Source organism: Lysobacter concretionis Ko07 = DSM 16239, assembly GCF_000768345.1.
Taxonomy (GTDB): domain Bacteria; phylum Pseudomonadota; class Gammaproteobacteria; order Xanthomonadales; family Xanthomonadaceae; genus Novilysobacter; species Novilysobacter concretionis.
Genome location: NZ_AVPS01000003.1, coordinates 173,014 through 230,684, shown reverse-complemented (window position 1 = coordinate 230,684; position 57,671 = coordinate 173,014). Strand labels below are relative to the sequence as shown.

The 57,671-nt window shown below is 68.6% G+C and carries 48 protein-coding genes (2 of these 48 only partly in view); 33 read left to right on the top strand and 15 right to left on the bottom strand.

The features are described 5' to 3' along the window. Together N792_RS03470 and N792_RS03465 are read left to right on the top strand one after the other, a co-directional pair. Positions 1-846, top strand: partial view of a DNA polymerase III subunit delta' gene (locus tag N792_RS03470; protein ID WP_036192670.1) — the 3' portion only. It extends 195 nt beyond the left edge of the window; only the last 846 of its 1,041 coding nucleotides appear in the window; its start codon lies off the left edge, out of view; it ends in the stop codon at positions 844-846. A gap of 4 nt (positions 847-850) precedes the next feature. Continuing rightward, positions 851-1,207, top strand: coding sequence for a PilZ domain-containing protein (locus N792_RS03465; protein WP_036192669.1), 357 nt, complete (start codon positions 851-853; stop codon positions 1,205-1,207). Between the two features lie 220 nt (positions 1,208-1,427). Here N792_RS03465 and N792_RS03460 read toward each other — a convergent pair whose 3' ends face one another. Then, positions 1,428-3,497 carry a 3-hydroxyacyl-CoA dehydrogenase NAD-binding domain-containing protein gene (locus N792_RS03460; RefSeq protein ID WP_036192668.1) on the bottom strand — a complete coding sequence of 690 codons (2,070 nt, stop codon included), beginning with the start codon at positions 3,495-3,497 and terminating at the stop codon, positions 1,428-1,430. A gap of 220 nt (positions 3,498-3,717) precedes the next feature. Between N792_RS03460 and rpoE the strand changes: the two genes are divergently transcribed. The 9 genes from rpoE (at position 3,718) to recO (ending at position 12,723) form a co-directional block, all read left to right on the top strand. Beyond that, positions 3,718-4,338: an RNA polymerase sigma factor RpoE gene (rpoE, locus tag N792_RS03455; RefSeq protein WP_036192941.1), complete on the top strand. Its 621-nt coding sequence runs from the start codon at positions 3,718-3,720 to the stop codon at positions 4,336-4,338. Then, the gene (locus tag N792_RS03450) at positions 4,338-5,336 is read left to right on the top strand and encodes a sigma-E factor negative regulatory protein (protein ID WP_052103395.1); all 999 of its coding nucleotides are present in this window, start codon (positions 4,338-4,340) and stop codon (positions 5,334-5,336) included. The genes rpoE and N792_RS03450 overlap by 1 nt, the downstream gene beginning before the upstream one ends. A gap of 139 nt (positions 5,337-5,475) precedes the next feature. Further along, on the top strand, positions 5,476-6,996 hold the full coding sequence (locus tag N792_RS03445) for a Do family serine endopeptidase (RefSeq protein ID WP_036192667.1): 1,521 nt from the start codon (positions 5,476-5,478) through the stop codon (positions 6,994-6,996). 149 nt (positions 6,997-7,145) lie between these two features. Further along, positions 7,146-8,939, top strand: a complete 1,794-nt coding sequence (lepA, locus tag N792_RS03440) for a translation elongation factor 4 (RefSeq protein ID WP_036192666.1) — start codon at positions 7,146-7,148, stop codon at positions 8,937-8,939. A gap of 45 nt (positions 8,940-8,984) precedes the next feature. Further along, positions 8,985-9,770 carry a signal peptidase I gene (gene lepB, locus N792_RS03435; protein WP_036192665.1) on the top strand — a complete coding sequence of 262 codons (786 nt, stop codon included), beginning with the start codon at positions 8,985-8,987 and terminating at the stop codon, positions 9,768-9,770. Between the two features lie 84 nt (positions 9,771-9,854). After that, a complete protein-coding gene (locus tag N792_RS03430) occupies positions 9,855-10,232 on the top strand; it encodes a DUF4845 domain-containing protein (protein ID WP_036192664.1) in 378 nt (125 codons plus the stop codon). Between the two features lie 13 nt (positions 10,233-10,245). Beyond that, positions 10,246-10,905: a ribonuclease III gene (gene rnc, locus N792_RS03425; protein WP_036192663.1), complete on the top strand. Its 660-nt coding sequence runs from the start codon at positions 10,246-10,248 to the stop codon at positions 10,903-10,905. A gap of 96 nt (positions 10,906-11,001) precedes the next feature. After that, positions 11,002-11,907 carry a GTPase Era gene (era, locus tag N792_RS03420; protein ID WP_036192662.1) on the top strand — a complete coding sequence of 302 codons (906 nt, stop codon included), beginning with the start codon at positions 11,002-11,004 and terminating at the stop codon, positions 11,905-11,907. Between the two features lie 81 nt (positions 11,908-11,988). Continuing rightward, a complete protein-coding gene (recO, locus tag N792_RS03415; RefSeq protein WP_036192661.1) occupies positions 11,989-12,723 on the top strand; it encodes a DNA repair protein RecO in 735 nt (244 codons plus the stop codon). Between the two features lie 133 nt (positions 12,724-12,856). Here the strand turns inward: recO and N792_RS03410 are convergent, their stop codons facing one another. After that, complete coding sequence (locus N792_RS03410; protein ID WP_052103393.1) at positions 12,857-13,609, bottom strand: response regulator; 753 nt, start codon at positions 13,607-13,609, stop codon at positions 12,857-12,859. Between the two features lie 45 nt (positions 13,610-13,654). Here N792_RS03410 and N792_RS13375 point away from each other — a divergent pair, with 45 nt between their 5' ends. The 10 genes from N792_RS13375 (at position 13,655) to N792_RS03360 (ending at position 24,494) form a co-directional block, all read left to right on the top strand. Beyond that, positions 13,655-15,733: an intermembrane phospholipid transport YdbH family protein gene (locus tag N792_RS13375; RefSeq protein WP_052103391.1), complete on the top strand. Its 2,079-nt coding sequence runs from the start codon at positions 13,655-13,657 to the stop codon at positions 15,731-15,733. A gap of 45 nt (positions 15,734-15,778) precedes the next feature. Next, entirely contained in the window at positions 15,779-16,396 is a 618-nt protein-coding gene (locus N792_RS03400; RefSeq protein WP_036192660.1) for a DUF1318 domain-containing protein, read from the top strand. Positions 16,397-17,077: 681 nt separating this feature from the next. Then, entirely contained in the window at positions 17,078-18,409 is a 1,332-nt protein-coding gene (gene rlmD / locus N792_RS03395; RefSeq protein WP_224743941.1) for a 23S rRNA (uracil(1939)-C(5))-methyltransferase RlmD, read from the top strand. Between the two features lie 124 nt (positions 18,410-18,533). Next, the gene (locus N792_RS03390) at positions 18,534-19,049 is read left to right on the top strand and encodes a CYTH domain-containing protein (RefSeq protein ID WP_036192659.1); all 516 of its coding nucleotides are present in this window, start codon (positions 18,534-18,536) and stop codon (positions 19,047-19,049) included. A 133-nt stretch (positions 19,050-19,182) separates the two neighbouring features. Beyond that, positions 19,183-20,178: a beta-N-acetylhexosaminidase gene (nagZ, locus tag N792_RS03385; RefSeq protein ID WP_036192935.1), complete on the top strand. Its 996-nt coding sequence runs from the start codon at positions 19,183-19,185 to the stop codon at positions 20,176-20,178. Continuing rightward, positions 20,175-20,735, top strand: a complete 561-nt coding sequence (locus tag N792_RS03380; protein WP_036192658.1) for a hypoxanthine-guanine phosphoribosyltransferase — start codon at positions 20,175-20,177, stop codon at positions 20,733-20,735. Before nagZ ends, N792_RS03380 begins: the two co-directional genes overlap by 4 nt. Before the next feature lie 13 nt (positions 20,736-20,748). Next, positions 20,749-21,531, top strand: a complete 783-nt coding sequence (locus N792_RS03375) for an S-methyl-5'-thioinosine phosphorylase (protein WP_036192657.1) — start codon at positions 20,749-20,751, stop codon at positions 21,529-21,531. A 105-nt stretch (positions 21,532-21,636) separates the two neighbouring features. Then, positions 21,637-21,843 carry a cold-shock protein gene (locus N792_RS03370; protein WP_036192656.1) on the top strand — a complete coding sequence of 69 codons (207 nt, stop codon included), beginning with the start codon at positions 21,637-21,639 and terminating at the stop codon, positions 21,841-21,843. Positions 21,844-21,989: 146 nt separating this feature from the next. After that, positions 21,990-23,678 (top strand): acyl-CoA dehydrogenase family protein, encoded by a 1,689-nt coding sequence (locus tag N792_RS03365; protein WP_036192655.1) that lies wholly within the window; start codon positions 21,990-21,992, stop codon positions 23,676-23,678. 126 nt (positions 23,679-23,804) lie between these two features. Then, the gene (locus N792_RS03360) at positions 23,805-24,494 is read left to right on the top strand and encodes a glutathione S-transferase N-terminal domain-containing protein (protein WP_036192654.1); all 690 of its coding nucleotides are present in this window, start codon (positions 23,805-23,807) and stop codon (positions 24,492-24,494) included. Between the two features lie 66 nt (positions 24,495-24,560). On the opposite strand, the gene N792_RS03355 is transcribed toward N792_RS03360, so the two are convergent. From N792_RS03355 to N792_RS03335, 5 genes are all read right to left on the bottom strand, one after another. Beyond that, entirely contained in the window at positions 24,561-26,642 is a 2,082-nt protein-coding gene (locus N792_RS03355; RefSeq protein ID WP_224743918.1) for a TonB-dependent copper receptor, read from the bottom strand. A gap of 83 nt (positions 26,643-26,725) precedes the next feature. Further along, on the bottom strand, positions 26,726-27,208 hold the full coding sequence (locus N792_RS03350; RefSeq protein WP_036192653.1) for a hypothetical protein: 483 nt from the start codon (positions 27,206-27,208) through the stop codon (positions 26,726-26,728). Between the two features lie 188 nt (positions 27,209-27,396). Beyond that, on the bottom strand, positions 27,397-28,875 hold the full coding sequence (locus tag N792_RS03345) for an MATE family efflux transporter (protein WP_052103388.1): 1,479 nt from the start codon (positions 28,873-28,875) through the stop codon (positions 27,397-27,399). Positions 28,876-28,969: 94 nt separating this feature from the next. Beyond that, positions 28,970-30,784: an ABC transporter transmembrane domain-containing protein gene (locus tag N792_RS03340; RefSeq protein ID WP_084105350.1), complete on the bottom strand. Its 1,815-nt coding sequence runs from the start codon at positions 30,782-30,784 to the stop codon at positions 28,970-28,972. A 40-nt stretch (positions 30,785-30,824) separates the two neighbouring features. After that, a complete protein-coding gene (locus N792_RS03335) occupies positions 30,825-31,442 on the bottom strand; it encodes an IMPACT family protein (RefSeq protein WP_036192652.1) in 618 nt (205 codons plus the stop codon). Between the two features lie 208 nt (positions 31,443-31,650). Here N792_RS03335 and N792_RS03330 point away from each other — a divergent pair, with 208 nt between their 5' ends. Beyond that, the gene (locus tag N792_RS03330; RefSeq protein WP_052103386.1) at positions 31,651-34,509 is read left to right on the top strand and encodes an EAL domain-containing protein; all 2,859 of its coding nucleotides are present in this window, start codon (positions 31,651-31,653) and stop codon (positions 34,507-34,509) included. A 42-nt stretch (positions 34,510-34,551) separates the two neighbouring features. Here N792_RS03330 and N792_RS03325 read toward each other — a convergent pair whose 3' ends face one another. The 5 genes from N792_RS03325 to N792_RS03305 all read right to left on the bottom strand — a co-directional run bounded on the left by N792_RS03325 (position 34,552) and on the right by N792_RS03305 (position 40,864). Next, entirely contained in the window at positions 34,552-35,991 is a 1,440-nt protein-coding gene (locus N792_RS03325; protein WP_036192651.1) for an aldehyde dehydrogenase family protein, read from the bottom strand. A 98-nt stretch (positions 35,992-36,089) separates the two neighbouring features. Continuing rightward, entirely contained in the window at positions 36,090-36,962 is an 873-nt protein-coding gene (gene trxA / locus N792_RS03320; protein WP_036192650.1) for a thioredoxin, read from the bottom strand. Positions 36,963-37,129: 167 nt separating this feature from the next. After that, positions 37,130-37,612, bottom strand: coding sequence for a thioredoxin domain-containing protein (locus tag N792_RS03315; RefSeq protein ID WP_036192649.1), 483 nt, complete (start codon positions 37,610-37,612; stop codon positions 37,130-37,132). A gap of 103 nt (positions 37,613-37,715) precedes the next feature. Next, positions 37,716-39,032: a metal-dependent hydrolase family protein gene (locus tag N792_RS03310; protein ID WP_036192648.1), complete on the bottom strand. Its 1,317-nt coding sequence runs from the start codon at positions 39,030-39,032 to the stop codon at positions 37,716-37,718. 161 nt (positions 39,033-39,193) lie between these two features. Beyond that, positions 39,194-40,864: a sensor domain-containing diguanylate cyclase gene (locus tag N792_RS03305; protein WP_052103384.1), complete on the bottom strand. Its 1,671-nt coding sequence runs from the start codon at positions 40,862-40,864 to the stop codon at positions 39,194-39,196. A 273-nt stretch (positions 40,865-41,137) separates the two neighbouring features. Between N792_RS03305 and leuS the strand changes: the two genes are divergently transcribed. The 6 genes from leuS to rlmH all read left to right on the top strand — a co-directional run bounded on the left by leuS (position 41,138) and on the right by rlmH (position 47,396). Then, complete coding sequence (leuS, locus tag N792_RS03300; RefSeq protein WP_036192930.1) at positions 41,138-43,897, top strand: leucine--tRNA ligase; 2,760 nt, start codon at positions 41,138-41,140, stop codon at positions 43,895-43,897. Between the two features lie 85 nt (positions 43,898-43,982). Further along, the gene (locus N792_RS03295) at positions 43,983-44,657 is read left to right on the top strand and encodes an LPS-assembly lipoprotein LptE (protein ID WP_036192646.1); all 675 of its coding nucleotides are present in this window, start codon (positions 43,983-43,985) and stop codon (positions 44,655-44,657) included. Between the two features lie 2 nt (positions 44,658-44,659). Beyond that, positions 44,660-45,706, top strand: coding sequence for a DNA polymerase III subunit delta (gene holA / locus N792_RS03290; RefSeq protein ID WP_036192645.1), 1,047 nt, complete (start codon positions 44,660-44,662; stop codon positions 45,704-45,706). Beyond that, a complete protein-coding gene (nadD, locus tag N792_RS03285; RefSeq protein ID WP_052103383.1) occupies positions 45,699-46,409 on the top strand; it encodes a nicotinate-nucleotide adenylyltransferase in 711 nt (236 codons plus the stop codon). The genes holA and nadD overlap by 8 nt, the downstream gene beginning before the upstream one ends. 30 nt (positions 46,410-46,439) lie before the next feature. Beyond that, entirely contained in the window at positions 46,440-46,901 is a 462-nt protein-coding gene (gene rsfS, locus N792_RS03280) for a ribosome silencing factor (protein ID WP_052103381.1), read from the top strand. Between the two features lie 24 nt (positions 46,902-46,925). Then, positions 46,926-47,396 carry a 23S rRNA (pseudouridine(1915)-N(3))-methyltransferase RlmH gene (rlmH, locus tag N792_RS03275; protein ID WP_036192643.1) on the top strand — a complete coding sequence of 157 codons (471 nt, stop codon included), beginning with the start codon at positions 46,926-46,928 and terminating at the stop codon, positions 47,394-47,396. 104 nt (positions 47,397-47,500) lie between these two features. Here the strand turns inward: rlmH and N792_RS13950 are convergent, their stop codons facing one another. Together N792_RS13950 and N792_RS03270 are read right to left on the bottom strand one after the other, a co-directional pair. Next, the gene (locus N792_RS13950; RefSeq protein ID WP_156969281.1) at positions 47,501-47,689 is read right to left on the bottom strand and encodes a hypothetical protein; all 189 of its coding nucleotides are present in this window, start codon (positions 47,687-47,689) and stop codon (positions 47,501-47,503) included. Between the two features lie 3 nt (positions 47,690-47,692). Continuing rightward, positions 47,693-48,430, bottom strand: coding sequence for an SIMPL domain-containing protein (locus tag N792_RS03270; protein WP_036192926.1), 738 nt, complete (start codon positions 48,428-48,430; stop codon positions 47,693-47,695). 308 nt (positions 48,431-48,738) lie between these two features. Between N792_RS03270 and N792_RS03265 the strand changes: the two genes are divergently transcribed. From N792_RS03265 to tldD, 4 genes are all read left to right on the top strand, one after another. After that, a complete protein-coding gene (locus N792_RS03265; RefSeq protein WP_036192642.1) occupies positions 48,739-49,356 on the top strand; it encodes a Maf family protein in 618 nt (205 codons plus the stop codon). After that, entirely contained in the window at positions 49,353-50,861 is a 1,509-nt protein-coding gene (gene rng / locus N792_RS03260) for a ribonuclease G (RefSeq protein WP_036192641.1), read from the top strand. The genes N792_RS03265 and rng overlap by 4 nt, the downstream gene beginning before the upstream one ends. A 21-nt stretch (positions 50,862-50,882) precedes the next feature. Then, positions 50,883-54,806: a YhdP family protein gene (locus tag N792_RS03255; RefSeq protein ID WP_036192640.1), complete on the top strand. Its 3,924-nt coding sequence runs from the start codon at positions 50,883-50,885 to the stop codon at positions 54,804-54,806. Positions 54,807-54,932: 126 nt separating this feature from the next. Continuing rightward, positions 54,933-56,375: a metalloprotease TldD gene (gene tldD, locus N792_RS03250; protein WP_036192639.1), complete on the top strand. Its 1,443-nt coding sequence runs from the start codon at positions 54,933-54,935 to the stop codon at positions 56,373-56,375. A gap of 52 nt (positions 56,376-56,427) precedes the next feature. Here the strand turns inward: tldD and yjgA are convergent, their stop codons facing one another. Continuing rightward, positions 56,428-56,997 carry a ribosome biogenesis factor YjgA gene (gene yjgA / locus N792_RS03245; RefSeq protein ID WP_036192638.1) on the bottom strand — a complete coding sequence of 190 codons (570 nt, stop codon included), beginning with the start codon at positions 56,995-56,997 and terminating at the stop codon, positions 56,428-56,430. A gap of 171 nt (positions 56,998-57,168) precedes the next feature. Between yjgA and pmbA the strand changes: the two genes are divergently transcribed. Beyond that, positions 57,169-57,671 carry the 5' end (the start) of a metalloprotease PmbA gene (gene pmbA, locus N792_RS03240; RefSeq protein ID WP_156969294.1) on the top strand. It continues 808 nt past the right edge of the window, so 503 of the gene's 1,311 nt are visible here — the first part of the coding sequence; the start codon lies at positions 57,169-57,171; its stop codon lies off the right edge, out of view.

The window sequence follows — 57,671 nt, the reverse complement described above, 5'->3', positions numbered from 1 at the left end:
AGTTGCCGCCTGTTCGCCCTGCGCTCCCAGACCGATCCCGTCGAATTGCGCCCGGACGGCTCGCTGGCGCATCCGGGCGGGCACACCGGGCATCCCGATTTCCTGCAGATCAGCTATGGCATCAACGACAAGGCCCGGCCGCCCAGGTCGCGGACCGAGATCGTCATCGACCAGATGCGCCGCTTGTCCGAGCAGATGGCGCTGACGGCCCAGTATGGTGACGCCAAGATCGCGATCATCGAACCGGCCGATGCGATCAACCACGCCGGTGCCAACGCGTTGCTGAAGACACTTGAAGAGCCGGTTCCCGGACGGTACCTGTGGCTGGTCAGCGCCAACCCGGCACGCCTGTCGGCGACCATCCGCAGCCGGTGCCAGAAGCTGGAGTTCCGCCTGCCCGCGCGCGACGAGGCGCTGGCCTGGCTGCAGCGGCAAGGTCACGCGGAAAGCGCGGCGGCCGAGGCGCTGGATGCGGCGCGCGGCCATCCCGGCCTGGCCGATGAGTGGCTGCAGGGCGAGGGTCTTGCCGTGCGCCGCCAAGTGGCGGGCGACCTGGCCAAACTGGCCGCTGGCGACATCGCCGTGGTGGAAACCGCCCAGCGCTGGGTGGCCGACAGCGACGCGGACCTGCGGCTGCGCTTCGCCGCCGACCTGGCCCTGTCGGCGGCGGCCGACGGCTTGACCGACCCGATGCGCACGCGCAGTCTGGCGGCCTGGTTCGATCGCGCCAACCGGGCGCGCGAATTGTTGCGCAGCACCGTGCGTGCGGATCTGGTCGTGGTGGAATTGTTGATGGCCTGGCGTGCCGGAGAAGCGCGCCGGGCTGCCGGAAAACAGAGGGGATAGCGGTATGAACGCACCAGCCGGGGCCCGCCAGGGCATCGTGTCGTTGGCGGTCAAGGACAAGGCGTCGCTGTACAACGCCTACATGCCTTACATCAAGCATGGCGGCATCTTCGTGTCGACGCCGAAGCGTTACTTCCTGGGTGACGAGGTGTTCCTGCTATTGACGCTGCCCGAATCCGGCGAGCGTCTGCCGGTGGCCGGCAAGGTCATCTGGGTCACTCCCGCCGGTGCCCAGGGCAATCGCCCGGCCGGCATCGGTATCCAGTTCGGTGAAGGTGCCGAAGGCGAGACCGTCAAGGGCAAGATCGAGGCCCTGCTGGCCGGCACCCTGGACGCGGAGCGCGCGACCCACACGATGTAGCTGATCGGCTGGTTTCGTGGACTGCTGGCCCTCGGGGCTTTCTTCGGGCGTGCGATTGGATTTCCTTCAGGCGCGACCCGTACATGGGTCCAATTCGCAGGTTCGCGGCTGAAGCCGCTCCTGCAAGGAAGTACGCATTGCCGCGCGTGAAGCGCGGGTTTGCGGTTCACGCGCGTGTGAGGCGCTGACGGCACGCGCGTGTGAAGTACGGCTTGCCTGATCACCGCAGCGCGGCGGATTCCCAGCCCGGACGTGGGGCGAAACGGTCGCCGTGACGGGCCTGCAACTGCTTGAGCCGCTCCAGCAGGGCGTCGGCACCGGTCTGGCGGATGTATTGGATCGGGCCACCCCGGAACGGCGCGAAGCCGGTGCCGAAGATCACGCCGGCGTCGAGCAGTTCGGCATCGGCCACCACGCCGTCGTGCAGGCAGGCGACCGCCTCGTTGAGCATCGGCAGGATCAGGCGATCCTCCAGGTCGGATGGTGGCTGGTAGTTGTCCGGCAAATCGGGCTTGACCGCCTTGCCATCCTCCCACTTGTACAGGCCCTGGCCGTCCTTCTTGCCGCGCTTGCCCGGCTCGGCCTGCTTGGCCAGTGCCGGCGGCACGGTCAGGCCAAGGAATGGCGACAGCTCCGCGCCCACACCGGCGGCGACGTCCAGACCGACGGTGTCGACCAGTTCGATCGGCCCCATCGGCATGCCGAACCGGACCGCGGCCTTGTCGATCGCCGCGCCCGGAATGCCTTCCGACCAGGCGGTCACCGCTTCCAGCATGTACGGGAACAGCACCCGGTTGACGAGAAAGCCCGGCGTGCCCGCGACCGGCACCGGCAGCTTGCCGATCGCCTTGCAGAACGCGGCCAGACGCTCGCGGGTTTCCGGCGCCATGCCGTCGTGCTGGACGATCTCCACCAGCGGCATCAGCGCGACCGGGTTGAAATAGTGCAGGCCGCCAAACTGTGCCGGGCGCTGGATGCCGTCGCGCAGGTCTACCAGCGGGATCGACGACGTGTTGGTGGTCAGCAGCGCGTCGGACTTCATCCGCGGTTCGATCACCGCGTACAGGTCGCGCTTGGCTTCGGGGTTCTCGATGATCGCCTCGATCACCAGATCCGCCGCGGCCACGCCATCGCCGGCCACGTCACTCTTCAGGCGCGCCGCGACTTCCGGGCGCTTGCTCTCGTCCCGCACGCGTTTGGCTAACAGTTCACCGGCACGGCCCATGGCGACGTCGATGAAGCGCTGCTCGCGGTCATTGAGAGTGACCTGGAAACCCTTGTAGGCCGCCCAGGCCGCGATGTCACCGCCCATCACGCCGGCACCAATGACGTGCACATGCTGGATGCCGTGATCCTTGCCGCCGACGCTCTTCAGCCGTTCCTGCAGGAAGAACACCCGGATCAGGTTGCGCGCGGTCGGAGTGGAGGCGAGTTTTGTTACCGATCTGCGTTCGGCGGCCAACTGGCGCTCCACGCTTCCGCCGGTCGCCTTCCATGTCGCGACCAGTGAATACGGCGCCGGGTAATGCTCCTTGCGGGCCTTGCGCGCGACCTGCTTCAGCAGCATCGGCGCGATGGCCTGGCGCGCCGGCCAGAGGTTGGTGGCCCAGCCCATGAAGCGCTGCTTGAACGGACGCTTGCGGCCGTGCAGGGCAAGCGCCGCGGCCGCGTCGACCAGCACCGCCGGCTCGACCACCTTGTCGACCAGTCCGCTGGCGCGGGCCGCCGATGCCGACACCGCGCGTCCGGTCAGCATCATCTCGAACGCCGCCGGCGCGCCGATCAGCCGCGGCAGGCGCACGCTGCCGCCCCAGCCGGGGTAGATGCCCAGCTGCACCTCCGGCAGGCCGATCCGGGTCGAGCCGTCCTTGCTGGCAACCCGGTAGTCGCAGGCCAGCGCCAACTCGGTGCCGCCGCCCATGCAGAAGCCGTGGATCGCCGCCACCGTGGGGCAGGGCAGGTCGGCCAGGTGCTGGAACACCTGCTGCCCGCGTTTGAGCGCACCGGCCACGTTGCCGGTTTCATCGAAGCCCTGGAACTCCTTGATGTCCGCGCCGGCGATGAAGCCGCTGGCCTTGGCCGAGCGGAGCACCACGCCCTTGGGCGGGTCGATGGCGATGCGTTCGATCAGCGCGTCCAGTTCGATCAGCACGTCCTGCGACAGCGCGTTGACGGTTTCACCGGCGCGGTCGAGCGACAACACCAGCACGCCATCGGCACGCATCTCGGCATGCCAGTGCCGGGCACGGAGTCCGTCGAAGCGGAGCAGCGCAGTGTCATGAGGGGCCATGCGGCACCATCCGTTCAGGTATGGGGTAAGCCGCTATCATCCCGAGGTTGTTTCACCGGCGTCAAATCAGTGACGCGCGGGACCTCGCATGCCTCACCATGTTCCCCGACGGTTGCAGGCGGGCAGCGGCGCCCCAATCGTTGGTGATGGAACTTTCTCCCCGACAGGGTTGTCTCATCGTTCGGCCATGGCCGAGCTGACAGGAGTGCCGGCGCGCGGTATGGCCGAGAACAAATTGTTGGACCAGGAGTTCGACCAGGATCTGGTCAGACGTGTGCAGCAGGGCGACAGCACGGCATTCGATGCATTGGTGCGCAAGTACCAGCACCGGATCGTGGGGCTGATCGGCCGCTACATCTCTGACTGGAGCGAATGCCAGGACGTCGCCCAGGATGCGTTCATGCGCGCCTATCGCGCGCTGCCTAACTTCCGTGGCGATGCGCAGTTCTATACATGGTTGCACCGTATTGCAGTGAATACCGCCAAGAACCATCTCGTTTCGCAGAACCGCCGGCCACCCACGGCCGACATCGATGTCGGCGACGCCGAGCAGTTCGATACCGGCATCCGCCTGCGCGATACCGACACGCCCGAGCGCGAGCTGATGCGGCAGGAGGTGGAACAGGCGGTGATGCGTGTGGTCGAAGGCTTGCCCGAAGACCTGCGCGTCGCGATTTCCCTGCGCGAGGTCGATGGCCTGAGCTACGACGAGATCGCGCAAAAGATGGCGTGTCCGATCGGCACCGTGCGGTCGCGGATATTCCGCGCCCGTGAGGCGATCGATCAGGAACTGCGCCCCTTGCTTGACCCGGACCACGACTCCCAGGAGCGGAAATTCTGATGTCGACCAGTCAAATCCACGATGCCGAAACCCTCAGTGCGTTGTTTGACGGCCAACTGCACGATGACGCCCGGCGCTTCGCGCTGAAGCGCCTCGGTCATGACGCGCAATGGCGAGAAGCCTGCGGCCGATGGCAGCTCGCCGGCGACGTGCTGCGTGGCAACGCGATGGCGGCCGCGCCGGCAGGATTCGCCGAGCGGGTGATGGCGGCGGTGGCGCAGGAAGGCCTGCATGCGGATGGCGTGGCACCGGTCCTTCCGGTTTCCCTTCCCGGCAAGGCCGCGGTCCGTACGCGGCGCTGGATCGGCGGCGCGGCCCTGGCGGCGTCGGTGGCGATGGCGGCGTTGTTTGTCGTGCGCCCGGCCTTCCAGGCCGGCGATTCGTCGGATGCACTGACCCGGCAGACGGTTGCGACTTCGCCGGTGACGGCCGGTGTGTTTGCCGCTTCGGATGCCGGAGTTGTGGAGACACCTGCATCGGAGTCCCCTGTGGAATTGCCGGCAAAGTCGCCGGCTGACGGCGCGGGACTGGCGCTCGCGGCGGCAGTTGCGGTGGCCGACGTGCCGCGCCGTGTCGGCGAGCGCCGTGCGCGCGGGCAGTCGCAACGCGCGGCCCTGCGCGGGTCGCAAAACCGCCAACACGAAGCGGCGACAGCGGTCGCTTCTGCTACCACTCCGGTTGGTGCATCCGTGGCGGTCGGTGCGTTGGCCGGGAGCGAGGTCGCGGCGAAGTCGCTGCATCCGTTCATGCCGGTCGGCGAGGTCGTGTCCCGGCCGTGGCCGCGCGCTGTGCTGCCGGGCTATTCCGCCTCGGGTGCATTGACGGCGGGTTATCACGGCGCGGGTGAGCCGTCGGCCTCGCTTTCGTTCTACCCGTTCGAGCCGGAGGCCCTGCAGGGTCACGTTCGGCAAAGCCATCTGGACCGGGGGCGTGTTGACCAGGACCGTCCGTCTGCCCTTGAGCCGGCCGGAGCAGCGACCGGGCAGCCGGGGCACTGATCCCTGTCCACACGCCGCTCATGGTCGAAGTTCCCGGGGTGCCGATACTGCCTGCGCCCCGACGTATGCCGCCTCGAGTGATGCGGCAATTGACCCTGTTAAAAATCCTTCTTCCCACTTGTAACCGGAGGCCGATTCCATGAACCGTCCGCTTCGCTCCATTGCCCTGCTCGGCGTTCTCGCCGCTGCGCTGCCCATCGCCTGCACGGCGCAACAGTCACCGACCGCGGCGACCACGGCGGCCATCGCCTCACAGGCGGTCACTCCGCCGGCGCCCCAACCGCTGGTCACCGGTCTGCCGGACTTCACCCAGCTGGTAAAGCGGGTCGGTCCGGCCGTGGTCAACATCAGCGCCGAGACGATGCCGGTGCCCCGGCAGGGCAATTCGCGCGGGCAGGGATTGCCGGACGGGTTCGAGGAGCTGTTCCGGCGCTTCGGGATGCCCTTTCCGGGCGGCCCCGGTGCGCCGCAAGGGCCGCAGGGCGGCGGCACCTCGCTGGGCAGCGGTTTCCTGATCTCCGACGACGGCTACGTGCTGACCAATTTCCACGTGGTCGATGGCGCCGACAAGGTCACCGTGACCCTGTCGGACCGGCGCGAGTTCCAGGCCGAAGTGGTCGGCAGCGACGAGCAGTACGACGTGGCGGTGCTGAAGATCAAGGCCGACAACCTGCGCTGGTTGCGCGCCGGCAACTCGGCCGCGGTCGAGCCGGGCCAGTGGGTGGTGGCGATCGGTTCGCCGTTCGGGCTGGACCATTCGGTCACCGCCGGCATTGTCAGCGCGGTGGGTCGGTCCAATCCGTATTCCGGCCAGCAGTACGTGCCGTTCATCCAGACCGACGTGGCGATCAACCGGGGCAATTCCGGCGGCCCGCTGCTCAACACCTCCGGCGAGGTGGTCGGGATCAATTCGCAGATATTCTCCAATTCCGGCGGCTACATGGGCGTCAGCTTCGCGATCCCGATCGACTTGGCGATGAGCGCGTTCGAGCAGATCAAGGCCACCGGCAAGGTCAGCCGCGGCATGCTCGGGGTGAACATCATGCCGGTGTCCGCCGAGGCGGCGAAGGCGATCGGCCTGCCCGACAGCCGCGGTGCGATGGTCACCAATATCCAGGCCGGCAGCGCCGCCGCGAAAGCGGGCATCGAGCGCATGGACGTGATCCGCTCGTTCAATGGCACCCCGGTGGTGGATGTCAGCGACCTGCCGCCGCTGGTCGGCGCGATCGCACCGGGCAGCAAGGCCAGGCTGGAAGTGTTCCGCGCCGGCAAGACCCGCCAGCTGGATGTGGTGGTCGGGGGCGAGGAAGCGCAGGCCGTGACCGCGTCCAATGGCAATGCCGCGCCGGATCCGTCCACCAGGCCAACGGTCGGCAGCAACCCGCTGGGCCTGGTAGGCCGCGACCTTGCGCCGGCCCAGCGCCAGCAGCTGGGGTTGGGTAACGACGAAGGCGTGTTGCTGGCCGATGTCGGCGACGCCGCCCGCGAGGCCGGCGTGGCGGCAGGCGACGTGGTGGTGGCGGTGGGTCGCGACAGCGTCGGCAGCGCGGCCGAGCTGAACCGCAAGCTGGCCGGGGTCAAGCCGGGCGACACGGTGATGTTGCTGATCCGTCGCGGCGGAAACACCCAGTTCATCGCCGTGACCGCCGCCACGCGTTGAGCCGGTGTTGAACTGAACAGGCGTAGCGCGGCGATCGTGCCGCGCTGTGCGAACCGGTGGCCCTGCATTGGCGGGGCGCCGGAGCGGTTGTGGCGGCGTATGCGATAATCACGCGTTAACTTTCCTGGCCTTGGGCCGTTGCCGATCGCATGCAGCAGATACGAAATTTCTCCATCATTGCCCACGTCGACCACGGCAAGTCGACCCTGGCCGATCGCCTGATCCAGATGTGCGGAGGCCTGACGGCGCGCGAGATGGAATCGCAGGTGCTCGACAACAACCCGATCGAGCGTGAGCGCGGCATCACCATCAAGTCGCAGTCGGTGTCGGTGCCCTACACGGCGCGCGACGGCAAGACCTATCACCTGAACTTCATCGACACGCCCGGCCACGTCGACTTCAGCTACGAGGTCAGCCGCTCGCTGGCCGCCTGCGAAGGCGCGCTGCTGGTGGTGGACGCCGCCCAGGGCGTCGAGGCGCAGTCGGTCGCCAACTGCTACACCGCCGTCGAGCAGGGACTGGAAGTGATTCCGGTGATCAACAAGATCGACCTGCCGACCGCCGACGTGGACCGCGCCAAGGCCGAGATCGAGGCGGTGATCGGCATCGACGCCAGCGACGCGGTCGCGATCAGCGCCAAGACCGGCCTGAACGTCGAGGAGGTGCTGGAGGCGATCGTCACCCGCATCCCGCCGCCCAGGCCGCGCGATACCGACAAGCTGCAGGCGCTGATCATCGACTCGTGGTTCGACAACTACCTCGGCGTGGTGTCGCTGGTGCGGGTGATGCAGGGCGAGATCAAACCGGGTGACAAGATCCTGGTGATGTCCACCGGTCGCTGGCATCTGGTCGACAAGGTCGGCGTGTTCACGCCCAAGCGCAAGGAAATGCCGGCGCTGCGGGCGGGCGAGGTAGGCTGGATCAACGCCAGCATCAAGGATGTGCATGGCGCGCCGGTGGGCGACACGCTGACCCTGCTGGCCGATCCTGCCGCCGAACCCCTGCCGGGCTTCCAGGAAATGCAGCCGCGCGTGTTCGCGGGCCTGTTCCCGGTCGACGCCGACGATTACCCCGACCTGCGCGAGGCGCTCGACAAGCTGCGCCTCAACGACGCCGCGCTGCGCTTCGAACCCGAATCCTCCGAGGCGATGGGCTTCGGTTTCCGCTGCGGCTTCCTGGGCATGCTGCACATGGAGATCGTGCAGGAGCGGCTGGAGCGCGAGTACGACCTCAACCTCATCAGCACCGCGCCGACGGTGGTGTATGAGGTGCTCAAGGTCGATGGCGAAATCCTGTCGCTGGACAACCCGGCCAAGCTGCCGCCGGCCAACCTGACCGAGGAAATCCGCGAGCCGATCATCCGCGCCAACATCCTCACCCCGCCCGATTACGTCGGCAGCGTGATCACCCTGTGCGAGGAGAAGCGCGGCAACCAGATCGGCATCACCTACCTGGGCAGCCAGGTGCAGATCAGCTACGAACTGCCGATGAGCGAGGTCGTGCTCGACTTCTTCGATCGCCTGAAGTCGGTGTCGCGCGGCTATGCCTCGCTGGATTACCACTTCGTGCGGTTCCAGGCCGGCCCGTTCGTGCGCGTGGACACCCTGATCAACGGCGACAAGGTCGATGCGCTGAGCATCATCACCCACCGCGCCCACGCCGACCGGCGCGGCCGGGAAATCTGCGAAAAGATGCGCGAGCTGATTCCGCGGCAGATGTTCGACGTCGCCATCCAGGCCGCGGTCGGCTCGCAGATCATCTCGCGCAGCACGGTCAAGGCGATGCGCAAGAACGTGCTGGCCAAGTGCTACGGTGGCGACATTTCGCGCAAGAAGAAGCTGCTCGAAAAGCAGAAAGCGGGCAAGAAGCGGATGAAGCAGGTCGGCAGCGTGGAGATCCCGCAGGAAGCGTTCCTGGCGGTGTTGCAGAACGACCACAAATAACCGGCAACCGTCGGCAGCCGCCGGCGACAGACGAAAGGAATACGCATGCGTTGGTTCGAAATCGCCCTGGTGGTGTTCACCCTCTTGTCCGGACTGATCTGGCTGCTCGACAAGCTGGTGCTGGCCAAGCGCCGTGCGGCCCACCAGGGATTGCTCGATGACGGCGCCGAGCCGTGGTACGTGGATTACGCGAAGGCGTTTTTCCCGGTGCTGCTGGCGGTGCTGGTGCTGCGCAGCTTCATCGCCGAGCCGTTCCGGATCCCGTCCAATTCGATGATGCCGACCCTGCTGACGGGCGATTTCATCCTGGTCAACAAGTTCTCCTACGGCCTGCGGCTGCCGATCAGCAACAGGAAGTTCGTCGATATCGGCGAGCCCAAACGCGGCGAGGTGGTGGTGTTCCGCCCACCCCACCATCCCGACCAGGACTGGATCAAGCGCGTGATCGGCCTGCCGGGCGACCGCATCGGCTACTACGACAACCAGGTCCTCATCAACGGCGTTCCGCTGGCCTACGAGTCGCTGGGCCACTATGAAGGGCGCGGCAACGGAGCGGAGATGAGCGGAGCCGGGGAGTTCCGCGAATTGCTGGCCGATCACCCGCACCGGGTGCTGGAGCGCACCGGGCTGCCGTTCCGCGATCCCGCCGAGGGCGAGTGGGTGGTGCCGGAAGGCGAGTATTTCGTGATGGGCGACAATCGCGACAACAGCGAAGACAGCCGATACTGGGGCTTCCTGCCGGAGCAGAACCTGCGCGGCAAGGCGTTCCTGATCTGGATGAACATCGACGGTGGAATCGACTTCTCGCGCATTGGCGAGCGGATCCGCTGAGACACTTCCGCCAGCGATGGGGCGGGGCATGTGGGGAGTGCGCGTCGACAGTGGCGCGCGAAACAATCACCGGGGACAAACGGCATGAAGCACAAGCAAAGTGGCATTACCTTGATCGGTTTCATCATCGTATTGGGCGTGGCGGGTGTGTTCATTTTCATGGGGATGAAGGTGATTCCGATGTATTCGGAGTACTACTCGGTCAAGCAGTCCCTGGAAGGCATCGCGAAGGAGCCGGGAGTCACCGACGAGTCGCCGGCGCGGATCAAGGACATGTTCTTCCGCCGCATGAACATCAACTATTCCGAGAACGTCAAACCCGCCGACATCAAGGTCGTGCGCAAGGACTCGGGCTACCTGGTGACGGTGGAGTACGAAGTGCGCAAGCCGCTGATCGCCAACCTCGACGTGGTGGGCAAGTTCCACACCGAGAAGGAACTGCGCCGCGGCGCGCGCAACTGAGCAGCACCAGGCGATGGCAGACCGGATCGGCCACGTGTTTGCGCGGCCCGAATTGCTGGCGCAGGCACTGACGCACCGCAGCGCAGGCGCTCCGCACAACGAGCGCCTGGAGTTCCTGGGTGACGCGCTGGTCAACCTGTTCGTCGCCGAGGCGCTGTACCGGCATTGGCCCAAGGCCGATGAAGGCGCATTGACCCGCGGCCGCGCCGAGCTGGTGCGCGAGTCCGCGCTGGCGCCGATCGCGCGCGCGCTCGAACTGGGCGAACGCCTGACGCTGGGCCCGGGCGAGATGAAAACCGGCGGTCACCGGCGCGACTCGATCCTCGCCGATGCGCTGGAGGCGGTGGTCGCGGCGATCTATCTGGATGCGGACTTCCACACCTGCCGTTCGGTGGTGATGCCCTGGTTCGCGGCGGCGATGGAGGCGTTGCCGCCACCGAACAAGGTCGGCAAGGACGCCAAGACCCGCCTGCAGGAATGGTTGCAGGGCCGTCAGAAACCGCTGCCCGTGTATGAACTGGTCGCCGAGGGCGGCGAGGACCACGCCAAGACCTTCCGGGTCACCTGCACCCTGAGCCAGCCGCCGCTGCTGAGCGAAGGCGAGGGAAGTTCGCGCCGCAGCGCCGAGCAGGCCGCCGCCGAGGCCGCGCTGGCGGCGCTTGCCGGGTCCTGATCCGGGCGTCGGCAACGGCCTGCGGTGGTTCTTCCTGACCAAGGGATTTCATCGCCGGTGGGTCGCGACTCACCTCGCTCCCTCTACAATCCCCCCATGAACCCATCTCACCGCAGCGGCCACGTCGCCGTCATCGGCCGTCCCAACGTCGGCAAATCCACCCTGACCAACGCGCTGGTCGGCGCGAAGGTGAGCATCGTCTCCTCGCGTCCGCAGACCACCCGCCATCGCCTGCTGGGCATCGCGACCTTCCCGGAAGGCCAGCTGCTGCTGGTCGACACCCCCGGACTGCACCGCGACCAGGGCAGTTCCACCGCCACCGCCATGCACCGCTGGATGAACCGGGCGGCGCGCGGCGCGCTGGAAGGCGTCGATGCGGCGATGCTGGTGGTCCGCGCCGGCAAGTGGGAGGAATCCGACACTTTCGCCTACGAGGCGCTCCGCCATGCCGGCGTGCCGGTGGTGCTGGTGGTCAACCAGGTCGACCGGCTGAAGGACAAGACCGAGTTGCTGCCGTATCTGGCGATGGTGTCCGAAGGGCGCGAGTTTGCCGGCGTGCACCCGGTCTCCGCGCTCAAGCGCAAGGGGCTGGAGGCGCTGGTCAAGCAGTTGCTGGGCCTGATGCCCGAGCAGGCGGCCATGTATCCCGAGGACGAGATCACCGACAAGAGCCAGCGATTCCTGGCCGGCGAGCTGGTCCGCGAGCAGTTGATGCGCCAGCTTGGCGAGGAATTGCCGTACGCGACCACGGTGGAGATCGAGCGCTTCATCGTCGATGGCCCGCTGCTGCGGATCGGCGCGGTGATCTGGGTCGAGCGCGACGGCCAGAAGGCGATCGTGATCGGCAAGGGCGGCGAGCGCCTGCGCGAGATCGGCACGCGCGCGCGCATCCAGATGGAGCAGCTGTTTGCCGCCAAGGTGTTTCTGGAAACCTGGGTCCGGGTGCGCGAGGGGTGGTCGGATGACGAGTCGGCATTGCGGGCGTTCGGGTATCACGACTGAACCCGCGCGTGCCGCGCCCAAGCCGGCGCGCCGCGCGGTCATGACGGCGAGAGCCGGGCGCGCACACCGCCTTTCCATCCCATGCGCCTGACCGGTGAGCCGGCGTTCGTCCTGCATGCCCGCGCGTGGCGCGAGACGAGTCTGCTGGTGGAGGTGCTGAGCGCGAACCACGGCCGCATCGGGCTGGTGGCGCGCGGGGTGCGGGGCGCCAAGCGCCATCCGTTGCGGGCGGCCCTGCAGCCGCTGCAGTCGATCCGCATCGACGCGGTGCAACAGGGTGAGCTGGCGCAACTGCGCTCGGCCGAGGCGCTGGATGCCGCGCCCCGGCTGGCCGGCGAGGCGATGATGGCCGGGTTCTACCTCAACGAGTTGACCTTGCGGATGACGCCGCGCGACGAGCCGCAGCCGGACTTGTTCGTGGCCTATGCCATTGCCCGCGAACGCCTGCGCGCAACCGAACCGCTGGCCTGGACCCTGCGCCGGTTCGAGCGCGACCTGCTCGATGCGCTGGGTGTCGGTTTCGACTGGAGCCACGATGGCGATGGCGAGCCGATCGACCCGGCCGCGCGTTACCGGGTCGATCCCGAGCACGGGCCGCGCCGATTATTGAGCGACCGGGGCCATGGCGATCGCAGCGGTGCGGCCACCGGGCGCGGGCTGCTTTGCCTGGCGTCCGACCAGTCTCCCGAGGCCGACGACCTGCCCGGCCTGCGACGGGTGATGCGCGAGGTGCTGGTGCATCATCTCGGCCCTCGCGGACTCAAGTCCTGGGAGATGCTGGCCGGCCTGCCAAAACCCCGGGGCAGTCATGCCTGAGTGCCTGCCGGGCATCCCGCCCAGTCGCTCCACGATATTCGCCTGGTGATCGGGACACCCGACAGCCGCCACCGGAATTCTTCGGTGGCCGAAAGAAAGCACCCCGGCAGGGCGGCGCTCCAAGCCGTTCGCTTCAGGCCGGAGCGAGCGGATGGCCTTCCGGATGGGATGACCACTGCGCCAGCGTCTCGCCTGCGGTGGCATCGAAACGCGCGAGCACTCCGGCATCCTCGGGCACCTGCTGCAAGGCCTGCACCAGCAGGCCCAGGCGCGTCGCGCCGACGAAACCGCAGCTGGCGCGCAGCCGGTGCAGCTCGGCACTGACCGCATCGGCGTGGCCTTCGTGCACGGCGTCCATGATCCGTTGTCGCGCCTGCGGCAATTCGGCCACGAACAACCCCCGCAATGTCTCGATATGGGCGCGGTTGCCATTGAGCGCGTTCGCGGCGGCTTCGTCATCCCACAGCGGCCGGGCGCCGGCGGCATCCGCGATGGCGACGCCGTCGACGGGCAGGCCGAGGATGCGTCGCACGGCCGCCTGCACGGCGGTCGCCGGCAGCGGCTTGACCAGCACGTCGTCGAAGCCGGCCTTGCTCAGTGCGCGCAGCGTTTCCGGTTCGTTGGACGCGGTGTGCGCGATCGCGCGGACCGTCGGGTAGTCGTCCTGCAGGCGGGCGAGCAGGTCGCTGCCGTTGCCGTCGGGCAAGGACGCATCGAACAGCCACAGGTCGTATCGCCCGCTCCTGGCCAATGCCAGCGCCGCGGCAATGCTGTCGGCGACGTCCACTTCGGCCGGGATCGCCCGCGCGGCGGCGGCAAGGAAGGCGCAACTGGTGGGTTCGTCTTCGACCAGCAGGATTCGTGGCAGGGCCGACGGGGTGGTCATGGGCGCGATGCTCTGGCGTGCGGGGGCGGAAGGTATGCTGCGGCGATGGTCTGCCCGCCACTATCGCTGCCGCCGCACCCGCTGTCGAACGTGCGGGGCGTGGCGCGACGCCTGCCGTGGGTGTTCGCGTTGCTGCTAGGGATATTCATGGCGTTGTCCGCGGCCGACGCCCAGGCGCGCACGATGACGGCGCGGATCGAGCGGGTCGATACGGCGATCGCAAGCCTGCAGGGTGTCCAGGTGCAACTGTCCTGGCCACCCGGTGCCGTCGAGGGCGAGCTGCGATTGCGCGCGCGGCGGGCGGACGCGCCGGAGCTGGGGTACCGGTTCACCGACCTGGACTGGCGTTGTCCGCTGCAACGCGATGACGCGGGCGGCTGGCGCTGCGCCGGCCCGGTGCGCAGTGCGGGCGGGTCGATGCAGTTGGCGGTCGAGATCGGCGCTGCCACGACCGATGCCCGCCTGTCGGGTGGTGGCGGCCGGGTCGGCCTGCATCGCGACGCTGCAACACCGGATGTGACCCGGATCGACCTGACCCGGATTCCACTGGTCTGGCTGCAGGCGCTGCTCTCGCAAGCCTGGTCGAGTGCGCGGCTGGTCGGCGGCACCGGCGACGCGCGATTGACGGTCACGGCGGCCGACGCGGAACCGTTGCGGATCGCCGGCCCGGTCGCACTGCATGCGGCGGCGCTGGATACCGCCGACGGCAGCATCGCGGCGGAAAGCGTCGACGCGGACTTCGCGGTCGATGCCCGGCTGGGCGGGCAGGACAGCGTCGTCCTCGATGGCCGGGTGAACGGCGGCGAGTTGCTGTTTGGCAGCACCTACGTGGCGCTGGAAGAACGATCGACGACGCTGAGAGTGGTCGCCCGGCAGCGCGCCGCCGAAGGCTGGCAGCTGCCCGAACTGCACTGGAGCGACCCCGGCATTCTGCTGGTGGACGGCAGCGCCGCGCTGGATCCCGACGTCAACCTGACGACGCTCGATCTGCGCCTGCAGAGCCCGGATCTGAAACCCCTGCGCGATGCCTACCTGAGTGGGTGGCTGGGCATGGCGGGAATGGGCGATCTCCAGCTCGAAGGGTCAATGGAGGCGACCGTGCAGATGCGCGAGGGCGTGTTGGCGGATGCCATGTTCCGCGTGCACGGGATGAGCATGGCGGAGCCCGACGGCCGGTTCGCCTTCTCCGGCCTGGACGGCAATGTCGAGTTCTCCGCCACCCGGCCGGTGAACAGCGAGCTGCGATGGCGCGAGGGAGCGGTGCACGGCCTGGCGTTCGGCGCCGCGCGACTGCCGTTCGCTAGCGGCGACGGCAGCCTGCGACTGCGTGAGGCGGTGGAGGTGCCGATCCTGGGCGGCCGTGCCCGCTTCGATCACCTGCGGATACAGCCGCCGCGCGCAGGGGAGGGCATCGACCTGCGTTTCGGTCTGGCGCTGGAGCGGATCGACGTGGCGAAGTTGTCGGCGGCGCTGGACTGGCCGGCGTTCACCGGCGAGTTGAGTGGCACGATCCCCGAAGCCCGCTACGCCGACGAGACGCTGGTGTTCGACGGCGGCCTGGCCATGCAGTTGTTCGGCGGCCGCGTGGGCGTGTCGGCCTTGTCGATGGAGCGGCCGTTTGGCGTGCTGCCCACCTTGTCGGCCGACATCGTGTTCGACGACATCGATCTGCTGGCGCTGACCGGTGCGTTCGATTTCGGCAGCATCAGCGGAAAGCTCGACGGCCGCATCGGTGATCTGCGCCTGGTCAGCTGGGAGCCGGTCGCCTTCGATGCGCAACTGGTCACCGACCGGCATCGTGGCGTGCGCCAGCGGATCAGCCAGCGCGCGGTGCAGGACTTGACCAGCGTGGGCAACGCGTCGTTCGTGAATTCCCTGCAGTCGCAGTTGATCGGGTTTTTTGACGATTTCGGCTATTCGAAGATCGGCATCGGCTGCCGGTTGCTGGACGAGGTCTGCACGATGGATGGCATCGGTTCAGCCGGCAACGGCTTCGTCATCGTGCGTGGCTCCGGCCTGCCGCGCCTGACCGTGGTGGGTTTCAACCGCCGCGTGGATTGGCCGATCCTGGTCGAGCGGCTGGCCGCGGTGGGCAAGGGCGACGTGAAACCGCTGGTCGACTAGCGTACCGTCTGACCCCTGTTCAGACGATTCCCCAGGAGACACTTCATGCGCCGTTGGATGGGAATTCCGGTTGCCGCCGTGATGGTCACGGCTTGCGTCACGATCAATGTGTATTTTCCCGCGGCGGAAGCGCGCGAGGCGGCCAAGGAGTTCGTCGACAAGGTGATCGGCGAAGAGGTACCCGCGGCCGCTCCGGCCGATGACAAGTCGGGTGGGCCGAGTGCGATGCTCGCCCCTATGTCGTGGCGGCAGCTGGCTTCGCGGGTGGACGTGTATGCGTTGGTCGGCATCGGCAGCGCGCATGCGCAGTCGCCCGACATCAGCATCAAGACGCCGGCGATCCAGGCGATCCAGTCGCGGATGGCCGCGCGTTTCAACTCGACGCTGCGTGCGGGTTTCGATGCGGGCGCGCTCGGGTTTGCGAGCGACGGCACGATCGTGGTGCGCGACGCATCGAAGCTGGCGCTGAAGGACCGGGCGCAGATCCAGCAGGCGGTGGCTGAGGACAACCGCGACCGCAACGCGGTGTATCGCGAGGTCGCGGTGGCCAATGGTCACCCGGAGTGGGAGTCGCAGATCCGCGAGGTGTTCGCCAAGCAGTGGATCGCCAGTGCACACAGCGGCTGGTGGTACCAGAGCGGGAGCAGCTGGAAGCAGAAGTAGGTTGCTGCTGTTGGTTGGTGGTTGAGTTGATGGCAGCAACCGCAACAGCAACAGCAACAGCAACAGCAACAGCAACAACGGATTGTTAGCTTCGGGCGGGGCGTCGCCCTGACCAGGTGCTTGCTGCCCGGTTCGGGCGGCCATCCATGGCCGCACTCACCGCCGCAGGCCATCCATGGCCTGCTGTCCGCAACACCCGGTCAGGACGCCGCATCGGTTATTCGTTGACGTGGCGCAGCGGGGCTTTCCGTCGGCCACCGAGACAATCCGGTAGGCGCTGTCTGGGCAATACACGCATCGATTGGGCTGCTGGTTCCGGACAGAACGTGCATGGCCGTACTCACCGCCGCGGGCCATCCATGGCCCGCTGTCCGCAACACCCCGTCAGGACGCCGCATCGGCGATTCATTGGCAGGGCGCTTTTGATCTTCCTTCGGGTACCGGGAAATTTTGGTGGCGCCTGTCGGGTGTCCCGATCACCAAGCGAATATCGTGGAGCGACTGATCGGGATACCCGGCAGACGCTGCCTACGCAATCACACGCACTTCTACTCGAACACCAAGCAAATGGGGATGGCCGTTAGACCCACCCGGGAGCAGCCCCCGCGATCCATTCGGCGACCGCTGCCGGCCCGGACGCATCTGCGACAATACGCGGCCCTGAGCTTCCTGCTTTTGCCTGTGGCCCGCCTGGATAAAACCCCTTTTGAAGTCGTCATCGACGGCATGTCCCATGACGGCCGTGGCGTCGTTTCCCTTCCCGATGGCAAGACCTTGCTGGTGGCCGGCGCGTTGCCGGGCGAACGGGTGATGGCGGCGCGGACGGGGCGTCATCGCGGTGTCGATGAGGCCAGGACGGTCGAGGTGCTGCAGGCGGCGCCAGAGCGGGTCGAGCCGCGGTGCGCCCACTTCGGCACCTGTGGCGGCTGCGCGATGCAGCATTACGCCGGCGACCGGCAGATCCTCACCAAACAGACCGTACTGCTGGAAAACCTCCGCGAAAGTGGTGGCATCGTTCCCGGACGCGTATTGGAGCCGTTGACCGACGCGACCTGGGGCTACCGTCGCAAGGGCCGTTTTTCGGTGCGCCGGGTCGAGAAGAAGGGCAAGACCCTGGTCGGTTTCCGCGAGACCGATCCGCGCTTCGTGGCCGACATCGCCCATTGCCATACCGTCATTCCGGAGGTCGGCGAGAAGGTCGAAGCGCTCGCAGCGCTGGTCGAGAGCCTGCAGGCGCGGCGCGAGATCCCGCAGATCGAGTTCATTGCCGGCGATCCGATGCCCGACTTCAATGGCGTCGCGTTGACCGTCCGCCACATGGCGCCGTTGTGCGACGGGGACCAGGCGGCGCTGGTCGCGTTCGGCCAGCAACACGGGTTTGCGATCTTCCTGCAGCCCGGCGGTGTCGACAGCGTGCATCCGTTGTGGCCGCACGATCCCCGGCTGGCTTTCCGGTTGCCGCAGTGGGATCTGGAGTTCGCATTCCGTCCGCTCGACTTCATCCAGGTCAACGCAGGACTCAACGGCAAGATGATCCAGTTGGCGATCGACCTGCTGGAGGCGCAGCCGGAGGATCGTGTGCTCGATCTGTTCTGCGGGCTGGGGAATTTCACCCTGCCGCTGGCGCGCTCGGTGCGCGAGGTGGTGGGGGTCGAGGGCGATGCCGGACTGGTCCAGCGTGCGCGTGACAATGCCGCGCGCAACGGCATTGCCAATGCGCAGTTCCACGCCGCCGACCTGTCGAAGGATCTCAGCGACCAGCCGTGGATGGGCGAGGGCTTCGACAAGCTGCTGCTGGACCCGCCGCGTTCGGGCGCGGACTTCGTGCTGGCCGAGCTGCCGCTGGAGCAGTTCAAGCGGATCGTCTACGTGAGCTGCCACCCGGCATCGCTGGCCCGCGATGCGGCGTATCTGGTCAACGAGCGCGGCTGGACGCTGCGGGCTGCGGGCGTGATGGACATGTTTCCGCATACCGCGCATGTCGAGTCGATCGCGGTGTTCGAGAAGGGGTGATACGCCTGCGAATGTGTCGCCTTGTTCGTACCGCGATCCCCCTCGTAGGAGCGGTGGAGGCATGCCTCCACCGGTGAGTCGCGACTCACGTCGCTCCTACAACGAAGCCGTTCCGAGGACTCCGATGGCGATTGAAATCGAACGCAAGTTCCTGGTGGCAGGCGATGCCTGGCGTGCCGCCGCGCACAGGGTCGTGCCGATGGCGCAGGGCTACCTGAACGATCTGGCGGCGATGGACGCCGGCGCGATGAAGGCTTCGGTGCGCGTGCGCATCGCCGGCGACGCCGCCTGGCTCAACCTCAAGTCACGCGAGCTGGGCCACACCCGGCAGGAGTTCGACTATCCGATCCCGGTCGATGATGCGCGCGCGCTGCTGGCGCTGAGCGTCGGTGGGCTGGTCGACAAGCGCCGACACCATGTGGAATTCGAGGGCCACCTGTGGGAGGTCGACGAATTCCTCGGTGACAACGCCGGGCTGGTGGTGGCCGAGATCGAGCTGGACGACGCCGATGCCGTGTTCGCGCATCCCGACTGGCTGGGCAGCGAGGTCACCGACGAGCCGCGTTACTACAACCTCGCGCTGGCGAGCCGGCCGTATTCGCAATGGAGCGAGGCGGAGAAAGCCGGTCAGGCCGGGTAGGAGCGACGTCAGTCGCGACCTGGGCATCACTGCAACATTCGACAGGTCGCGGCTGACATCGCTCCTACAGGAACCGATCAACTGCGTGACAATGCCGGGCGCGTTGCGCGCCTTGTCCACCCAGGAGTCCCCCATGCTCGTGATCGGCATCGCCGGCACCGAACTCACCGCGCAGGAGCGCGACTGGCTGCAGCACGATGCCTGCGCCGGCGTGATCCTGTTCACCCGCAACTTCGCCTCCCGCGCGCAGGTTGCCGAACTGTCGCAGGCGATCCGCGCCGCCGCGCCGCGCCCGCAACTGGTCTGCGTCGACCAGGAAGGCGGTCGGGTGCAGCGCTTCCGCGAGGGTTACAGCGTTTTGCCGCCGCTGGAAGATTTCGGCGCGTTGTTCGCGCGTGACCGCGATGGCGCCCTCGAACTCGCCCAGGAGCACGCCTGGTTGATGGCCAGCGAGATCAAGGCCAGCGGCGTCGACCTGAGTTTCGCGCCGGTGGTCGACCTGGGCCGCGGCAACCGGGCGATCGGCAACCGCGCGTTTTCCGCCGATCCATCGGTGGTCGCCGAGTTCACCCGCGCCTACGTGCGCGGCATGCACCAGGCCGGCATGGCGGCGACCCTCAAGCACTTCCCGGGCCACGGCTCGGTGCTGGAAGACACCCATTTCGACGATGCGGTCGATCCTCGCCCGCTGGAGGAGATCCGCGCGCTCGACCTGGTGCCGTTCGTCGCCGGCATCGAGGCCAAGGCCGATGCGGTGATGATGGCGCACGTGGTCTATCCGCAGGTCGCGCCGGAACCAGCGGGGTATTCGAAGCGCTGGATCGAGGAGATCCTGCGCCAGGAGATGGGCTTCCGCGGGGTGGTGTTCTCCGATGACATCGGCATGGCGGCGGCGTTCTCCGCCGGCGGCATCAAGCAGCGCGTCGACCTGCATCTGGACGCCGGTTGCGACGTGGTGCTGGTGTGCCATCCGGAACTGGTCGAGGAGTCGCTGAAGGCGGTCGAGGGCCGCACCCTCAACACGATGGCGCTGACCGGCCTGATCGGCGGCGGCCCGATGGGTTGGGACAACCTGCTGGCCGATGGCCATTACCGGGCCAGCCGCACCCGTCTGGAGGGGCTGGCATGAGCGCCGACCTGCGCACGGCGCTCGCCGATGCGGACCTGCTGTTCGACCGCGCAGCGCTGGAGCAGGCGATCGCGCGGATGGCGGTGGCGATCCGTGCCGATTATGTCGATGGCGTGGACACCCGGCCGGTGTACCTGACGGTGATGCACGGCGGCATGCCCTTTGCCGCGCAACTGGCGATGGAGCTGGGAGCGCTGGGCCTGGACCTGGAGTTCGACTATCTGCACGCGACCCGGTACCGCGGCGCGACCGCCGGTGGTGAACTGCTGTGGAAGCACCGGCCGGCCACGTCCTTGAAGGGACGGCGGGTTTTGCTGGTCGACGACATCTTCGACGAGGGCCACACCATGGCCGCGATCACCGCCTGGTGCCACGCGGAAGGCGCGGCTGACGTGCGTATCGCCGCGCTGGCGCTGAAGCGGCACGACCGCGCCGTACCCGACCTGCAGGCGGATTACGTCGGCATCGAGGTGCCGGACCGCTATGTGTTCGGCTACGGCATGGATTACCACGAGCAGGGGCGCAACCTGCCGGCCATCTACGCATTGAAGGACTGAAAGGACTGAAGCCATGAGCGAATCGATCGCCCTTGCCGTCATCGGCGGCACCGGGCTGTACCAGTTGGCCGGGCTGGCGGATGTCGAGAGCCACCAGCCGGTGACCCGGTACGGCGCGCCGTCGGGGCCGGTGCGCATCGGCCGCCTCGACGGTCATCGCGTCGCGTTCCTGGCCCGCCATGGCGAGGGCCATTCGTTGCCGCCGCACCGCGTCAACTACCGCGCCAACCTCGCCGCCTTGAAGGCGCTGGGTGCGCAACGCGTGCTCGCGCTCAATACCGTGGGCGGCATCACCGAGCGCTTCGGCCCCGGCGTGCTGGGCTGCCCCGACCAGCTGATCGATTACACCTGGGGCCGGGTCTCGACGGTCTGGGACGGCGAGGCCGATGGGGCCGGTGGCAACGAGGTGCTGCACGTCGACTTTGGCGAGCCCTACACGCGCACGCTGCGCAACGCGGTGATCGCCGCGGCGGCGGAGGCCGGTATCGCGATGGCGGCCGGTGGCTGCTACGGCGCAACCCAGGGGCCGCGGCTGGAAACCCGCGCCGAGATCGCCCGGATGCGGCGCGACGGTTGCGATCTGGTCGGCATGACCGGCATGCCTGAAGCGGGTCTGGCGCGCGAGATGGGGCTGGACTACGCCTGCCTGGCGATCGTCGCCAACTGGGCGGCCGGTGCGGGGCCGGATCCGGACGAGGTGATCACCCTGCAGGACGTGCTCGACAACGTCGCCGCCGCCTCATCGGGCCTGCCGGCCCTGCTGGGTGCGCTGCTGGCGTGCGGAATTGCGGACTGAACCAGCCGATCCGATTGTCAATCCTGCGTTCAGTTTGCATACTCGGCGGGCGTCCGGTCGCCCCCACGCCGCGCGCGTCAACCCAGCCATGAGGTCATCCAGGATATGCAGTACGGCACCGTGAAGTGGTTCAACGACGCCAAGGGATTTGGTTTCATTTCCCCTGAAGATGGGAGTGCGGATGTGTTCGCGCATTTTTCCGCAATCAATTCCAAGGGCTTCCGCAGCCTGCAGGAAGGCCAGCGTGTCAGCTACGAGTTGACCCAGGGCCCGAAGGGTGCGCAGGCGTCCAACATCACGCCGGCCGAATAGGTCGGCGACTGGTTGCACGTTTCCGGGAACCCCGCTTCGGCGGGGTTTTTTTGCTTCGTGACCCGGCGTTGACGGTATTGCCGTCGCCGCGCCGATACTGCCGGTGCGCTAGATTCGCGGATCAGTCACAACGGCAGGAGGCGGGGATGAATACCCGGTTGCCGCAGGCAGCTTCATTCGAGACCCACCGGGTGGACAACCAGCCGCCGGAGTTCGCCCCGCGCGACCTGTGGCGCGACGACATCGTGCTGCGCGGGGCGATCGCCCGCGAGGGTGCCGGCGATCACGTCGGCGATCACATCGAATCGGTCGCGGCGTATGGCGCCCTGGCCGGCGGCACGCTGTACGAGTGGGCGTTCGACGCCCACCGCGACCGGCCGCGCCTGTGCAGCCACGACCGCTTCGGGCACCGCATCGACCGGGTCGAATTCCACCCCAACTACCACGCGCTGATGCAGGCGGCGATCGAACACGGCGTCAGCGGTGGCGCGTGGCGCGACCCGCGTCCGGGGTCGCATGTCGTCCGCGCCGCATTGAGCTACCTGCACCACCAGGTCGAGCCGGGCACCAGTTGCCCGTTGACGATGACCCACGCCGCGGTGCCGGTGCTGCGGCGCGAGCCGGCGCTGGCCGAGTGGGCGGACAAGGCTGCGGCGCCCCATTACGACCCGCGCGGGGTGCCGATCGGCGACAAGGCCGGCGTCACCATCGGTATGGGCATGACCGAGAAGCAGGGCGGCAGCGATGTGCGCGGCAACACGACGGTCGCCACGCGGCTGCCGGGTTCTGGCGACCTCGCCTCGGCCACGTCGTACGCGCTGGTCGGGCACAAGTGGTTCTTTTCCGCGCCGATGAGCGACGGCTTCCTGGTGCTGGCGCAGGCACCCGATGGCCTGACCTGCTTCCTGATGCCGCGCCGGCTGGGCGATGGCCGCAAGAACGCGTTCCGGCTGATCCGCTTGAAGGACAAGCTCGGCGACTGGTCGAACGCGTCCGCCGAGGTCGAGTTCTGCGGTGCCCGCGCGTATCTGATCGGCGAGGAAGGCCGCGGCATCGCCACCATCCTGGAGATGGTGATGCTGACCCGGCTGGATTGCCTGCTGGGAGGCGCGGCGCAGATGCGCATGGCGCTCGCGCAGGCGGTCCACCATTGCCGCCACCGCAGCGCATTCGGCCAGCCGCTGGCCGCCCAGCCGCTGATGCGCAACGTGCTGGCGGATCTGGCGATCGAGGCCGAAGCCGCGCTGGTGCTGGCGATGCGGGTCGCCCGCGCGGTCGATGCCGCGCCGCGCGACCCCGCCGAGGCGGCGTTGTCACGGGTCGCCACCGCGATCGGCAAGTACTGGGTGTGCCGGCGCGCGCCGGCGTTCGTCAACGAGGCCCAGGAGTGCCTCGGCGGCAACGGCTACATCGAGGAGTCGATCCTGCCGCGGCTGTACCGGCAGGCGCCGCTGAACTCGATCTGGGAGGGCAGCGGCAACATCCAGTGCCTGGACGTGCTGCGTGCGTTGTCGCGGGAGCCGGAGACCGGCGCCGCGCTGTGGGCGGAGTTGCAGGAGGCCGGCGAGGGTCATCCCGACCACGCGGCCGCGGCCGAGCGCCTTCGCGGACCGTTGCTGGACGGGGTCGCGATCGACCAGGCCCAGGCCCGCCATTTTGTCGAACGGCTCGCCCTGGCGTTGCAGGGCAGCCTGCTGCTGCGGGCCCGCAGCCCGGCGGCCGAGGCGTTCTGCCGCAGCCGCCTGGGCGGCGCGCACGGGCTGGCGATGGGCACCTTGCCGGCCGGCGTGGCGTTGGCGGAATTGATCGACCGGGCGTTGCCGGTTGGCGACTGAAGGCCGGCACCCTCGTCCGCCGGAGGTGCGGTGGAGTGGCTGGAATGCTCAATCCCGATTCCGCTGGTCCCGACCGGCCCGGCGATGGGTAGGCTGTCCAACACCGGAAACGCACGAGGTTTCGTCATGATCGATCTGTATTACTGGCCGACCCCCAACGGCTACAAGATCCGCCTGTTCCTGGAAGAAGCGGGTCTGGAGTACCGCACCATCCCGGTGGATATCGGCAAGGGCGACCAGTTCCAGCCCGACTTCCTGGCGATCTCGCCGAACGGCAAGATGCCGGCGATTGTCGACCACAAGCCAATCATGGGCGGCGAGCCGCTGGCGCTGTTCGAGTCCGGCGCGATCCTGCTGTACCTGGCCGAGAAGACCGGACGCTTCATGCCGGTCGACGAACGCGCGCACTTCCAGGCGCTGCAGTGGCTGTTCTGGCAGGTGGCCGGACTCGGGCCGATGGCCGGGCAGGCCGGCCACTTCCGCGTCTACGCGCCGGAGCCGGTGCCCTACGGCATCGAGCGCTACACGCGCGAGGTCACCCGGCTGTACGGCGTGCTCGACCGCCAGCTGGAAGGGCGGGAGTTCATCGCCGATACGTACTCGATCGTGGACATGGCGATCTACCCGTGGATCGTCCCGTACGAGGCGCACGGGCAGCGGCTGCAGGACTTTCCCCATCTCGCCCGCTGGTTCGAGGCGATCAGGCAGCGGCCGGCGACGATCAAGGTCTACGAGGATCCGTCGACCGCGTATTCGAAAGGCCCGATGACCGACGAAGAACGCAGGATCCTGTTCGGGCAGGGCAAGCCGGCGTAGGCGGGCCGGCTACGGGGCTGCGCCGCGGCCATCCATGACGGGATGGCCGCGGCGAGCTGAGCCGACTCAGTACGTCAGGTTGAGCTTCACCCAGGCGGTACGTCCGGGTTCGTGGATCCGCACCGGGTCGGCGGGGTAGCCGAAGTCGGCGTTGCCGGCCAGGTTGAGGTGCTCGGCGTAGGTGCGGTCGAACACGTTGTCGACGCCGACCGTCAGCTGCGCCTTTTCGTTGAAGCGATACCCGCCGTTGACGGCGAAGGTGGCGAAGCCCGCACTCGGGCCGAGGTCCTGCCCGACCACGCTGCCCTGCGCCGGTGCGATGCGGTCCTGCGCGGCGACTGCCCGCACCAGTGCCCCGGCGGACCACCGGCTGTTGTCCCAGGCCAGCGACAGGCGCGCTTCCAGTGGCGGCATCTGCGGCAGCGGGGTGCCGGCATCGCGGTTCGCGCCCCAGGCCTGGGCGAGGGTGCCGCCGAGCTTCCACTGCCGGGTCGGGCGGTACTCGACGCCCAACTCGGCGCCGTGGATCTTCGCGTCCACGTTGGTGACCTGGGACATCGGCCCCATCATGCCGCCGGCGTGATAGCGGAACAGCAGGTAATCGTCGATCCGGCCGGCATAGGCCGACACCCAGGCATCGACGCGCTTGGTGCGGTACTGCAGGCCGATGTCGAGCTGGGTGGTCTTTTCGGTGTCGACGCCGGCAAACGCGTTTGGCGTGCCCGTCGGTCCCATGTTGGGCGAGAACAGTTCCCAGTAGTCGGGCATGCGTTCGGTGTGGCCGATGCCGGCGTACCAGTTCAACGGCACGTCGCCGAGATCCTGCTCGAAGCGGATGAAGCCGGCGGTCAGGGTTTCGTGGCGCGTTCTGCCGGCGGTGGGGTTGGGCGCGCCCATCTTGCCGAGGGTGGCGCGCTCGTCGGTGGCCTGGGCGCGATCAGCACGCGCACCGGCGATCAGCCGCTTGTGGTCGGCGATATGCCAGTTTGCTTCGGCGAACGCACCGACAGTGCGGAAGCGCGCATCCGTCGTCCAGGGCTGCGACCGGTAGGCCCCCCGGCCGTGGGCGCTGCGGCGCCGATGGCGGCTGTCCTGGCCGTCCACGCCGGCGGTCACCTCGACGTGATCGCTGCGCCAGCTTGCCGCAAAGCGGCCGCCCGTGGTGGTGCGCTCGACGTTGGAGGCCATGGGCATCGGCATCGCGCCGTTCGGATTGGTTTTTCGCAGGCTGTAGTTGTCCATCACGTGATCGGCCCGGTTGTAGAACACGTTGGTCTCGATCCCGTCCAGCAGGCCATCCAGGTTCCGTTTCTCCAGCCGCAGGCCATAGCTCTCGCGCTTGAACTGCGAGCCGTCCATGCCGCGCCCGGCGTACCGCGCCTCGCCGTCGCCGGTACCTGCCGAGGCTTCCACGACGGTGTCCGCATCGGGCGTCCAGCCCAGTGCCAGGTCGGCGTTCCACTTGTTCCAGGCCGACGCCACGTCGTTGCCGTCGCCGTCGCGGTAATCGTCGGAGTCGGAGCGGTTGGCGCTGATGCGCGCATAGCCCGGCGCGGCGCCGAAGGTCGCATCCAGCACCTGGTCGTTGCGCCCGAAGGAGCCGCCCAGCAGGCTGCCGGCGAGCTTCATGGTCGGCTCGTCGAACTGCTCGCGGTCGCGCGAGAAACGCACCGTGCCGGCGGAGGCGCCGGGGCCCCAGAGCACCGTCTGCGGCCCCTTGATCACCACCAGGCTGTCGTAGGTCTCCGGCGAGACGTACGACATCGGGTTGTCCATCCGCGACGGGCACGCGCCGGGCATCGCGCCGTCGTTGCTGAGCAGGTTCAGGCGCGAACCGAACATGCCGCGCAGGACCGGATCGCCATTGGTGCCGCCGTTGCGGATCGCGGTGAAGCCGGGAATGGTCTTGAGGTAGTCGGCGCCATCGCTGGCCGGCACCGGTTGACGTGGCAGTCGCGGGTCGGTTTCGAACGTGAGCGCCGACACCGGGGCGGCGGCAACGACCACCACCGCATCCAGGTCGATCGGCAAGGCGGTATCGCCACCGGCCGATGTTGCGGCATGGGCAGGCAGGGAGCAGGCGAGGGCCATCGCGACGGCCACGGACAGGCACGACGAACGGATCATCGAATCACGCAGGTACGGCATGGGAACTCCAGAACAGCAGGGTGCAAGCGGGCGTCGCCGCGCGTTGCAGGGGAAGGAAAAACGGTGGGGAAGCGGGCGGAACGTCAGGCGGCGCGTGGTGGGCCGCGTGAACCAAGACCGGTGGGATGGCGTTGTCCGCGGCGCGGCGGCAGGGCCGGCGCTATCCGTGCTTCTTGCCCGATGGCCGGCGCGGCCAGCGCGATCCATGACGGGAGTGCCGCCATCGTCTGCAGCAGCGGGCAGTACGCGCAGTCGGCCGGCATACCGTCGTGTGGGCCGGGATTCGGGTTCGGCCCCGGACGAGGCGAGTGCGGGCTGGCCGGGTGCGCGCTGGCGAGGCTATCCGTTGCGGCGATCGGAGCAGCGGCGGATGCCGGCACCGGGCCTGCCATGGCATGCGCTGCCGACGCCGTGCGTCCGGCCAGTGTCGCCGCCGCGGATGCGATGGCCTCGGGCTGCATCGGAGCCATGCCCGCCATACGCCCGGTGGTCGGGACCAGCAGCAACGCCAGTACGGCGGCCAGTGCCAGGCGATTCATCCAGAGGTGGAACGTACGGTGGCGCATCGTGGGAACGATTGTGCGATGTCCGGCCGGCGTAAACGCTGATCCAGATCAAGCTGATCGACACCCAATTCAGATTGGCCACTCCAGATCAGGCCACTCCAGATCAGACCCGTCGGCAAGCCGCCGCGAACGTGCTGGTCCGGAACCGGCCGCGGCCATCCGCCCCGATCCCATGCGCGTGTACCGCCTCAATAGCCGGTCGCGCCGCGCTCCGGCAGGGGGTCGGCAATCGGCGAGGGGGCTTGTGCCGGCACTTCGGACGGGATCGCGATCTGGTGCGGGTCGACCGGCAGCATGCGTGCGCTGCGCCACCCGCCCCAGCGGTAGTACGCCAGCGACATCAGCATCGCGGCAAAGGCGCTGATCGGGAAACTCCACCACACCGCGTCCACGCCGAAGGTGGGCTGCAGCCACTCGGCAAACGGCACCCGGATGCCCCACAGCGCGATGCCCAGGATCACCAGCGGCGGCACCACCGCACCGGTCGCGCGGACCACGCCGGAGACCACGAAGGTCACCCCGAAGAACAGGAACGACCACACCCCGATGTGGTTGAGGTGGCGGGCGATTTCCATCGACGCACTGCCATCGGGCAGAAACAGCGTCAGGGTGTAACGGTCGAGCAGGATCAGCGGCAGGATCAGCGCCCCCGTCAGCAGGAAGTTGTAGCCGATGCCGGTGCGCGCGGTGGCGTTGACCCGCTGCCAGTTGCCGGCGCCCACGCTCTGCGCGGCGATCGACGAGCAGGCCGCACCGATCGCCATCGCCGGCATCTGCACGTAGGTCCACAGTTGCAGTGCCGCGCCATAGGCGGCCGCGGTGACGATGCCGTAGGCGTTGACCATCGTCATCATCGCGATCATCGCTAGCGAGATCAGCACCATCTGCAGGCCCATCGGCACGCCCTTGACGATGAGTGCACGCAGGATCACCAGGTCGAGCTTGAACAGCTGCATATCGGCCCGTCCCAGCCACAGCAGGTGCCGCCTGCGGCGCAGGTGCAGCAGCATCGCCACCAGGCTGATGCCCTGGCCGAGGAAGGTCGAGGTGGCCGAGCCGGCAATCCCCATCGTCGGGAACGGCCCGTAGCCGAAGATCAGCAGCGGGTTGAACACGATGTCCAGCACCACCGACAGCAGCAGGAAGCGGAACGGAGTATGCGAGTCGCCGACGCCGCGCAGCGCCGCGGAGAAAAACGCGAACGCATACAGGAACGGCATCGCCAGGAAGATCACCTGCAGGTAGCTCTCGGCCATCGGCAGCGCGGCTTCCGGCGTGCCCATCAGGCGCAGCACGGGGTCGGCGAGGAACCAGCCGGCCACCGCCAGTACCACCGACAGCGAGATGAAGAAGGTCGCGCTGGTGCCCATCACGCGGCGCGCCTGGGCGGTGTCGTTGGCGCCGATGGCCTGGCCGATCAGGATCGTCGCGGCCATGCCGATGCCGAACACCGCGCCGATCAGGAAGAACATCAGGTTGTTGGCGTTCGCGGTCGCGGTCAGCGCGGCCTCGCCGAGGTAGCGGCCGACCCAGATCGAGTTGATCGAGCCGTTGAGCGACTGCGCCGCATTGCCGGCCATGATCGGCAGCGCGAAGGTGATCATGGTGCGGCCGACGTGGCCTTCGGTGAGCCGTCGTGCGTGGCCGACGGTGTCCTTCTTGCTCATGCACTCTCCCGGGGGAGCGGGCAGTCTGCCGGCGGACGGGTGAGTGCACCGCGACAGTCCGGCCTGCCGCCGCGGGCCCGACGTTGCGCCGTCCTCAATCCAGGAATTGCAGCTTCGCCAGTTCCGCGTACAGGCCGCCCTGCGCCAGCAGCTGCTCGTGGCTGCCTTCGGCAATGACGCGGCCGTGGTCCATCACGATGATCCGGTCGGCTTTCAGCACCGTGGCCAGACGATGGGCGATGACGACGGTGGTGCGGCCTTCCATCAAGGTGTCCAGTGCCTGCTGCACGGCGCGTTCGCTTTGCGCGTCCAGCGCGCTGGTGGCCTCGTCCAGCAGCAGGATCGGGGCGTCCTTGAGCAGCGCGCGGGCGATCGCGATGCGCTGCTGCTGGCCGCCGGACAGGCGTGCGCCGCGCTCGCCCAGTTCGGTGCCCAGCCCCTGCGGCAGGGCCTGGATGAAGTCGGTGGCGTGGGCAGCACGCACGGCGGCCTCGACCTCGGCATCGCTCGCCTCCAGCCGGCCGTAGCGGATGTTGTCGCGCGCGGTGGTGGCGAAGATGCTCGGCTGCTGCGACACCAGCGCCATCGCGCCACGTAGCTGCGCCGGGTCGAGCTGGCGGATATCGATGCCATCGACCGTCACGGTGCCGCTGCGCGGGTCGTGGAAGCGCAGCAGCAGTGACAGCACGGTGCTTTTGCCGGCGCCCGACGGGCCGACCAGGGCGACGGTCTCGCCGGGGCTCACGTGCAGGCTGAAATCCTCCAGCGCGGGCTGGTCGGGACGCATCGGGTAATGGAAGGTGACGCGGTCCATCGCCAGCGCGCCGCGGACCGGTTGCGGCAGGGTTTGCGGATGCTCCGGCGCGGTGATAGCGGAGGTTTCCTCCAGCAGTTCACTGATCCGTCCCATGCCGCCCGACGCGCGCTGCACCTCGTTCCAGACCTCGGCCAGCGAACCGATCGAGCCGCCGCCGATCAGGGCGTACAGCACGAACTGGCCGAGCGTGCCGGCGCTCATCCGGCCGTCGACCACGTCGTGCGCGCCGGACCACAGCACCAGCGTGATCGCACCGAACACCAGCACGATCGCGATCGCCGTGACCCACGCCTGCGCCTGGATGCGCCGGCGTGCGGTGGCGACCGCAATCCTGAGCGCCTCGTGGAACCGGCCCAGCTCATACGGCTCGCGCACATGCGCCTGCACCGTGGCGACCGCGCCGAGGGTCTCGTTGGCCAGCGTGTTGGCGTCGGCGACGCGGTCCTGGCTGGCGCGCGAGATCTTCTTCAGCCGCCGGCCGCCGACTACGATCGGCAGCACCGCCAGCGGAATGCCGACCAGCGCGTAGGCGGCCAGGTGCGGACTGCTGACGAACAGCATCACGATGCTGCCGATGAAGGTCACCAGGCTGCGCAGGGCGACCGACATGCTGGTGGCGATCACCCCGCGCAGCAGTTCAGCGTCGGCGGTCAGGCGCGACACCAGCTCGCCGCTGCGGCTGCGGTCGTGGAAGCCGGCATCGAGGGTGATCAGGTGCGAGTACAGGCGCTCGCGCAGGTCGGCGACCACCCGCTCGCCCAGCAGCGAGACGAAGAAGAACCGCGCGGCGGTCGCCAGTGCCAATGCCACGGCAACCGCGAACAGCAGCATGAATGCACGGTCGATCGCGCCGCCGCCGCCCTGGGCGAAGCCCTGGTCGATCATGGTCTTGAATGCGACCGGCAGGCTCAGGGTCGCCGCCGATGAACAGGTCAGCGCCACCAGCCAGCCGATGAACAGGCCGCGGTGGCGGCCCAGGAACGGCCACAGCGCCTTCAGGCTGCCCACCGGCGGCTTGCCCTTGCCGGCGTCCGGGGCCGGGTCCTGAGGCGGGGTCGGGGGCTGGGTTGCTGAATCGGGGGCGGCATTCATGCGGCGTATTGTCCGCTATCGGCGCCCCGGCGTGGCAGCGTCATCCGGACCGCTCCCCGGCCTGTGTATCGGCGTCGATGACGCGGGCACGGTCGCGGGTGGCGTCGCGCAACTGCTCGCGCAGCGCCTCCAGGCGGTCGGCCGGCAAGCGCAGCTGCAGCCGGCTGCCGGTGGCGTCGAACTGCTCGTCGAGTTTGTCCGCGCCGTGCGCTGCCAACGCGGCATGCACCGCGCCGGTGTCGGCGAATCCGAACGCGATGGTGCAGTCGACGAACTCGACCAGCTCGCGTCGGGGCGCGGTGCGCAGGCATTCCGCCGCACAGCCGCCGTAGGCACGGACCAGTCCGCCGGCGCCCAGCTTGATGCCGCCGAACCAGCGGGTCACCACGACGACCACCTGGTCGAAGCCCTGGCCGTCGATCGCCGACAGGATCGGGCGCCCCGCGGTTCCGGCCGGCTCGCCGTCGTCGCTGGAGCGGTACAGATCGCCGATCCGGTAGGCCCAGCAGTTATGGGTCGCGGCGGGATCGCCCACTTCGGCCACGAACGCCAGCGCAGCCTCGGGCGATTCCACCGGCGCGGCCAGCGCGAGGAAACGGCTGTGCTTGACCTCGGTCTCATGGCGGACCCGGTCGGCGAGGGTAGGCAGGCGGCTCATCGGTGAGGTGGGATACCAGGCGGGCGGCGAACAGCGGAAACCGGGCGTGCAGCGCTGCCTTCCTCATCGCCTTGCAAACATGGGGTTCATCGCAGCAGGGTACGGGCTGGTGCCGCGGCGGCAAAGTCGATGCGGGACCGGTGCCGGCAACCGACCGGGCTGGCGCGCTATCCTTCGGCAGATACGGAAACGGCAGCCAGCCCCGAATATGCAGTCGATCGACGCAGACATCGCCACGGATAGTGCAACGGCCTCCGAGGCGGCGGCACTGGTCGCTGCATTGCAGGCCGTCCTGCCCGCCGGCTCGCAGGTGTCGTTGCGCCGGCGCGACCCGGCAGGCCCGCTCGCCGACGGCGACCCTGAAGACCCGCACCGTATCGAACTTAGCTGGTACAGCGAGGACGGTCCGTCGCTGCTTGTCGCGAAACTGGCCGAGCCCCTGCCTGCGCCATTGCGCACGGCGTGGATGGCGCTGGCGCGGCGCACGATCGATCTGCATCTGGCGGCAGTGCGTGCGAATGCGAGGGCGGAGTCGCTGGAAAAGTCGGAGCGGCTGCAACAGGCGCTGTACGAAATCGCCGATCTGGCCGGCTCGGACCTCGAACTGGCCGACATGCTTGAACGCATCCACCGCGTCGTCGCCGGGCTGATGTACGCCGAGAACTTCTACATCGTCCTGTACGACGCTGTGCACGACAGCTACCGCTTCCTGTACTTCGCCGACGACCACGACTCGTTTGTGCCCGATCCGGATCTGGAGATCGAGGCGCGCAGCACGCCCAACAGCCTGACCCTGGCCCTGCTGCGCCACGGCGAAGCGGTCCAGGGCACGTCCGAGCACGTGCGGCGGAAACTCGGGGTCGCTGAGGATGGCGCCCACGGGCCCGACAGCGAGGACTGGCTGGGGGTGACGATGCGCCGGAACGACCAGGTATGCGGCGCGGTGGTGGTGCAGAGCTACGACCGTCCGGGCAGCTATGGCGAGGAGGAGCGGGCGCTGCTGGTGTTCGTCGCCCAGCACATCCTGACCGCGCTGGATCGCCATCAGGCACGTGAAGAACTCGAGCGCCGGGTCGAGGAGCGCACCCAGGCGTTGCAGTTGAGCAACCGCGACCTGCAGGCCGAGATCGTCGAGCGCCAGCGCGCCGAGAGGTTGCAGCGCGCGTTGTTCCGCATCGCCGAGCTGTCGATCACGTCCGAGACGCTGGAGCGCTTCTACGCCCAGGTCCACGACGTGGTCGGCGAGCTGCTGTACGCACGCAATTTCTATATCGCGCTGCTGTCCGAGGATGGCGACCGGCTCGAGTTTCCCTACTCGATCGATGAGCGCGACGCGCCCCGCGTCAGCCGGCGGCTCGATACGGGCATGACCGAATACGTGATCACCACCGGGCGCGCGTTGCTGACCGGTCCGCAGCGGCTTGCACAGCTGGAGGCCGAAGGGCAGTTGCGCGGCCACGGCACGCTCGCCCATTGCTGGCTGGGCGTGCCGCTGTATCGCAACAACCTGGTAGTCGGGGTGATCGCGGTGCAGAGCTATTCGCCGGCGATCAACTTCACCCCGCGCGACCAGGACCTGCTGACCTTTGTCGCCAACCACATCAGCATCGGCCTGGCGCGCAAGCAGGGCCAGGACCGGCTGGTCTACGCGCATGCCGAGCTGGAGCAGCGGGTCGAGGCACGGACCCGCGAGCTGGCGATGGCGAACGCCGAACTGCTCGAGCAGATCGGCGAGCGGTTGCGCGCCGAGCAGCAACTGACCCATCAGGCACGCCACGACGCGCTGACCGGCCTGCCCAACCGCACCCAGCTGCTGGATCACCTCGCCACCGCGATCAGCAACGCCCGCACGAACGCGCGGCACAGCATGCTCGGCGAGAAGCCGCGCGGGTTCGCGGTGCTGTTCCTGGACCTGGACCGCTTCAAGCTGGTCAACGACAGCGTCGGCCATGCCGCCGGCGACGACCTGCTGGTGGAAGCGGGGCGCCGGATCATCGATGCGGTGCGCGGGGAGGACCTGGTCGCGCGGCTGGGTGGCGATGAATTTGCGATCCTGGTCAACGATATCGATGGCCTGCAGGTGGCCGAGGAACTCGCGCAGCGGGTCCTGCACATGCTGGGACGGCCCTATTGGGTCGCCGGGCGCGAGGTGTTTCCTTCAGCCAGCCTGGGCATCGCGCTGTGGAATCCGCGATACAGCACCGGCACCGACCTGCTGCGCGACGCCGATGCGGCGATGTACCGCGCCAAGGCAGCCGGGCGCGACCGCTGGGCGGTGTTCGACGAGGACATGCGCGATGAAGCGTCGAGGATCCTCGATCTGGAAGCCGACCTGCGCCGGGCCATCAACGGCGACAGCTTCGTCCCGTTCTACCAGCCGATCGTGCGGCTGGACGACATGGTGGTGATCGGCCACGAGGCGCTGCTGCGCTGGCGGCACCAGACCCGCGGCCTGCTGGCGCCGGGCGAATTCATCGGTCTGGGCGAGGACAACGGCCTGATCGAGGAGGTCGACTGGCTGATGTACGCACAGGTCATTTCGCGCCTGTCCCGCGGTGGGGAAGGCTACGTCTCGATCAACGTATCGCCACGCCACTTCCGCACCGGCGACTTTGCCGAGCGCCTGTTGCAGTTGGTCGGCAACGCCGGTGCCGACCCGGGACGCCTGCGGGTGGAGATCACCGAGGTGGCGCTGCTGGACGACGTGCCGCGCGCGCTGCGGACGCTGCATACCCTGCGCGACCACGGCGTGCTGGCGCAGCTGGACGACTTCGGTACCGGGTACTCGGCGCTGTCGTACCTGCACCGTTTCCCGATCGAGTGCCTGAAGATCGACCAGAGCTTCGTCGCCGGCCTGACCGGTGAGAACCAGGCGGAAAGCATCGCGGTGGTGCGCGCGATCCAGGCGCTGGCCGGCACCCTGGGCATCTACACCATTGGCGAAGGCATCGAGAACGGGCAGCAACGCGACATCCTGCGCGAACTGGGCTGCGTGTTCGGCCAGGGCTACCTGCTCGGTCGTCCCGCCGAGCAGATGGTGACGTCGGGCCGAATCGCCGTTCGGTGATTGGCGCAGGCCGGTTGCCGCGGCCGGGATGCCGCGGGCCAGCTATTGCGGGTCGCGGATCACCAGCAAACGCGGCTCGGTCATGTCCTCGATCGCGTACCGCACGCCTTCCCGGCCGAGGCCGGAGTGCTTCACCCCGCCATACGGCATGTTGTCGACGCGGAAGCTGGGGATGTCGCCAACGATCACACCGCCCACTTCGAGCCGGTCCCAGGCGCGCATCGCATGGTCCAGACGGGCGGTGAACACGCCGGCCTGCAGGCCGAAGTCGCTGTCGTTGACGGCATCCAGCGCATCGTCGAAATGCTCGAACGGCTCCATCAACGCGACCGGTCCGAACGCTTCGCGGCGATACAGATCCGCATCGCGCGGCACGCCTTCCAGCAACCAGGCTGGCAGCAGGTTGCCTGTCCGTGGACCGCCGGCAAGCTTCTTCGCCCCGGCCTTGCGCGCCGCGGCGATCCAGTCCTCCACGCGTCGGGCAGCGTCCTCGTCGATCATCGGGCCGATGAAGGTGGCCTCGTCGCGCGGGTCGCCCACCTGCAGCTTGCCGATCGCCGCCTTGAGCTTCCTGCGCAGCCGGTCGTAGATATCGACATGGGCGTGGATGCGCTGGACGCTGATGCAGCTCTGGCCGGACTGGTAATACGCGCCGCTGACCAGTCGCCCGACCACCGCGTCCAGGTCCGCGCCCGGATCGGCATCGACGATGCAGGCCGCGTTGCCGCCCAGTTCCAGCACCACTTTCTTGCGTCCCGCGCGCGCCTTCAGGTCCCAGCCGACCAGGCCGCCGGTGAAGCTCAGCAGGGCGATGCGCTCGTCCTCGACCAGTGGCGCGGCGTCCTCGTTGGAGCAGGGCATCACCGAGAACGCGCCCTTGGGCAGGTCGGTCTCGGCCAGCACCTCGGCGATGATGAGCGCACCGATCGGGGTCTTGGCCGCGGGCTTGAGCACGAACGGGCAGCCGGCGGCGATCGCCGGGGCGACCTTGTGCGCGACCAGGTTGAGCGGGAAATTGAACGGCGTGATGAAGCTGCACACGCCCACCGGCACGCGCCGGGTCATGCCGCGGTAGCCGCGGGTGCGCGCGGAGATCTGCAGTTCGATGACCTCGCCGCCGATCCGGGTCGCCTCGTCGGCGGCGATCCGGAACGTGTCGATCAGGCGCGACACCTCGCCGCGTGCATCCCTGATCGGCTTGCCGGCCTCGATGCACAGGGTCTGCGCGAGTTCCTCATGGCGCTCGCCGAAGCGGCGCACGCAATGCTCCAGCACCGCGCGGCGTGCATCGGGCGGGAACGCCGCCATCGCTCCGCGTGACCCGTGGGCCGCTGCGATGGCCGCCTGCACGGCATCCGCGTCGGCCATCGCCACCCGTGTCGCCGGTTTGCCGCTGTACTTGTCGAGGACGACCAGGTCGGCATTCTCGCGGAGCGCTGCACCGGCGAGGTAGTACGGGTAGGACTTCTTCAGCGCGGGCATGGTGGCCTCCGGGAGAGCGGCATCACGGCAGCATCAGGCAGGGCCGGTCAAGGCCGTGTCGTGCCCGCTTGGCGCAACTGGGATCAAGACAGCAGGGATCAGAACAGCAGCGACGACATCCGGCGGCGGTAGCGCCCGACCAGGGCTGCGTCTTCGGTCACGCGGAACGCATCGATCAGCGCGGTGCGTGGCAGCCCGCCGTCGTAGTTGCGATCGCGCGCCAGCATCTCGATGAACTGCTCCAGCGCCGCCTCGGACTGGCCGGCGACGATATGGCGCGCGCCGAGCAGGTGACGCGCACGCAGGTCGTCGGGATTGGCGGCGATCGCCTGCTGCAGCGCTTCCAGCGCGGGTGCGTCCTTGGCCAGCGCCGCGAACCCGAGCCGCGCACGGGCCATCACGGTGCGGTCGTCGGTCGCCAGGTTGGCCGGCAAGGCATCGAGCAGGCGTGTCGCCTCATCGCCTTCGCCGGTCTGCAGCAGCGCCACAGCGAGGTCCAGTCGGAGTTCGGCGTTGTCGGGCGCCTCGGCAACCGCCGCGCGCAGGCGCGCCACTTCGGCCTGTGGGTCCAGCGGCGCGGCGTCGGCTTCGTCATCCGCGACCGGCGGTGCTTCGCCCGGCTCGACGCCGTGCTGTTTCAGGAATTCGCGTATCTGGCCCTCCGGCAGCACGCCCGGAAAACCGTCCACGATCTGCCCGCCCTTGACCAGGAACACGGTCGGAATCGAGCGCACCTGGAAGGCCTCCGCCAGCTGCGGCTGCTTGTCCACATCGACCTTGGCCAACTCGAAACTGCCGTGGTATTCGGCGGCCAGCTTTTCCAGCACCGGCCCGAGCTGCTTGCACGGCCCGCACCACTCGGCCCAGAAGTCGACCAGCACCGGCGTCTGCAGGGATTTGTGCAGGACGTCGGCCTCGAAACCTTCGGTGGTGGCGTCGAAGACGTGGAGGGTGGTAATGGCGTCAGGCATGGGGCGGCTCGCGGAGGAAGTTCGACCCTAGATGGTGCCAGAGGCGCGGATTCCAACCCGCTGCGACCGGCCGCGCGTCGCCAGCGCTGGCACGATGTAAGCCCGGTGCAGGCCCGTGCAGGGCGCGTGGCGACGGCGGAATCCCTCGTCTTGAAGGACGGCGTCGATCAAGCCGGTTCGGCCAGCAAGGCCCCGATCTGTGCGCCGAGCGCGAGGTCGTCCAGCAGGCCGAAATGCCGTGCGCGCAGCCGGCCCCGACGGTCGATCAGGCACAGCGTCGGGGTGCCCTGCATCGCGTAGGCCTGCATCGTGAGCGGCAGCGGGTGGGTGGACGGGTCGTCATCGCGGTAGGCATCGACGCCGACCGGGTAGCCGATCCGGTTCTCGTGCAGGAACACCTGCAGCGCGTCCGGTCCCATCACCCCGTGATGCTCGAACACGGTGTGCAGCCCGATGACTGCCAGGTCGGTATCGGCGAAGGCCGCGGCGACCTTCAGGCTCTGCGGCACCGCGTGCTGCACGCAGCCCGGACACAGCATCTGGAAGGCGTGCAGGAACACCGGCCGGCCACGCAACGAGGCCAGGCCCAGATCCGGCCCGGCGTTGAACCATTGCGACACCGACCACGACGGGGCGAGCGGGGGCGTCATCGGACCGGGCTCGATGCCGCCCTGCAGCGCCGGTCGCGGCCATCTGCATCGCGCGCCGTCCAGATGCGCCGGGCGGCGATGGCGTGACCGGGTCCTGGCCGGATCATGGCGACGTCCCGGGCTGGCTGTAGACCACGCCGTCCTTCATCACGAACGCGACGTCGAGCACGCGGTTGATGTCTTCCAGCGGATTGCCCTTGACCGCCACGATGTCGGCGCGCTGGCCGGGCGCGATCACGCCCTGATCGTCGACGCCGAGGACCTCGGCGGCGCGGATCGTGGCCATCTGCAGGGCGACGGCGGCCGGGACACCGGCTTCGACCAGGTAGACGAACTCGCGTGCGTTGTCGCCGTGCGGGCCGACGCCCATGTCGGTGCCGAAGGCCATCTTCACGCCGGCCTTGTAGGCGCGCGCGGCTGTGGCCTGGATCAACTCGCCGATCCTGGCCGCTTTCGGGCGCACCACGTCGGGGAAGTAGCCGTCGATCTTCGCCTTGTCGGCGACGAAGCGGCCGGCGTAGACGGTCGGGACGTACCAGGTGCCCTTGCGCTTCATCAGCGCCATCACCTCGTCGCTCATGTAGGTGCCGTGTTCGATGCTGGTCACGCCGGCCTCCACCGCGCGGCGCATGCCCTCCTCGCCGTGGGCGTGGGCGGCGACGTGGTAGCCGTAGTCCTTTGCGGTATCGACGATGGCCTGGATCTCGTCCACCCGGAATTGCGGGGCATCGCCTGACCTGGCATACGACAGCACGCCGCCGGTCGCGGTGATCTTGATCACGTCGCTGCCGTCTTTGTACCGCTGGCGCACGGCCTGGCGGGCGTCGGCGACCGAGTTGATCACGCCCTCGGTCGGGCCGGGCGGGCCGAGCAGGTGCGACAGGCTGGAGTTGTAGCCGTTGGTCGGATCGGCGTGGCCACCGGTGGTGGCGATGGATTTGCCGGCCGCCCAGATCCGCGGCCCGTCCACCAGCCCCTGGTTGATCGCGTCGCGCAGGTGCGGGCTGACTTCGCCGCCGAGGTCGCGCACGCTGGTGAAGCCGGCCAGCAGGGTTTTCTTCGCGTAGCCCACCGAGCGGAACGCGTAATCGACGTCGTCCAGGCGGAAGCCTTCGGAGTAGCTGTCCGGACTCGACTGGCTGCCCAGGTGCACGTGCAGGTCGGTCCAGCCCGGTGTGCAGGTGTGCCCGGACAGATCGATGCCCGGCGTGCCCGGCACCTCGGCGTGGCCGGCGGTGACCGCGGCGATCCGGTCGTCGCGGATCAGCACGGTGTGCGGGCCGAGCACGTCGCCGCTGCGGCTGTCGAACAGTTGGCCGCAGTGCAGGGCCGTCGATCCGCTGGCGGCGTGGCTGGCGAAGGACAGGCAGGAAAGGGCGAGGGCGGTGCAAACGGCGGTACGGACCAGGCGGACGGTCATCGGTGGTATCCGGTGATGGGACTGACCGGATTGAAGCATGGCGGGGCGAAGCATGCCGGCCCGACATGACAGGTCAGCTCAGTTCAACTCAACTGATCAGCCAGTTGTCATGGGCTTCGGCCCGGTCGCGATCCAGCTTTGATCGACAGGTCGGCGCGTCGTCAGGCCCGCGCGAGCTGATGCACCACGAAGCGGTTGCGTCCTTCCGCCTTGGCCCGGTACAGCGCCGTATCGGCGGACCCGATCAATTCGGCCGGGGTGCTGCCATCGAAGGGATATGTCGCCACGCCCAGTGAAGCGGTATTTGGCCCCAGGGTCTTGCGCAGGTGCACCACGGTGGTGGTGGCGATCGCGCTGCGGATTTCCTCCGCGCGTCGCTGGGCGTCCTCGCTGCTGGCTTCCGGCATCACCACGGTGAACTCTTCGCCGCCATACCGGCACACGATGTCCTCGTCGCGGGTGTGGGTCTGCAGGGTCTGCGCGATGGCCGTCAGCAGTGCGTCGCCGGCCGCATGGCCATGCTCGTCGTTGAAGCGCTTGAAATGGTCGATGTCGAGCATGATCACCGACAGCGGAAGCCCGCGCCGCTGGCAACGCTGCAGCTCGCGCTGGGTGTTTTCTTCCAGATACCGGCGGTTGTACAGGCCGGTGAGCGGATCGCGCAGGGACTGCACCCGCAGCGATTCGCGCAGTTGTAGGTTGATCATGGCCAGGCTCAACTGCTCGGCGATGGCCTCCACCACCTGCACGTCCTCGCTGCTGCCGCCGGTGGCGCCATTGACATGCAGCAGGCCCAGCGAGACACCCTGGGCCATCAGCGGCACGCACAGGGTCCAGCCGTTTTCCCCGAGGTCTTCGATGTGGAGGTGGCTGCAATAGACGTTGCCCGGTCCATGGCCGCTGCGGTGCGGCTGGCCGCGGCGCAGTCCCCAGCAGGCGGAAGGTGCCCATACCGAATCGCTGGGAACGGTTTCCGTGCCGAAGCGGGACAGTGCCTCGACCTGGTTCAACGATGAACGCAGCACGTAACAGCGGCCACCGGCAGTCGGCAGCATCTGCGCGATCACCTCGGCGGTGACGTTCAGCGCCTCGTTCAGGTTTTCGCAGCTCTGCAGGATGCCGGCGTACGCGCCCAGCACGCGGCGCTGCTCGGAGAGGCGGCTGCGTTGCTCCAGCGATATCGCCAGCTCCCGCATGGTGCTGCGCGCTTCCCGCTCCAGCTTCAGGCTGCGCCGGTTCTCCCGGGTCAGGCCGCCCAGCAGCAGGCCCAGCAGCACCAGCGGCAACAGGATGCCTGCCACCACCCCGGCGATGGTGACGGCGGCGAGGGTGGCCATGGTCTGGCGACGCTCGCGCAACAGGTGATGCTCCTGGGTCAGCACGGTATCGATGAGCAGGTTGATCTGCTGCATCTGGCCGAAGCCGGGGCTGTCCAGCCCTTCGCGCTGCGCCTCGGCGATGCCCTGGTCGCGCTGTATGTCGATCAGCCGTTGCAGTTCGGCCAGACGTTTCTCCACCAGCGTCTCCACCTCGAGCGCGCGGGTCTGCTGGGCCGGGTCGTCCCGGGTGATGACCACCAGCTGTGAAGTGGCTTTCCGGGTCGCCGGAAACGTGGCCAGGTACTCGGCCAGCAGTTGGTCGCGACCACTGAGGCGGTAGCCGCGCGCATCGGATTCGGTCGAGCGGGCCGAGGATCGGATGGCCTCCGCCGTGTTGATCACCTGATAGCTGTGTTCCACCAGGTCGGTGCTGCGGGTGAAGCTGCGGATGCTCAGGACCATGGCCACGCCGACGCAGATCAGCAGCACCACCGACAGGATGAAGGCCGGCATCCGGTATGGGCGGAGGCGGCTGGACGGGGCGGAGGTGACGGGCGGCATCGCGATCAGGTCATCAAGAGGGAAAATGGTTCAAGTTGGGGAAAGCAAGAGTTGTGCCAGCGGTTGGGTCGCGGGTCGCGTGTGCGGGCGTTCAGTGGCAACGGCGGCGACACGGGCCGCTCCGACGCGCCGCATGGCGGCGTTTGGTGCACTGCGGTAGGCTTTCCGGTCTCTCCGTTTCCGGTCCGCACCGTGTCCATTGAAGCCTCCAACGACTCCGGCACCATCGATCATGGTGGTTCCAGCCCGCTCGCGTTCGACCCCCGGGCCGTGGAGCTCGCCGCCCAGCGCTATTGGGACGGCACCCGCGCGTTCGAGGTCGACGAGTCGTCGGACAAGCCCAAGTACTACTGCCTGTCGATGCTGCCATATCCGTCGGGCGCGTTGCACATGGGTCACGTGCGCAACTACACCATCAGTGACGTGATCAGCCGTTACAAGCGGATGACCGGCCACAACGTGCTGCAACCGATGGGCTGGGACGCGTTCGGCCTGCCGGCGGAGAACGCCGCGATCAAGCACCACACCGCGCCCGCCAAGTGGACCTACGCCAACATCGGCCACATGAAGGCGCAGCTGCGGCAGATGGGCTACGCGATCGACTGGTCGCGCGAGTTCGCCACCTGCGAGCCGTCGTATTACGTGCACGAGCAGCGCATGTTCGTGCGGCTGATGAAGCAGGGCCTGGCTTACCGCAGGAACTCGGTGGTCAACTGGGATCCGGTCGACCAGACCGTGCTGGCCAACGAACAGGTCATCGATGGCCGCGGCTGGCGCACCGGCGCGCTGGTGGAGAAGCGCGAGATCCCGCAGTGGTTCCTGAAGATCACCGACTACGCGCAGGAGCTGCTCGACGGACTGGACCACCTGCCGGGCTGGCCCGACGCGGTCAAGACCATGCAGCGCAACTGGATCGGCCGCTCCGAGGGGCTGGAGATCCGTTTCGACGTGCGTGATGCCGGCGGTGCCGCGGTAGAACCGCTGACCGTGTTCACCACCCGTCCCGACACCCTGATGGGGGTGACGTTCGTCTCGATCGCCGCCGAGCATCCGCTGGCCACGCATGCGGCCGCCGGCAACGACGACCTGGCCGCGTTCATCGCCGAGCTGCGCAAGGGCGGTGTCAGCGAGGCCGAGCTTGAGACCCAGGAAAAGCGCGGCATGGACACCGGCCTGCGCGCGCTGCACCCGGTCACTGGCGAGGAGCTGCCGGTGTACGTCGCCAACTTCGTGCTGATGAACTACGGCACCGGCGCGGTGATGGCGGTGCCGGGCCACGACGAGCGCGACCACGAATTCGCGACGCGTTACCAGTTGCCGATCAAGCTCGTGATCGTGCCCGATGCGGTGCGCGATGCATTGAGGGAGATCGGTCGCGACCTGGGCTCGCATGCCGACCCGATGGGCAGCGCGCTCGGTCAGGGCGGCGCCACGGATGCCTACGACACCGGCGCCGCGGTGCAGGTGGTCGAGCAGTTCCAGCAGGGCCTGGCCGGGCAGGCCTACACCGAGCGTGGCTGGCTGGTGAATTCCGGCGACTACGACGGCCTGGATTTCCAGCAGGCGTTCGACGCGCTGGCCACGAGGTTCGAGGCCGAAGGCCGCGGTGCGCGCCGGGTCAATTTCCGCCTGCGCGACTGGGGCGTGAGCCGCCAGCGTTACTGGGGCTGCCCGATCCCGGTGATCTACTGCCAGGCGTGCGGCGCGTTGCCGGTGCCGGAAGACCAGTTGCCGGTGGTGCTGCCGGAGGATGTCGAGTTCATGGGCACCGGCTCGCCGATCAAGGCGGACCCGGAATGGCGCAAGACCTCCTGCCCGGGCTGCTCTGGTCCGGCCGAACGCGAAACCGACACCTTCGACACCTTCATGGAGTCGAGCTGGTACTACGCGCGCTACACCTCGCCGGGCGCGGACACCCAGGTCGACGGGCGCGCCAACCACTGGTTGCCGGTCGACCAGTACATCGGCGGCGTCGAGCACGCGATCCTGCACCTGCTGTATTTCCGCTTCTACCACCGCCTGCTGCGCGACCAGGGGCTGGTCGACAGCGACGAGCCGGCGACCAACCTGCTGACCCAGGGCATGGTCATCGCCGAGACCTTCTATCGCGAAGAAGCCAACGGCGCGAAGGACTGGATCAACCCGGCCGACGTGGCGATCGTCCGCGATGAACGCGGCCGCATCACCGGGGCGACCCTGAAAGCTGACGGCGAGCCGGTGGTGATCGGCGGCGTCGAGAAGATGTCCAAGTCCAAGAACAACGGCGTCGACCCGCGCCTGATGGTCGACAAGTTCGGTGCCGACACGGTGCGGTTGTTCTCGATGTTCGCCGCGCCGCCGGAGCTGTCGCTGGAGTGGAACGAGGCCGGCGTCGAGGGCATGGCGCGCTTCCTGCGCCGGTTCTGGCGCGGGGTGCTGACCCATGTCGGCCAGCCCGACCACCCCGACATCCACGATCTGCTGAAGGGTGGTGTGGTGCTGGACGCGGCGCAGAAGACGCTGCGCCGGCAACTGCACGAAACCATCCAGAAGGTCGGAGACGATTACGGTCGCCGCCATGCCTTCAACACCGCGATCGCCGCGCTGATGGAGTTGTTGAACCACGTCGGCCGGTTCAACGACATGACCGATGCGGGCCGGGCGGTACGCCACGAGGCGCTGCAGGCGATGGTGCTGCTGCTGAACCCGGTCACCCCGCACACCAGCCACGCCCTGTGGCAGGCGCTGGGCCACCCGGAGACGCTGCTGGAGGACGTGCCGTTCCCGCCGGTCGATCCCGCCGCGCTGGCCCGCGATGCGGTGGTGATGGCGGTGCAGGTCAACGGAAAGCTGCGCGGCACCATCGAGGCGCCGGTCGGCCTGGACAAGGCCGAGGTCGAGCGTCTGGCGCTGGCCGAGCCGCACGTGGCCAGGTTCCTGGAGAGCCTGAACGTGCGCAAGGTGATCGTGGTGCCGGGCAAGATCGTCAATATCGTGGCGGGCTGAACGGTTTGGTTGCCCGCCGTACCCGGTTCAGCCCGGCGTCGTCCTGGCGCTTGATGCGTCCATCCGCGTCGGTCAGACTGCGCCGATGATCCGACGCCTGCTGCCCCTCGTTCTCGTGCTGGCCCTGTCGGCCTGTGGCTTCCAGTTGCGCAACGCGCTGACCCTGCCGGCCGAACTGGACCCGGTGAAGGTGACCTCGACCAGTCGCTACAGCCCGCTGGCCGAGTCCCTGTCCGAGGCCCTGGCCCGGGCCGGGGCGACACCGGCCACCGCGGCGACCGAGACGCCGGCGATCCTGCAGATCAAGGCCGAACGCTGGGGCGATACCCCGATCAGCGTCGATTCGCGCGGCCGCGCGCAGGAGTTCAGCCTGCGCTACGCGGTGGTGTTCGAGTTGCGCAACGGCGATGGCACGGTGCTGGTGCCGGAGCAGAACATCGAGCTGTCGCGCGACTACATCTCGGTGCCGAACAACTCGATCGGTACCGAGGGCGAGCGCGACATCCTGGTGCGCGAGATGCAGCGCGAGATGGCCGCCTCGGTCCTGCGGCGGATCGATGCCGCCACCGGCGCCGAGCGCGTCTCCGGCGACCCGGCCAAGGTGTTCATCCGCACCACCGATGCCGCCAGGGCCGCGATGGAAGCGGCGGACGCGCTTGCGCCAGTGCCCGCGCAACCGGTACCTGAGCCCGTGCCGCCGGCGGCTGACAAATCCGACATCGAGCCGGGCGCCGGGCCAACCCCGGGCCACCCGCGCTGAGCATGGAACTCAAGCCGGAACAGCTGGTCGCCCAGCTCGGGTCCGGGTCGCTCAGCCCCGCCTACCTGATTGCCGGCTCCGAGCCGTTGCGCGTGCTCGAGGCCGCCGACGCGGTGCGCGCCGCCGCGCGTGCCCAGGGCATCGACGAGCGCGAGGTGTTCGAGGCCGAGGGCAACCAGCGCGAGCCGGACTGGGCGGCGATGAAGGCCACGTTCGGTGCGCCCAGCCTGTTTGCCACCCGCCGCCTGGTGGAACTGCGCCTGCCGACCGGCAAGCCCGGCAAGGAAGGCGGTGCGTTGATCAGCGAGTTCTGCGCGCAGCCGCCGGCCGACGTGGTGCTGCTGGTGACCGCGGGTGAGTGGAGCAGGAAGCACGCCGGCAAATGGAGCGAGGCGATCGGAAAGATCGGCAAGATCGCGATCGCCTGGCCGATCAAGCCGCATGAGCTGTCCGGTTGGGTCGAGCAACGGCTGCGCTCGCGTGGCGTGCGTGCCGAACCCGATGCGGTGCAACGGCTGGTCGAACGGATCGACGGCAACCTGCTGGCGGCCGCGCAGGAGATCGACAAGCTCGCGTTGCTGGTCGGTGGCGACCGCCTCGATCTGGCGACGATGGAGTCGCTGGTGGCCGATGCGGCGCGTTTCGACGTGTTCCGGCTCATCGACGCGGCGATGAACGGCCAGCCGGCCCAGGTCTCGCGCATGCTCGCCGGGCTGCGTGCCGAGGGCGAGGCGGTACCGGCGTTGCTGGGCATGGTGGTGATGGAACTGCAGCGCACCGCCGCACTGGCGCGGATCAAGGCGCGTGGTGGGAACCTGTCGGCCGAGTTCAAGGCGCAGCGGGTCTGGGATGCCAAACAGCCCATGTACCACCGCGCGCTGCAACGTCATTCACCGGCCCACTGGGATGCGCTGGTGTCGCAGGCGGGCCGGGTGGACCGCATGGCCAAGGGGCGCGAGGCGGGCGATCCCTGGGTCGCGCTGGAGCGCGTGCTGCTGGCGGTGGCCGAGCCGCGTGCGGTGCGGCTGCTGGCGCGGGCCGATGTCTGAGTCCTCCCGTCCGGGGAAGTCGCCGCAGGAACCCGTGCCGCCGCTGGCCGTGTTCTACGGCGGCACGTTCGACCCGGTCCATTGCGGTCACCTGGAGGTCGCCCGACGCGCCCGCGACCGGCTCCAGGCGACCATCCACCTGATGCCGGCCGCCGATCCGCCGCACCGGCCCGCACCCGGGGCCACAGCCCTGCAACGCGCGCAGATGCTGGACCTGGCGGTGGCCGGCGAACGTGGCCTGAAGGTCGACCGTCGCGAACTGATGCGCAGCACGCCGTCCTGGTCGATCGACACCCTCCACGGCATCCGGGCCGAACTGGGGCCGGATGCGCCGGTCGCGCTGCTGATCGGGGCCGACGGCCTGGTCGACCTGCCGCAATGGAAAGCGTGGCAAGCGCTGTTCACGCTCGCGCATTTCGTGGTCGCCGAACGCCCCGGCATCGACCTGGATGGCCGTTTGCCGGAACCGTTGCCGTCCTTTCTGGAGACACGTTGGGCCGACTCGGTCGACGACCTGCGCGCGGTGGCGGCTGGTCGCGTCCTGCGCCTGCAGCAGCCGCTGCACCCCGAATCCGCCACCAATGTGCGCCAGTGCATTGCCGATGGCCGGCCGTGGCGACACCTGGTTCCTACCGCGGTGGCCGGCTACATCGACCGTCACCGGTTGTATGCCACCGGGGCCGGCGCTCCGGCTTCGTTATAATCCGCCCCGCACCCAACCCCAGAGCCTGCATTGACCAGCCAAGCCCAAGTCATCAAGACCCGTCTCCCGAGCCCGCCGCCCAGCGTCGACGACCTGCTGCAGACCGTGCGTGACGCGATCGCGGAATTGAAAGCCAAGGACGCCGTGGAAATCGACGTGCGCGGCAAGAGCAGCGTCACCGACTACATGGTGATTGCCTCGGGCACCTCGTCCCGGCACGTGAAATCGATCGCCGACGAGGTGGTCAAGTTCGCCAAGAAGCTCGACGTCATGCCACTGGGCGTGGAAGGCGAGCGCGAGGCCGAATGGGTGCTGGTCGACCTCGGCGACGTGGTCGTGCACATCATGCTGCCGCGCGTACGCGAGTTCTACGCGCTCGAGCGCCTGTGGACGGTCGGCGACCAGCCGCCGGCGGCGATCGATGAATACGGCGACGAGCACCGCGCGGTCGACGACGGTGGCGCCGAGACCGACGCCGAAGACCGCCTGTAACGCCGTCCTGCGGTTGTTGATGGCATGAAGGCGAAGCTGATCGCGGTCGGCGACCGTGCTCCGCGCTGGGTGGCGGAAGGTTTCGAGGAGTACCGCAAGCGGTTGTCGCACTGGCTGCCGCTGGAGCTGGTCGAGATCGAGCCGGGCGTGCGCGGCAAGAACCGCGATGTCGCCCGCGCCACCGCCGAGGAAGGCGCGCGGGTGATCTCCGCGCTGCCGAAATCGCCGCTGGTGGTGACCCTCGATGGCCGCGGCAGGCCGTGGAGTTCCGAGGAACTGGCGCAGCGGCTGGAGCGTTGGCGCGGGCAGGGGCTGGATCTGGCGCTGCTGATCGGCGGCCCCGAAGGCCATGCCGATGAGGTGCTGGCCCGTGCCGACGAGTCCTGGTCGCTGGGCCCGCTGACCCTGCCGCACATGCTGGTACGGCTGGTGGCCGCCGAACAGCTGTATCGCGCCGCGGCCCTGCTGGCCAACCACCCTTACCATCGTGCGTGACGCGCTGCGTGCAACACGGAAAAAGCCCGCCGAAGCGGGCTTTTTGCATTCGTCCTCCCAGATTCAAACACCTGGACTGGATGCGGCCATCACAACGATGGCAATCAATGTCCCTCCGGGTTCGTCCCCGGATCGCGCTCCATTCCGCCCTCGTCAGGGTTGGGCGGCTTGCGCGGATGCGGCTGGCGCGCATCGTGCTTGTCGCGCGGCTTTGGCTCGGCATAGCCGGGCTGCGAGCCGGGCTTCGGGTCCGGGGCCGGGGTCGGGGGTGCGGGTTTGCGGGGTGCGGTCATGGCTCAGCGTCCCAGTTCGAAGACCACGTCAAGGCTGACCGGCAACGTGCTTTCGCCGGCAGCAATCGGGGTGTCGGCCTGCGATTTCTCCATCCGCGCCATCGCCATCATCGGCATCGGCGGGCCAAAGCCGCCAGTGCCCTCGCTGATGCTGACGATCCGCAATACCTTCAGGCCGAGCTCGCTGGCGTACATGCCGGCGCGGGTCCGGGCCTTGCCGATCGCCGCACGCCGCGCTTCGTCATAGGCCGACTCCTTGTCGTCGACCTCGAAGCTGGGACCCTGGATCTGGTTCGCGCCGACGCCGACCAGCGCATCCATGATCCGGCCCAGTTCACCGATCTTGCGCACGGTGATGTTGACGCTGTTGCGGGCCTCATAGCCGGTGATCGTCGGCGGCTGGTTGTCGGCATAGCGGTACTGCGGGTTGAGGTTGACGCCGCCGGTCTGGATGTCGCGCTCGGCGATGCCGGCCTTGCGGATCGCGGCGACCACCTGGCTCATCTGGTTCGCGTTGGCCTGCATGGCGGCCTGTGGATCGGCGGCCTGGGTGACCACGCCGGTGGACAGGCGGGCGATATCGGGCACGCGGGTCGCATGGGCTTCGGCGGACACCGACAGCAGGGTGTTGGCGGAGACCGCCGCGGTCGGTGCGGTCTGGGCGTTGCCGGGCATGGCGGTGACTCCAAGGGCGAGAGCGGCGGCCAGGGCGAGCGGGCGCAAGCGAGAAACGGGTGGCATCAGGTACATGAACAACTCCTGGGAGGCAGGCGGGAAGGGTCGGGGGCGGGCGGTGAACGGGCCGTGAGCCGGATCGGATTGTGCACCCGGCGTCGGCTGAGGCTCAGTCCGCGCGGGTTATGCTTTCCGGCGGTGGGATGGCGGTGAAGGTGGTGTTCGGGGGCGCGGCCGGAAGTGCCGGCGCAATCACCGTCGTCCTGTCAGTGCCATTTCCGCATGCTCGCTGTCGTCCTGCCCTCGGGGTTGCCGCGGGTTTCACAGTGTCCCGTTTCACAGCGGCGCCCCGCCCACGCTGCCTTTGGAGTCCCATGCTCTATCTCGCCTCACAATCCCCGCGCCGCCGGGAACTGCTGGCCCGCCTGGGGCTCGACTTCGATGTGCTCGCGCTGGATGTCCCCGAGCAGCGCCGACCGGAGGAGTCGGCCGAGGATTATGTGTGCCGGGTGGCACACGAGAAGGCGTTGGCCGGCCTGGCGGATGTGGACCATGACCAGGAGGCACTGGTGCTGGGGGCGGATACCGAGGTCGTGCTGGATGACGAGGTGTTCGGCAAGCCTGCGGATGCCGCGGATGCCATGGCGATGCTGCGGCGTCTGTCGGGACGCGAGCACCGGGTGATCTCGGCAGTGTCGCTGGTGTCGGCCACCCGCAGCGTGCAGGCGGTATCGATCTCGAAGGTCACCTTCGCGCCCTTGCCCGGAACATTGATGGCCGCCTACGTGGCCGGAGGTGAGCCGTTCGGCAAGGCCGGCGCCTACGCCATCCAGGGCGGCGCCGAGGCCTTTGTGACCCGGCTCGACGGCAGCTACTCGGGAGTCATGGGGCTGCCGCTGCAGGTGACCGCGCAATTGCTGGCGTCCTTCGGTCTCGGACCGATGGCAGCGGCCGGCGCGGGCACGACCACGACTCCGGTGGAGGCCCCATGAGCGAGGAGATCCTGGTCAACGTCACCCCACGCGAGACCCGGGTGGCGGTGGTCGAAAACGGCATGCTGCAGGAGCTGCACATCGAGCGCGGCTGGGCGCGCGGCGTGGTCGGCAACATCTACAAGGGCCGGGTGCAGCGGGTGATGCCGGGCATGCAGGCGGCCTTCATCGAGATCGGGCTGGAACGCGCGGCGTTCCTGCATGCCGCCGATATCGTCAAACCGGCGGTGGGTGACGGCGAGGGCGACGCGGCGTCCTTGCCGGCCACCCCGACCCGGCCGATCTCCGAGTTGCTGCGCGAAGGCCAGGAAATCGTCGTCCAGGTGGTCAAGGACCCGATCGGTGGCAAGGGTGCGCGGCTGACCACCCAGATCAGCATTCCCTCGCGTTACCTGGTCCTGCTGCCGCACACCAGGGTGGTCGGGGTTTCGGCGCGGATCGAGGACGAGGCCGAGCGCGCCCGCCTGAAGGCGCATGTCGCCGCGCTGGCACCGGCCGGGGAGTCCCACGGCTACATCGTGCGCACCAATGCGGAGGGCCAGTCGGAAGAGGCGCTGGCCGAGGACATCACCTACCTCAGCCGGGTGTGGGCCCTGATCGGCGAGAAGTCGGGGTCCGTGCGGGTGGGCGAGTGCGTGTACGAGGACCTGACCCTGCCGCTGCGCGCGGTGCGCGACCTGATCCGGCGCGATGTCGAGAAGGTCAAGGTCGATTCGCGCGAGACCTTCGAGCGCCTGCGCGCGTTCGCGGCGCAGTTCATGCCTTCCACCGGCACCGCCGAAGGGCCGGACCTGGTGGAGAAGATCGAGCACTACGCCGGTGCGCGGCCGATCTTCGACCTCTACGGCGTGGAGGACGAGATCCAGCGCGCGCTGGACAAGCAGGTGCCGCTGAAATCCGGCGGCTACCTGGTGATCGACCAGACCGAGGCGATGACCACGGTCGACATCAATACCGGCTCGTTCCTGGGCCAGCGCAACCAGGAGGAGACCGTCTACCGCACCAACCTGGAGGCGGCCCAGTCGGTCGCGCGTCAGCTGCGGCTGCGCAACCTGGGCGGCATCATCATCATCGACTTCATCGACATGAACGATGCCGAGCACAAGCGCCAGGTGCTGCGGACGCTGGAAAAGGCGCTGCTGAAGGACCACGCCAAGACCACGGTGTACGAGTTCTCGCCGCTGGGGCTGGTGGAGATGACCCGCAAACGCACCACCGAAAGCCTGCAGCGCCAGCTGACCGAGCCCTGCCACGAATGCAGTGGTCGCGGCACGCTGAAGACCCCCGAAACGGTGACCTACGAGATCTTCCGCGAGATCGTGCGCCAGGTGCGGCAGTTCGATGCGGCGCGGTTGCTGGTGATCGCCTCGCCGAAGGTGGTCGCGCGGATCACCGACGAGGAGTCGGCGGCCGTGGCCGAGCTGGAGGAGTTTGTCGGCAAGTCGATCCGTTTCCAGCCCGACGACCAGTACGCGCAGGAGCAGTTCGATGTCGTTCTGCTCTGACTGCGGGCGACAGGGCTGACCGTGCCCACGCCGTTGCGCCGCCGCTTGCGCCTGGCCCGTCGCGGATTGGGCTATACCGTCGCGATCGCGCTGGTATTGCTGGCGCTGGTACTGGCGGTGGCCAGCCAGTTGCTGCCGCTGGCGGAACGGCACCCCGACCAGGTCGCCGCATGGCTCGGCCAGCGTGCCGGTCGGCCGGTCGGGTTCGATGCCGTGGACACCGCCTGGACCCGGCGCGGGCCGTTGCTGCAGCTCAAGAACCTGCGCATCGGCGAGGGCGACACGGCCTTCACCATCGGCGATGCGGAGATGCTGGTGTCGATCTACGCAGGCCTGCTTCCCGGCGTGCCCTTGTCGGAAGTGCGCCTGCGCGGGCTGGACCTCACCCTGGAGCGGTTGCCGGATGGCCAGTGGCAGGTGCGGGGCCTGCCCGGCCAGCAGCAGGCCGGTGGCGATCCGTTTGCATCGTTGGAAGGGCTGGGCGAACTGCAGGTGAGCGACGGCGCGCTGGCGGTGCTGGCGCCGGAGCTGGGGGTCGATATCCGGGTGCCGAAGATCGACCTGCGGTTGCAGGTCAACGGCGACCGCGTGCGGGCCGGACTGCGCGCCTGGCCACAGTCGGCCAACGGTGCGGCGGTAGCGCCGGTCGATGCGATGCTGGATTTCGACCACCGCCGTGGAAACGGCCGGGCCTACGCGCAGGCGGACCGGATCGACCTGGCCCCGTGGTCGTCACTGCTTAAGACGATGGGCGTGTCGGTGCAGGCCGGGCGGGGACAGGCCAAGGCCTGGCTCGATCTGCAGGACAAGCGGGTCGTCGACGTCCGTCTGGACGCCGCGCTCGACGAGCTCCTGCTGGTCGGCAGCACGATTGCCGCCAATGACGGCGATGGCGCCACTGCCGTCGCGGGACAGATTCCCGTCGTCCGGATCGATCGCGTGGCGACCCGGGCGCGCTGGCAGCGGGTCGCCGATGGCTGGCGCCTGGACGCGCCGCATCTGGGACTGGAGATGCAGGGCGGGCAGTACAACTTCGATGGCCTGCTGCTGGCAGCGGGTGGGCATCGGGCCGTCATGGCCGAGCACATCGATGTCGCGCCGCTGGCGGGCATTGCGCTGCTCAGCGACCGCTTGTCGCCCTCGTTGCGGCGCTGGCTGTTGCAGGCACGGCCGCGCGCGGTGCTGCGAGGGCTGGATCTGCAAGGGCGTCGCGATGGGCCGATGCATGCCCGCGCGCGGATCGACGGCTTCGGGTTCGAGCCGGTGGCCGACGCGCCCGGCCTGAGCGGGCTGGCTGGCGACCTGACCGGTGATGACGCTGCTCTCAGCCTCCAGATGGATGCCGGCCAGCCGGTGCGTTTCGACTGGCCCAGCGGGTTTGGCGTGGTGCATACGGTGAAACTCGACGGCGCCGTGACCGGTTGGCGCCAGGACGCCGGCTGGGCAATGGAAACCGCCGCGCTGCGTATCGACGGCGGCGACTTCGGCGCTGCCGCGCGCGGCGGCCTGAGCTGGCAGGGCGACGGCACGCGCCCGCGCATCGACATCGCGGCGGCCATCGACCCCACCCGCCTGCCGGTGGCCAAGGGGTTCTGGGTCCGGCACCTGATGTCCGACGCGCTGCTGGAATGGCTCGATACCGCGCTGGTCGACGGTGTCGTGCGCGATGGACGGGCGGTGGTGTCCGGTGATCTGGACGATTGGCCGTTCGACAACAACGACGGTCGGTTCGAAGCCACCGGCCACATCGTCGATGCCACCGTGGCGTTCCGCCCCGACTGGCCGGCGGCCACCGGCATGGACCTGCAGGCGAGCTTCATCGGCAACGGTTTCAGCCTCGACGGCCACGGCGTACTGGCCGGCATCGATATTCCGGTGGTCAAGGCCGGCATCGACCACTACGACGACGGTGCGCTGACGGTCGAGGCACGGGCCGGCAGCGATGTCGCAAAGCTGATCGCGTTGCTGCGCGACAGCCCGTTGCGGGAGCTGAACCCGGAAACCTTCGATGCGATCAGAGGCAGCGGCCCGGCCAATGTGGACTTCCGGCTGCGCCTGCCGATGGGCCATGAGCACCCGCTCTCGATTGCCGGCGGCGTCGGGCTGGCGAACGCAAAACTCGCCGATCCGCGCTGGGATCTCGCCTTCGACCAGGTGAACGGCCGTCTCCGCTACTCCGAGCAGGGCTTTCGTGCCGATGGTCTCCAGGTGCGCCACGACGGGCGTCCGGGGAAGCTCTCGCTGCGTGCCGGCGACGACGCGGTGCGCGAGCGTGCGAACGTGTTCGAAGGTGACCTTGAGGCGGCATTCGGTACCGACACCCTGCTGGCGCGTGCGCCGGAGCTGGACTGGCTGGCGCCGTATCTTTCCGGCCGCTCGCAGTGGACGGTCGGTGTGGTGGTGCCCAAGGCAAGCGGGAGTCACGAGCCTGCCGCACGCCTGGAACTGGCATCGGACCTGATCGGCACCGCGCTGGGTCTGCCTGCGCCGCTGGACAAGCCCGCCGCTGCGGCACTGGCGACCACGGTCCAGATGCCGTTGCCGATCGGCAGCGGCGAGGTGCAGGTCGCGCTGGGCGATGTGCTGGGATTGCGTGCGCGCAGCGGTGGCGGCCGTACCGGAGTGCGGGTTGCGCTCGGCAGTGGGCTGCCACAGCCGGCCCCCGCGTCGGGCTTGTTCGCCTCCGGCCGGGCTGCAAAGTTCGATGCGATCGGCTGGATCGGCCTGACGCGTGGCGGCGAGGGCAGTGGGGGGGGCGGGGGTGGCGGGGGTTTGCCACTGGGACGGATCGACGTGCGTGCCGACCGCCTGCAGTTGCTGGGCGGGGTGTTTCCCGACACCCGCCTGCAGGTGGTGCCGGGAGCTGCAGGGGCGGTTTCGGTACAGGTCGACGGCCAGGCGTTGCAGGGCAGCGTGCTGGTGCCGGCCGGGAACGGGGCGACGGTTACCGGTCGTTTCCAGCGGGTGCATTGGCGCTCGGCGCAGGCGGCAATGGGCGGGCAGAAGAAGGTCGCTCCCCCGGCTGACAGGAAGACCGCCGCCGGGACGGCCGCGGCCGATGGCCAAGTGGGCGACAGGGTCGGTGACGAGATCGATCCGGCCCGCATTCCGCCGCTGGCCCTGGACATCGATGAGTTGCGTATCGCCGAGGCGTCGCTGGGGCGCGCGCGACTGCGCACCCGTGCCACGGCGACCGGCATGGAGGTCGAGCAATTCCACGCGCAGATGCCGGGCCAGAGCATCGATGCCAGCGGCCATTGGAACGGGCGCGGCGCGGCGGCGCGCACGCGGGTCGATGCGCGACTGGAGAGCGAGGATTTCGGTCGTCTGCTGAGCGGGTTCGGCTATGCGGGCCGGCTGGACGGCGGAGAGGGAGACATGGCGCTGGAGGCGGGCTGGCAGGGCGGGCCGATGCAGTTCGACCTCACCTCGCTGGCCGGCAGCCTCAGGATGCAGGTACACGACGGCCGGCTGCTGGAGATCGAGCCGGGTGCCGGGCGCGTGCTCGGCCTGCTCAGCGTCGCCGAGTTGCCGCGCCGGCTGACCCTGGACTTCCGCGACTTCTTCTCCAAGGGCTTCGCATTCAACCAGGCCGGCGGCGACATCCGGTTCGCCGATGGCGTGGCGAGCAGCCAGAACCTGCGCATCGACGGACCGGCGGCACGGATCAACATCCGCGGTGCGGCCAACCTGCGCGAAGAAACCTTCAACCAGACCATCGAGGTGCTGCCCAAGGCCGGCAACCTGCTGACGGTCGCAGGTGCGCTCGCGGGCGGGCCGGTGGGCGCGGCGATCGGGGCGGCGGCCAATGCGGTGCTGCAGAAGCCGCTGGGCCAGATCGGTGCCAAGACCTACCGGGTCACCGGGCCGTGGAGCGAGCCGAAGGTCGAGGTGATCAGCCGCGAACAGGGACGGGTCGCCGACAAGCCCTTGCCGGCCGGCTGAACCGTTCCGGCCGGTTGAAGCGGCGGCCATCGCCCGCATATGGTCCGTATGCCATTGGATGCCATTGGATGCCATCGCCGCGATTCCCGGCGCGTGGCACGTCTTTCCCCCTGATGCGAAGCCCTCATGACCCTACCCCTGCAACTCGCCGAATCCCGTCTCCTGCTGCCTGCCGGGCTTGATGCCAGCGGCCTGGAGCGCACCTTCGGCAGCCTGCTCGGGCCGGGCATCGATTTCGGCGACCTGTACTTCCAGCACGCCCGGCGCGAGAGCTGGACGGTCGAAGACGGCATCGTCAAGGACGGCGCGCATTCGATCGAGCAGGGCGTCGGCGTGCGCGCGATCAGCGGCGAGAAGACCGGCTTCGCCTATTCGGACGAGATCAACAGCGCCGCGCTGATCGCTGCCTCCACTTCGGCGCGTGCGATCGCGCGCGACGGCAACAGCGTGACCACCCGTTCGCTGGTGCGCAGCAATGCGCGCGCGCTGTATGCGCCGGAGGATCCGATCGACTCGCTGGGCAACGAGGACAAGGTCGAGGCATTGCGCCGGATCGACAAACTGCTGCGCGCCGCCGATCCGCGGGTCAAGCAGGTGATGGTGAGTCTGGCGGGGGGTGTCGATACCGTGCTGATCGCGCGCAGCGATGGCGTGCTGGCCGCCGACGTGCGGCCGCTGGTGCGCTTCAACGTGCAGGTCATCGTCGAGCAGAACGGCCGCCGAGAGTCCGGTTACACCGGCGGCGGTGGCCGCTACAGCTATGCCGAGCTGTTCGCCGACGGCAAGCCCGAGGCCTGGGGTCGCGAGGCGCTGCGGCAGGCCCTGGTCAACCTGGAAGCGGTCGACGCACCGGCCGGTGTGATGCCGGTGGTGCTCGGCAACGGCTGGCCCGGCGTGCTGCTGCACGAGGCGGTCGGCCACGGTCTGGAAGGCGACTTCAACCGCAAGGGCACCAGCACCTACGCGGGCCGGATGGGCCAGCGCGTCGCCGCGCCGGGCGTGACCATCGTCGACGACGGCACCCTGCCGGGCCGTCGCGGCTCGCTCAACATCGACGACGAGGGCACCCGCACCGAGTGCACCACCCTGATCGAGGACGGCGTGCTGGTGGGCTACATGCAGGACACCCTCAACGCGCGCCTGATGGGCATGACGCCGACCGGCAACGGCCGCCGCGAGTCCTTCGCCCATCTGCCGATGCCGCGCATGACCAACACCTACATGCTGGCCGGAAAGCACGATCCAGAAGAGATGATCCGTTCGGTCAAGAAGGGCCTGTACGCGGTGAATTTCGGCGGTGGCCAGGTCGACATCACCAGCGGCAAGTACGTGTTCTCCGCCACCGAGGCCTACCTGATCGAGGATGGAAGGATCACCGCGCCGGTGAAGGGCGCGACCCTGATCGGCAACGGCCCGGAAACCATGCAGAAGGTGCGGATGGTCGGCCACGACCTCGCGCTGGACGAAGGCGTCGGCGTGTGCGGCAAGGACGGCCAGAGCGTGCCGGTCGGCGTCGGCCAGCCCTCGTTGCTGATCGACGGCATCACGGTGGGCGGCACCCAGGCGTGAGTGTTGCGGTGTGCCTGCTGAATGCCCCGGCTTGCGCCCGCGGCAAGAAGGCTTACGGCAACTCGTCGTGTTCCGACGGGACGGCGTCATCGCCCGCCGGCTCGCCACCCAGCATCAGTTCGCGCAGCTGCCGGAACAGCTCGCGGAACGCCCGCGGCGGCTTGTTGCGCTTGCGTTCCTCCAGCGTGTTGCGCACCAGCTGGCGCAGGCCCTGGCGGTCTGCTTCCGGATGCAGGTCCAGCAGCTCGGCCAGCGCCTTATCGCCCTCATCCAGCAGGCGGTCGCGCCAGGCCTCGACCCGGTGCATCGCGGCGATCTCGCGGCGGGCGGTTTCGCCTTTGACGTCCAGCGCGTCGCGGATCGTGTCCAGCGTTTCCTCGTCCTCGCGCCGCATCTGCTTGGCCAGGAACGCCAGCTGGCGCTTGTGCGCGATGTGCGAGGTGATGCGGCGCGCTTCGCGGATGTGCGGCAGCAGCGACTCGGGCACCGGCAGCCGCGACAGCTGGGCGTCGGTCAGGGCGACCAGCTGCTCGCAGATCGCCAGCACCTCCAGCGCATCACGGCGCTGCTGGCTGCGGCTTTCGCCACGGTATTCGCCGGTTTCTTCGTCTCTGCCACGCATCGTTGATTTCCACTTTGTTGCCGGCGCTGCGCGGAATTTCCTCCCCGCAGGCCAAACCAGAAACAGGTTCCCGGATGCCGATCCGGAACCGCAGCCCGCAAGGATAAGACATTGAACGCCATCACCCCCGCCTCCGCGCCCGCCCACGCCGACAGCGATGCCCACCTGGACATGCTCGCGGCGCTGTCCGCCCGCCTGCTCGACAGCGCCCTTGCCCGGGGCGCCGACCAGGCCGAGGTGTCCTGCTCGGAGGACACCGGGCTGAACGTCAACGTGCGCATGGGCGAGGTCGAGACGGTCGAGTCCACCCGCGACCGCGGCATTGCGGTCACGGTCTATTTCAACGGCCGCAAGGGCAGCGCCTCGACCGCCGACCTGCGCGATGACAGCCTCGCGGCCACCGTCGAGCAGGCCTGCGCGATCGCGCGCTACACCGAGCACGATCCGGCCGCCGGTCTGGCCGATGCGGAGCTGATGGCGACCGACCTGCGCGAATTCGACAGCTGGCACCCGTGGGAAATCAGTGCCGACCAGGCGATCGACCTGGCGCTGGCCTGCGAGCAGGCGGGCCGCGACGTCGACCCGCGACTGGAAAATTCCGACGGCGCATCGGTCGGCAGTGGCAGCAGCCTGTCGGTGTACGCCAACTCGCACGGTTTCGTCGGTCGCGAGCG

Bases quoted from the DNA above. Each gene is read 5' to 3' on its own strand.
- N792_RS03465 (WP_036192669.1), top strand. From the start codon at position 851: ATGAACGCACCAGCCGGGGCCCGCCAGGGCATCGTGTCGTTGGCGGTC.
- N792_RS03460 (WP_036192668.1), bottom strand. From the start codon at position 3,497: ATGGCCCCTCATGACACTGCGCTGCTCCGCTTCGACGGACTCCGTGCC.
- rpoE (WP_036192941.1), top strand. From the start codon at position 3,718: ATGGCCGAGAACAAATTGTTGGACCAGGAGTTCGACCAGGATCTGGTC.
- N792_RS03450 (WP_052103395.1), top strand. From the start codon at position 4,338: ATGTCGACCAGTCAAATCCACGATGCCGAAACCCTCAGTGCGTTGTTT.
- N792_RS03445 (WP_036192667.1), top strand. From the start codon at position 5,476: ATGAACCGTCCGCTTCGCTCCATTGCCCTGCTCGGCGTTCTCGCCGCT.
- lepA (WP_036192666.1), top strand. From the start codon at position 7,146: ATGCAGCAGATACGAAATTTCTCCATCATTGCCCACGTCGACCACGGC.
- lepB (WP_036192665.1), top strand. From the start codon at position 8,985: ATGCGTTGGTTCGAAATCGCCCTGGTGGTGTTCACCCTCTTGTCCGGA.
- N792_RS03430 (WP_036192664.1), top strand. From the start codon at position 9,855: ATGAAGCACAAGCAAAGTGGCATTACCTTGATCGGTTTCATCATCGTA.
- rnc (WP_036192663.1), top strand. From the start codon at position 10,246: ATGGCAGACCGGATCGGCCACGTGTTTGCGCGGCCCGAATTGCTGGCG.
- era (WP_036192662.1), top strand. From the start codon at position 11,002: ATGAACCCATCTCACCGCAGCGGCCACGTCGCCGTCATCGGCCGTCCC.
- recO (WP_036192661.1), top strand. From the start codon at position 11,989: ATGCGCCTGACCGGTGAGCCGGCGTTCGTCCTGCATGCCCGCGCGTGG.
- N792_RS03410 (WP_052103393.1), bottom strand. From the start codon at position 13,609: ATGACCACCCCGTCGGCCCTGCCACGAATCCTGCTGGTCGAAGACGAA.
- N792_RS13375 (WP_052103391.1), top strand. From the start codon at position 13,655: ATGGTCTGCCCGCCACTATCGCTGCCGCCGCACCCGCTGTCGAACGTG.
- N792_RS03400 (WP_036192660.1), top strand. From the start codon at position 15,779: ATGCGCCGTTGGATGGGAATTCCGGTTGCCGCCGTGATGGTCACGGCT.
- N792_RS03390 (WP_036192659.1), top strand. From the start codon at position 18,534: ATGGCGATTGAAATCGAACGCAAGTTCCTGGTGGCAGGCGATGCCTGG.
- nagZ (WP_036192935.1), top strand. From the start codon at position 19,183: ATGCTCGTGATCGGCATCGCCGGCACCGAACTCACCGCGCAGGAGCGC.
- N792_RS03380 (WP_036192658.1), top strand. From the start codon at position 20,175: ATGAGCGCCGACCTGCGCACGGCGCTCGCCGATGCGGACCTGCTGTTC.
- N792_RS03375 (WP_036192657.1), top strand. From the start codon at position 20,749: ATGAGCGAATCGATCGCCCTTGCCGTCATCGGCGGCACCGGGCTGTAC.
- N792_RS03370 (WP_036192656.1), top strand. From the start codon at position 21,637: ATGCAGTACGGCACCGTGAAGTGGTTCAACGACGCCAAGGGATTTGGT.
- N792_RS03365 (WP_036192655.1), top strand. From the start codon at position 21,990: ATGAATACCCGGTTGCCGCAGGCAGCTTCATTCGAGACCCACCGGGTG.
- N792_RS03360 (WP_036192654.1), top strand. From the start codon at position 23,805: ATGATCGATCTGTATTACTGGCCGACCCCCAACGGCTACAAGATCCGC.
- N792_RS03355 (WP_224743918.1), bottom strand. From the start codon at position 26,642: ATGCCGTACCTGCGTGATTCGATGATCCGTTCGTCGTGCCTGTCCGTG.
- N792_RS03350 (WP_036192653.1), bottom strand. From the start codon at position 27,208: ATGCGCCACCGTACGTTCCACCTCTGGATGAATCGCCTGGCACTGGCC.
- N792_RS03345 (WP_052103388.1), bottom strand. From the start codon at position 28,875: ATGAGCAAGAAGGACACCGTCGGCCACGCACGACGGCTCACCGAAGGC.
- N792_RS03340 (WP_084105350.1), bottom strand. From the start codon at position 30,784: ATGAATGCCGCCCCCGATTCAGCAACCCAGCCCCCGACCCCGCCTCAG.
- N792_RS03335 (WP_036192652.1), bottom strand. From the start codon at position 31,442: ATGAGCCGCCTGCCTACCCTCGCCGACCGGGTCCGCCATGAGACCGAG.
- N792_RS03330 (WP_052103386.1), top strand. From the start codon at position 31,651: ATGCAGTCGATCGACGCAGACATCGCCACGGATAGTGCAACGGCCTCC.
- N792_RS03325 (WP_036192651.1), bottom strand. From the start codon at position 35,991: ATGCCCGCGCTGAAGAAGTCCTACCCGTACTACCTCGCCGGTGCAGCG.
- trxA (WP_036192650.1), bottom strand. From the start codon at position 36,962: ATGCCTGACGCCATTACCACCCTCCACGTCTTCGACGCCACCACCGAA.
- N792_RS03315 (WP_036192649.1), bottom strand. From the start codon at position 37,612: ATGACGCCCCCGCTCGCCCCGTCGTGGTCGGTGTCGCAATGGTTCAAC.
- N792_RS03310 (WP_036192648.1), bottom strand. From the start codon at position 39,032: ATGACCGTCCGCCTGGTCCGTACCGCCGTTTGCACCGCCCTCGCCCTT.
- N792_RS03305 (WP_052103384.1), bottom strand. From the start codon at position 40,864: ATGCCGGCCTTCATCCTGTCGGTGGTGCTGCTGATCTGCGTCGGCGTG.
- N792_RS03295 (WP_036192646.1), top strand. From the start codon at position 43,983: ATGATCCGACGCCTGCTGCCCCTCGTTCTCGTGCTGGCCCTGTCGGCC.
- holA (WP_036192645.1), top strand. From the start codon at position 44,660: ATGGAACTCAAGCCGGAACAGCTGGTCGCCCAGCTCGGGTCCGGGTCG.
- nadD (WP_052103383.1), top strand. From the start codon at position 45,699: ATGTCTGAGTCCTCCCGTCCGGGGAAGTCGCCGCAGGAACCCGTGCCG.
- rlmH (WP_036192643.1), top strand. From the start codon at position 46,926: ATGAAGGCGAAGCTGATCGCGGTCGGCGACCGTGCTCCGCGCTGGGTG.
- N792_RS13950 (WP_156969281.1), bottom strand. From the start codon at position 47,689: ATGACCGCACCCCGCAAACCCGCACCCCCGACCCCGGCCCCGGACCCG.
- N792_RS03270 (WP_036192926.1), bottom strand. From the start codon at position 48,430: ATGCCACCCGTTTCTCGCTTGCGCCCGCTCGCCCTGGCCGCCGCTCTC.
- N792_RS03265 (WP_036192642.1), top strand. From the start codon at position 48,739: ATGCTCTATCTCGCCTCACAATCCCCGCGCCGCCGGGAACTGCTGGCC.
- rng (WP_036192641.1), top strand. From the start codon at position 49,353: ATGAGCGAGGAGATCCTGGTCAACGTCACCCCACGCGAGACCCGGGTG.
- tldD (WP_036192639.1), top strand. From the start codon at position 54,933: ATGACCCTACCCCTGCAACTCGCCGAATCCCGTCTCCTGCTGCCTGCC.
- yjgA (WP_036192638.1), bottom strand. From the start codon at position 56,997: ATGCGTGGCAGAGACGAAGAAACCGGCGAATACCGTGGCGAAAGCCGC.